Genomic DNA, 57671 nt, shown 5'->3' on the forward strand with positions numbered 1-57671 from the left:
CAGCTCCGGCGGCTAGAGGCTCGAGGTCATAAGTCAAACATGCCAAAAAGGCAAAGAACGCCTTTCCGGCATGTTCGCCTTATGCTTGTCGCCTCTGGGCGAGCCGCCTGCGCTTTAGATATAAAAAGGGACCGACAGCGTTCGTCGGTCCCGGAGACAACATGTTACAAGTTAAAAATGGTTAGGTAAAGCATAACACACTATCGGTGGAATACCTAAAGATATTTGAAAAGAATTTGCTGGGGGTATAATTCCATTGAATAGAATCGACACTTTCCTATGAGAATAAAACTAAAGAAGGAATAAATGAGGTAGTGAAATGAGTATAAAACAATTTACGGATTATAAGCTTAGTAATGAAATTGTAAGGGCTCTATCCGGTTTAGGGTATCAAGCTCCAACCGAGGTTCAATCCAAGGTGCTTCCATTGGCTCTGGAGAAGAAGGATCTTGTTGTGCGTTCCCAAACAGGAAGCGGTAAGACAGCCTCTTTCGGGATTCCGATTTGCGAGATGGTACAGTGGGAAGAGAATAAGCCTCAAGCCCTTGTGCTGACGCCAACACGTGAACTCGCGGTTCAAGTAAAAGAAGACATCACAAACATCGGTAGATATAAGCGTATCAAAGCGGCTGCCGTGTACGGGAAATCTCCTTTTCAACGACAAAAACTTGAGCTTAAGCAGAAAAATCATGTCGTAGTAGGCACTCCCGGTCGTGTTCTCGATCATATTGAAAAAGGAACATTCCCACTGGATAAGCTTTCGTACCTTGTAATCGACGAAGCCGATGAGATGCTTAACATGGGGTTTATCGAACAGGTGGAAGCGATTATTCAGGAGCTGCCGACTGAGCGGGTAACGCTGACATTCTCAGCTACATTACCAGAGGATGTGGAAACACTTTGCCATAAATATATGAAGAAACCAGTTCACATTGAAATCAAAGCAACGGGTATTACGACAGATAAAATCGATCACTCTTTGATCGAAGTGAGAGAGGAGAATAAGCTGACTCTGCTGAAAAACGTCACAACTGTTGAAAATCCCGATAGCTGCATCATCTTTTGCCGAACAAAAGAAAATGTTGATACATTATGTGATGAGTTGGATCGATCAGGGTATCCCGTTGATAAAATTCATGGCGGTATGATTCAGGAAGCGCGCTTTGAAGTGATGGACGATTTTAAAAGAGGGGAATTCCGGTACCTGGTGGCAACGGATGTGGCAGCCCGTGGAATCGATATTGAAAACATTACACATGTCATCAATTATGATATCCCCATGGAAAAAGAAAGTTATGTTCACCGCACGGGAAGAACGGGCCGCGCAGGTTCTGAAGGGAAGGCGATCACCTTCTGCACACCGTATGAAGATAAATTCCTTGCCGAGATTGAAGACTATATCGGATTTACGATTCCAAAGCTGCAGTCGCCGTCGGAAGAAGCAGTGTCAAAAGCCAAAGCGGATTTTGATCGGAAATTAGACACGGAACCTGATTTTAAATCAGACAAGAGTGAGCAATTGAACAGAGGTATCATGAAGCTCTACTTCAATGGTGGGAAGAAAAAGAAAATCAGGGCAGTCGATTTCGTCGGAACAATTGCGAAACTTGATGGCGTGACTGCTGACGACATCGGGATCATCACGATCCAGGAAAACCTTTCGTATGTGGAGATATTGAATGGCAAAGGGCCGTTGGTCTTACAAGCGATGAAGAAAACCACAGTCAAGGGTAAGATGCTGAAGGTTCATGAAGCGAGGAAATAAATAATCTATAAAAGAGATCATATCATGCAGCGAATTTATGAAAATTCGCTGTTTTTTTATGTTTTGGGACATAAATGATGAGTGAATTAGAGAAAAAAGGTGAGGTGATAGTCCTTTGGGTGATAAAAGAGGGGGACATTCTTTAAGGGTTCTTGATATATCAGCGAAATCATGATTTTATCAGCGATATTTTCAATATATCAGCGAAATCTCAAATTTATCAGCGAACTCAGACATTCAAAGCATTAAAAGATAGGCCCAACCAGCGTCCAGTTATCTATCGCTGCGTCCCGATATAATCTGAGATCCATTTAACGGCGGAATTCTGATGTTAACGGCGAAATTTCAAAAATAGCGGCGAAACTGCCACAACGGTATAAGTGGGACACGGTGCCTGTCCCCCTGTCCCAACAAAAAAACGTTATTGAAAAATAATGTTGTAATCGTTTTCAATCTGTTGTATTATTCAGTTAAAGGAAATCCGAAACGTTTTGGGAGATGTGTAAGTGACTACGATTAAAGATATTGCCAGAGTAGCCGGGGTATCCGTTACGACGGTGTCAAGGGCGTTAAATGGATATTCAGATGTCAATGAAGACACGAGAAAGAAGATTGCAGAAGTTGCCAAAGAGTTAAATTATAGTCCAAATTCGATTGCCCGAAGTTTAGTTATGAAAAAGTCGAAAACGATTGGATTACTCGTTTCCGGATTTACAAAGGAAAGTGTGAAGGATAATTTCATCGTGGAAGTGCTGGCGGGCATTAATGAATTTGTTTCCGGTTCTGACTACGATCTTGTCCTATTCAACACCAATTCTTCGAAGCAGCGTGAAAAGACGTATACTCAACTTTGCAGGGAAAGAAGAGTGGACGGGGTCATAATCCAGGGGATTCGCACCGATGATCCTTATTTACATGAAGTCGTCGAAAGTGATATTCCTTGCGTATTAATTGATATTCCCCTTGAGTCCGGGAATGTGAGTCATGTGACAACGGATAATGTATTAGGAGCTGAGAAAGCCGTTCAACATTTACTCGAAAATGGTCACAAGAACATCGGGATGATTAATGGACATGAGTTTGCGTTTGTTAGTCAGCAGCGATTGGAAGGGTATAAAAACGCTTTGCAAAAAGCAAGGGTAGAACTCAATACCAACTACATCGTGAATGGTAAGTTCACAGAAGAAAGCGGAAAGAAAGCAGCTAACACATTATTGACCTCACATCCTGAAATAACAGCTATATTTTGCGCAAGCGATTTAATGGCCATTGGAGCGATGAGTGCAGCGAAAGAGTTGAAGATACAGGTGCCAGAAAAACTTTCCATTGTCGGGTATGATGATATACTGCTTGCTTCCTATGTTAGTCCCAAGCTGACAACCATCCAACAAAATAAGTTTCAGCTGGGGTATGAAGGGGCAAGATTATTGCTCGACTTATTATCAAATCAATCCAAGACCCATCGAATGGTGTTGGAGACAAAGTTAATCAAAAGAGAAAGTACGAATCATAGAAATGAATAAACGTTGGTGAAAGTCTTCAAAAGGAAGAGGAGTAAAAGCCAACTTTTATTTAGGGGGTAATCCGAAACGTTTTGGAAATGGATATATTTTTTTTGCCGGATTTCCAAAACGTTTCGGAAAACAGGAAAACACCGATATGACTCACTAACAAAAACGAAGCGTTATGAAAGTAGGAGGAACCAATATGAACTACAGAGTGATTAAAGAAAACAACTTATTTCTTCTTACAGATGAGCAGGGAGATATCGTTTCAGATCACAGTTATGGACTTGGTTTATACAAGAATGACACGAGGTACCTTAGCAAGTTGAATGTAAAAATAAATAATGAAAAACCGATTCTATTACATTCGGATGGATCCGAAAACTATATGTCTACGATTCTATCGACGAACCCCCACCAAGAGGAGGAGGGAAATCTTATTCTCTGGAGGGAATCAGTAGAAATTGAACGTAAGCGCTTTATTTATGATGATGTGTTATATGAAACGATTACGACGAAAAACTATTACCCAAAGCCGGTCTCGTTTGAGTTGAATATAGAAGTCGATGTGGACTTTAACGATATGTTCATCGTACGCGGGTTCCAAACTGGGAACGTAGGAAAGAGAACAGGTCAGAACGTTGAGGATCAATCCCTCACCTTCCAATATGAAGGAGCAGACGATATCAATCGTGCGACAAAGATTCAGTGGGATGCCAAAGCGAAAAACGTGAAGGAAAATGGAGAGATTACTTTCCAGGTTGATCTTCAGCATGAGGAAGAACAGTCCATTACGTTTATGATTGTGCCACTGGAAAATGTAGAAACCAGAGATGACATTTTACCTGTCGAAGAGGCTCTTCAAAAATTAAAAGTCTCTTATAAAGAATGGTCCGCTCAGTTAACGAAAGTAGAAACGGATTACCAGCCACTTCAACGCCTGGTGGACAGAGGATTGTCAGATCTTAGAGTGTTACTGACCGACACTGGATACGGAAAGTTTCCTGTAGCTGGTCTGCCTTGGTTCGGGGTTCCATTCGGAAGAGACAGTCTGATTGCGGCCCTGCAAATGATTGCCTTCGAACCACAGGTTGCAAGAGGCACCCTGTTCACCATGGCCAGTGAGCAAGGGACGAAGGTGGATCCTTGGAGAGACGAACAGCCGGGCAAGATCATGCATGAAATACGCTACGGGGAGCTTGCCAATACGAACCAGATTCCGTTCACGCCTTATTACGGAACGATTGATGCAACACCGTTATTCCTTGTTCTTTTAACAGAGTATGTGAAATGGACCGGTGATTTGGATACGTTCCATAAGCTTGAAGATAATGTGAAGAGAGCTCTTGAATGGATTGACCAGTACGGAGATCGTGACGGAGATCTATTCGTTGAGTACCATCAGGAATCATCCAAGGGAATTGCCAACCAGGGCTGGAAGGATTCCGGGGACTCCATCGTTCATCGAAACGGGGACTACGCTGATACGCCGATTGCCTTAGTAGAGGTCCAAGGATATGTGTATCAGGCGAAACGTGGATTGGCTGCTGTTTATGAAGCACTTGAGAATATTGAAACGGCTTCTAGATTAAAAGCAGAAGCGAAAAACCTGCAAGAACGATTTGAACAGGAGTTTTGGATGGACGACCAGGAATTCTACGCCATCGCCCTTGATCAAAACAAAGAAAAGGTAGGTACGATCACTTCCAATCCAGGGCATGTTTTATATTCGGAAATGATGTCAGGGAACCGTGCTGAAAAAGTAAGTCAAACGTTAACGAATGACAAAATGTTTTCAGGATACGGAATTCGTACCATGGGGAAAGGCGAAGCAGGCTATAACCCGATGAGCTATCACGATGGAAGCATTTGGCCACATGATAACAGCATGACTCTGCTGGGATTAAGTAAACTAGGATTTACCGAGGAATCAAAGAAGGTGATGAGCGGACTGATTGATGCATCCCGCCACTTCGAATATGATCGACTGCCGGAATTGTTCTGCGGGTATGAGTCTGCAATTGGGAAGGCTGTAAAGTATCCGGTCGCATGTTCACCACAAGCGTGGGCAGCGGGGACACCACTTGTGTTTATACAATCACTGCTAGGGTTATTCCCGAACAGTCTTACAAAAGAAATCCATCTCAATCCGATTTTACTCGATGAAATGAATATGTTGACGGTTCACGATATAACGATTGGTGATGGAGTGCTATCTCTTTCCTTAATGCGAAAAGGAGACAAAGTAGAAACCACCATTATAGAAAACACAACAGGCTACGACATTGTGAAAGAAAAACAGACAGTGTAATCACATCCAGGAATAACAATCCTATTTTAAATAAATCAATAAAGGGGTTATGAAAATGGCGAAGAAGAAGTGGATCGCGAGTCTAGGAATTACGACGATGTTAGTGGGATCGGTATTGGCAGGATGCAGTGGATCAGATGAGAAGACGAGTTCAAATGGAGCAAGCGAAAAGGTCGAAATCACTCTTGCAGGCTGGGGAGGAAATCCTTCTGAACAGAAGCTTTTAACTCAAACGATTTCTGATTTTGAAGAAAAACATCCGAATATTGACGTAAAACACGAAGTCATTTCTGAGCAGTATATGGATGTATTGAAAACACGTTTGATTGGTGGAGAAGGTCCCGACGTTTTCTATTTGGATGCTCTGGAAGCTCCTGCCCTGATTGAAACAGGGGTTGTTGAGCCGCTGGATGATTACGTAACAGAAGATTTCGATGTGAAAGATTTCGAGAAACCGATGCTTGAAGCGTTCCAGGTGGATGGAAAGACATATGGTTTCCCGAAAGACTATTCGACTCTAGCTCTCTTTTACAATAAAAAGATGTTTGAAGAAGCAGGTGTGGAAGTTCCGAAAACATGGGATGAGCTTCGTGAAGTTTCAAAGGCTCTGACGAAAGATGGCGTTTATGGATTTGGAGTAGCTCCGGAACTAGCCCGCCTTTATCACATTGCTCAGGCAACCGGTGGGGAAGTCGTGAAGGATGATCAAGCGAACTTTGCTTCAGATAAAGTGGTCAATGCCCTTCAGCCGATCATCGACCAGCATAACGAAGACAAAACCTCTGCACAGGCTTCAGAAGTAGGAGCGAACTGGGGAGGAGAAATGTTCGGTCAAGGGAAAGCAGCCATGGTCATCGAAGGAAACTGGGCGATTCCATTCCTAGCGGATACGTTCCCGGATGTTGAATACGGAACGGCTGAATTACCGACAATCAATGGAGAAAAAGGAACAATGGCCTACACGGTTGGATATGTGATGAATGCGGCATCGGAAAAGAAGGAAGCTTCATGGAAGCTGATTTCGTATCTAACTGGTAAAGAAGGAATGGAAACGTGGACTTCTAAAGGGTTTGCCCTTCCGACACGTAAGTCAGTAGCTGAAAAATTAGGGTATGACAAGGATGAATTACGCGGAGCACTTGTAGCCGGAGCACCATATGCAACGGTTTGGGCAGAAGGAAAGAACCTGCCGATCATCATGAACAACTTTAACAACCAATTTATCGCTGCCTTCCTGGGAGACAGACCTCTGGATGAAGCACTGAAAGAAGCAGAAGAACAAGCGAATAGCGAAATTCAATAATCTTTTTAAAGGTACCTGGCACTGATGATGGTGTCAGGTACAGCTTTACCATTGACTGTATTCTTTCTTTTGAGGTCTTGGCTAGACAGACCTGGGCGGAAAGAATACAGGGAATAGGGCAGATTTTAGACAGATAGAAGGTAGGGATAAGAATGAACAAACAATCTTCTAAGAAGAGATTACAGGATGCAGGACAAGGATACTTATTTATGTCTCCCACGCTATTTGTATTAGCGGTGTTTATTATTGGACCGATTCTTTATGCCATCTTTTTATCCTTTCATAAGGTTCAACTCCTGGGGGATATGAGTTTTGAATTTGTTGCATTTGAGAATTTTGCGAGGATCATGGAAGACAATCGGGCCATTATCGCTTTGAAAAACACGGCGAAGTACGTACTGATTGTGGTGCCAACACAAACCTTTCTGGCTTTGGTGCTGGCAGCGACGTTAAATGCGGGATTAAAAGGTGAGAAGCTTTTCAGGATTGTCTATTTCTTACCGACCTTAACGTCTTCAGCCGTGCTGACGCTGATCTTTATGTGGATGTATAACAAAGAAGGGCTGATCAATAATCTTTTAGAAAAAGTAGGCTTGCCGACGTATAATTTCTTAGGTGATCCTGACATCGCCTTGAATGCGATTATGTTCATGAACATCTGGGCAACGGCACCATTTTTCATGGTCATCTATCTTGCAGCGCTTCAGGATATTCCAGACTCGTTATATGAAGCGGCTGAACTGGACGGAGCGAATGCGATTCAGAAGTTCTTCTATGTGACCGTACCGTTTCTCAGGCCGGTTACATCCTTCGTCGTGATCATGGGGGTTATCGGAACGTTCCAGCTGTTTGATCAATCGTATATTTTCTCAGGTGGATCCGGTGGACCGAATAACTCGACGTTAACGGTTGTCCTCCTAATCTATCAATATGCCTTTAAATCATTGGGCACCATGGGGTATGCAGCCGCACTTGCCTTCGCGCTCGCCATAATCATCCTGGTGGCGACACTGATTCAACGTAAATTCTCTAAAGAAGAATCACTCTATTAAGGAGGATGGAAGCATGAATTCGAAGAAAAAGACGTTCAGTAAGCGTCTTCTATACATTGTCCTGATAGGCTATGCGATCACAACTCTGATTCCATTCTTATGGGCACTCTCCTCTTCTTTTAAAACATTAGAAGAAATCATTAGCGGAACGATGAATTTCATACCGAAGAATTTCACTTTGGATAATTACAAACAGATCTTTATCGAGCAGGAGCTATTTCCTAGATGGTTATTCAATAGTTTATTCATCGCAGTAATCGGGACAGCATTGAATATCATCTTTAATTCCATGTCTGGATACGCCTTGGCGCGCTTAAGCTTTCCAGGGAAGAAGGCATTATTCATCATGATTCTCGCAGTCCTGATGATACCGGCACAAGTCACGATGATCCCAAACTATTTAATTTTAAAGGAAATCGGCTGGCTTAACTCGTATCAAGGGATGATCGTACCGGCCATGATCAATGCAACCTTCATCTTCATGATGAGACAGTTCTTCATCAACTTCCCGAAGGAACTGGAAGAGGCTGCTCAAATCGATGGTCTAAGCCGTTTCGGAATCTTCTTCAAGGTGGTATTGCCGTTAGCCAAACCGGCCTTGGCGGCACAAGCAATCTTTGTGTTCATGGGATTCTGGAACAACTTCATGACCCCATTGATTGTCATGACCGATACAGAAATGTACACACTGCCATTAGGATTGAACACCTTTAAAGGCCAATACGTCAGCTACTGGAACTATATCATGGCTGCATCCATGGTCTTTACTCTGCCGGTACTCCTTCTGTATGCATTCTTTAATCGCTACTTTATTAAAGGAATTTCATTCACAGGCGGGAAATAGTAATTGGAGGGCTTCTCATTTTGGGAGCTCTCTTTTTTTGGATCAAAGTAGTGAAGGATATGTGAAAAATAGAGGGGGGAAGCAGGAATCTTTATCGGTTTGCTGCTTTTTTTGCCGCTTTGGTTATAGTTTAGGGTGTTGGGAGTCAATTTGGTGGGGTGTGGGGGTTCATTTTGACCACAGAGATGGATTTATCAGCGATATTTTCAATATATCAGCGAAATTCGGATTTTATCAGCGGAATCTCAAACTTATCAGCGAATGATGGCAGGCAAGCGTGGGCTCTACTATATGTGGGACACGGTGCCTGTCCCCGTGTCCCGCTCAATCGTATAGTTTTTGTAAAGATATTGCTATTTCATTGAATTTTGCAGTTGGTTTAGATATAGTGAGATAGATTGAAATTTTTGGGAGGAGATACAATGAAATCCATACATGATATTGCCATCATCATTCCTGCCTATAACCCAGATGAAAAGTTGACAACTTTAGTGAATGAAATCATTTCAGCTCAATTTTCACGAGTTATTATTGTAAATGATGGAAGTAAAAAAGAGTGTTCCGGTATATTTGAAGGTTTAGAAGAAACAAAGGAATGTGTGGTGCTGCACCATAGTGTGAATCAAGGGAAAGGTCGGGCACTGAAAACGGCTTTTACATATTTTAATGAGAATTATAACGACTCAATGGGCCTCATTACGATTGATTCCGATGGTCAACATACATTGGAAGATATGAAAAAAGTAGCAGCTAAGTTATTGGAAAGTCCGACTAGTCTAGTACTGGGCTCAAGGAATTTTTCAGAAGAAAATATTCCGTTTAGAAGCAGATTCGGGAATAACCTTACAAAGGTAGTTGTGAAATTTGCCAGCGGTATCAACGTATCGGATACACAAACTGGATTGCGGGCAGTTCCTGCAATGTTTGTAGATGATTTGCTAGAGGTGAAGGGTGATCGTTATGAATACGAGATGAACATGTTGCTGGAATGTAAGAAAAAGAATATTAAAATAGAAGAAGTTAAGATCAAAACCATTTATATAGAAGAAAATAAATCATCTCACTTCAATCCCATTAAAGATTCTATCAAAATCTATTCGGTGTTCCTCAGGTTTATTGCATCCTCTTTTGCATCATTTGGGATAGACATCGTTTTATTCATGATTTTCTCATTGATGTTAAAAGAAGTGTTACCCGATTCATTTATCATCGTCTCGACAGTGCTTTCAAGGGTTTTATCTTCGTTCATTAATTTTATGATTAATAGAAACGTAGTATTTAAGTCCAGTTCATCGAATACGATGGTAAAATATTATGCCCTGAGCATCGTGCAGATGGGGGTTTCAGCGTTGGGGGTACACTATATTTATTCGGCTGTAAGTTCTGGAGAGGTAGTCATTAAGATAATCGTAGATTCTTTGTTGTTCCTGGTGAGTTTTGTGATTCAAAGAGAATGGGTTTTTAAAAATGAAGTTGGTCGTCGCGAGTTGTTGAATAATGAGTAACAGCGTTGTTTCATTTTTATTATTATTCGCTTCCTTAAGCGGATGGGGACTTCTCTCTTTCAATAGAATAAAAGTGCATATCGCTTTTATTCCTATCTTTATCTTTTCATCCATTACTACAGTTGTGTTTTGTGCAGGTTTAATTAATATTATGCCTCTAGCAGTAAATCTCATTTACTACTTGGGGCTTATTCTTTTTGTTATTTACCTTTTTCTTTATTTTAGAAGGAAACAAGCATTAATGCCGATGCTTCATCCAAGTATCATTGTATTTGCCCTGTCAATACTTGGTATGATGATTTATTTGAAGGGGCTGATCTTGACACACTATGATAATTTCAGCCACTGGGGATTAATTGTCAGGGAAATGTCACTGATCAATGGTTTACCGGACAGTTCGACGATTGTGACATTTCAAAACTATCCTCCCGGCAGTGCAGTGTTTATTTATTTCATATTGGAAGTATTAGGGAAACATGAAAGTTATGCCTTAATGGCGCAGGCGTTTTTAGCTATCTCTTGTGTCGTGACAATGTACTTCTTTAGTGAATGGAAAAGACCTGGAGTTATTCTTTTAACTATGGCGGCTGGTATTTCTCTATTGCTTGTCAATTGGGGAAGCTTTTATAACCTTTTAGTGGACATCTTATTAGGATTGGTTGCTTTCGCCTCGGTTATTGTAGCGTATTATTATAGAGGTGATTGGAAGAAGCAGCTGATCGTGAATACACCCATCCTGATCTTTCTTATGCTGCTAAAAGATAGCGGGAAAATCTTTCTGGCATTCAATGTCATTCTTATCCTGAGCTTTATTTATTTCTATTACGTACATAAGAAACCTTTGACGAAAGATGTAAGAAAGATTGTCTATAATGCTTTATTGTGGTTGATCGGGATTCCTATGTTCTTGAATTACTTATGGATAAAATATACCATCAAGGCTTACCAAACGGGTTACGGTGCAAACAAGTTCGCTGTTACACCGGATAAAGTCGCGAATAATGAAAAGTCCTCAGAGTTCATGGATCATATCGGCCCACAGTTATGGAGGGCCTCGACTAATTTAGAATCAAATAACTTTAAAGCTGTCGCTATTGTAAATATAATGGCTGTTCTCCTTCTGGTATTGATGTATGTAGTCCAAAGAAAGCTATCCAAGCTTTTGATTTTCTCCATTTTTATTTCGAATGGTTTTTACGTTCTATACATGTTCTCTCTCTATTTCATGTATGTGTATTTAATGCCGGAATTTGAGGCAGCAAGAATTGCAGGTTTCGGCAGGTATCAATCAACGATTATTATCTATGTGATTGGTATATTAATGAGTGCTGTCATCTATGAGTGGAGCCATTATTTAAACAATAAGCCTATTTCGAAAATGATTACTCTGATTCTCCTAGGGAGTCTATTCATATATCCATTTAGTGGGAATGTTAAAGTGATTGCGGAAAAACCGGAAACGATTTCCTCAATCAGATGGGAAGTGAAAAACAAATTTAGCAAGATTGCCTCAACGGGAGCCATTGATCCAGAGGTGACTTACTATAGCCCCAAGAGTAAAGATGATAGAGGATATTTGAAATATATCGTTTCATATGAACAGCTGTCCATGAACTATTCGATCACGAACGGGTTAAGTTCTGAGGAAGAAAAAGAAAAGTTCTTTACAAGCCTCAAGAATTCAGACTTTCTAGTCGTATTGGACTCTGATAAAGCGATTAATGAATGGCTATTTAAATATATAGATGTGGATAACCCTGAAGGAGTTTACAAAGTTCTGTACGAAGATGACGAGTGGACACTTACTCCTATTTGATAAAGAAGACTATGATCCTTTTATAGGTTCATAGTCTTCTTTTTTTGTTTAAAATTTATTAAATTATGTAAAAAAATGATAGTAAATGACAATTTTCGAAGTATAATTGTCTTAGATGATTCAGATTAGAATAAAAAATGAGTCAATTCGACTGTTTAATAGATCTGGGTTGTTCCTTACATATTAATTTTGAGAGGGTTGAATGGTTTGAACAATGGAGTAAAAAAGAAGTTAAGTAGTATTGCTCTGTCAACTTTAGCTTTAGGTATGATTGCTTCTCCGGTAGGGGGTACCGTTTCGGCAGAAAAAGCCCCTACAAATGTTTTATCGAATGATGCTTATGTAAAATTAAAAATAATGGAAACGACCGATGTGCATGGAAGTTTAATGGATCATGACTATTATTCTGATAAACCTGTTGAAAATGGACTTGTTCGCCTTTCAACTCTGATCAAAAAAGAACGTGAAGAAAACCCGAATAATTTACTGCTGGATAATGGTGACCTGCTTCAAGGGAATCCATTTACTGATTTTATCGCTAAGGTTGATCCCTTAACATTTGTGAATCGTTTATCAGGTGATGATCGATATGAAACGGCAGTAGATGTATCGAAAAAAGGCTGGGCGAAATCTGATACAGTAGTCATCGCACGTTCTGATAATTTTGCCGATGCGTTAACGGGAGCGCCATTAGCTTATCACTTGGATGCGCCGATCCTATTGACGGGCACGAAGAGCTTAAATGCAAAGACGAAGGAAGAAATCAAACGTCTTGGTGCGAAAAAAGTGATTATTTTAGGCGGGGTAAATGCCGTTTCTGCAGATGTACAAAGTGAATTAAGCAAGATGAAATTATATATTAAGAGAATCCAAGGTTCTGATCGCTATGAGACGGCCACCATGATTGCTGAGGAAGTTGGCGGAAACACAGACACTGCCATCCTTGCAGACGGATCCAACTATCCAGATGCCATTGCGATTGCACCATATGCTGCAAAGAATGGGTATCCGATTCTTCTGACAAAGAAGGATAGTGTACCAGGTACGACAACTGAATCTCTTAAAGGGAAAGATAAAACCATCATTGTAGGTGGACCTGGCGTCATCAGTGAAAAAGTTGAAAAACAACTGAAAAACCCATCACGGATTTTCGGTCAAAATCGATTTGAAACGTCACTCAAAATTGCTACTGAGTTGGATAAAGTAACGGATAAAGTGTTTGTCACAACAGGAAGAAATTTTGTGGATGGATTAACGGGATCAGTTCTCGCAGCCAAGCACGATGCTCCTGTCCTTTTAGTTGAGAAAAATGCCATGACTGATGCTGCCAAGCAATTGGTGGACAGCAAGTACGTATCCATTCTAGGTGGAGAAAATGCCGTATCTGAAGGATTAATCGAAAATGAAACACATCCGATCTATGAAGCGATGAACTTATTGAATTATGATGCCGCAACTCTTGGGAACCATGAATTCAACTATGGGTTGGAATTCCTGGAAAATAGTATCAAAGGTGCTAACTTCCCATATGTGTCTGGTAACGTGTATAAAGATGACCATGATCAGGATCCGTCAAACGATGAAAACCTTGTAAAGCCATATAAAATTGTGGATAAAGAAGTAGTCGATGAAAAAGGGAACAAGCAAACAGTCAAGGTCGGTGTCATTGGCTTCGTAGCTCCTCAAATCATGCAATGGGATAAAGCGAACCTGGAAGGCAAAGTAGTAACGGAGGACGTAGTAGCGTCAGCTGAAAAATGGGTTCCGAAAATGAAGAAGGATGGAGCAGAAGTGGTTGTTGTTCTCTCTCATTCAGGTTTTGACAAAGATAAATCCAATAAAGAAAATACCGTTTATCCACTAAGTGAGGTAGATGGAATCGATGCGATTTTATTCGGACACACTCACCTGTCCTTCCCGGGAGATGCTTCCTACAACTCACTTGAAGGTGTGGATAATAAAAAAGGAACAATCAATGGTGTGGCTGCCGTTCAAGCGAATGTTGACGGAAAAACACTTGGTGTCATTGACTTAACTCTGGAACAGGTTAATGGTAAATGGAAAGTGAAAGATTCTCAATCGGAAGTTATTTCTTCAAACGGAGCAGCAGCGGATAAAGAAATGGTTGATGTTTTAAAAGATTCCCATGACAGCACCATTCAATACATCAATGGTGAAGTAGGTCAAACGGAAGCACCTATTCACAGCTTCTTTGCACGGGTACAGGATGATCCATCCGTACAAATTGTCAGCAACGCTCAAAAAGAGTATGTAGAGAATGCGTTAAAAGGAACTGAATACGAAGATCTTCCTGTCCTTTCATCTGCAGCTCCTTTTAAAGCTGGAAGAAATGGGGCCAGTGAGTACACAAACATTCCTAAAGGAACAGTGACGATTAAAAACGTTTCTGACCTTTACAAGTATCCAAATACGGTTCAAGCATTACTTTTAACAGGTGCCGAAGTAAAAGAATATATCGAATGGACAACAGGGAACTTCAATCAAATCGATCCGACGATAACAGAGGAACAATCTTTGATTAATAAGGATTTCCAAGCTTACAACTTTGATACGATCGATGGTGTGACGTATGAAGTGGATGTAACGAAGCCTGCCAAATATGATCAGTCCGGGAACGTGATTAATGCAGGAGCAAGTCGTGTGAAAAACTTAATGTTTAATGGTAAGCCGGTAGAGGAAAATCAGAAGTTTGTCGTGGCTACGAATAACTATCGTGCTTCATTTACTAAGCTTGCGAATCCTGATGGGAAACGAGTCATCTATGTTTCACCAGACGAGAATCGTCAAGTAGTCATGAACTACATTATTAAAAACAAAACGATTAATCCAACTGCAGATAAGAACTGGACGTTTGCACCGGTTTCGGGAAAGGTTGATGTCACCTTTGAATCTTCTCCAGAAGCAAAAACGTTTGCTCAGCAAACATCGAACATCCATCATGTCGGAGAAAGTACAAATGGATTCCATAAATACAAGATTGATTTTCCAGCAGAAGAGCCCTTTGAAGTTCAATTATTAGGCATCAATGATCTTCACGGTCAATTGGACACATATAACAAAGGTTTGAACGCTGGGGGGATTGAATACTTGGCTGCCCATTTAAAAGAACGTGAAGCAACGAATCCTAACACACTTATGGTGCATGCAGGAGATATCGCAGGGGCGAGTTCTCCGGTATCTGCGTTATTACAAGATGAACCAACGATCAAAATGCTAAATGAAATCGGTTTTGATGTAGGAACTGTAGGAAACCATGAGTTTGACGAAGGTGTAGATGAAATGATGCGCCTGATCGACGGTGGAAGACATTCAAAAACCTACTCTAAATATGGGGTATTTGAAGGGGCGAATTTCCCTTATGTAGCGGCAAACGTAGTGGATAGCAATACGAAAGAACCGATTCTTTCTCCATATGTGGTAAAAGAGGTTAACGGGGTTCCTATTGGGTTTATCGGAATTGCTTTCTCTGATACACCGGGAATTGTCACACCGAGTGGAACAGAGGGAGTCACATTTACAGATGAAGTCGAAGCGATTAACAAATATACAGAAGAACTTAAGGAGAAGGGTGTAGAGGCGATTGTCGTCCTTTCCCATAACCCTGTGAAATCAAACACTGATGGATCTAACCCTTCAGAAGAACTGGCTGATATGGCAACAAAAGTAGACGATGAAGTGGATATTATGTTTGGTGGACACAATCATCAGTATGCAAATACGATTGTGGATGGAAAGCTTCTTGTTCAATCGTATTCTTATGGTACAGCGTTTTCGGATGTGGATTTCGTGATTGATCCGGACACCAAGGATATCACGTCGAAAAAAGCGGAAATCGTTTCTGCCGTTAGAACCATCACGCCAGATGCCCGGATTAAAGACATGCTGGATGAATATCTTGCAGATGTCGCACCTATCCTGAATGTGAAAATTGGGAACACAACAAACGGAATCAGCAGGGTTCAAAATGCCGATGGTGAGTCTGCCATGGGTAATCTGATCGCAGACGCTATGAGAAGTCATACGGGAACAGACTTTGCCTTTATGAACCCAGGCGGCATCCGTGCAGAAATCGATGCAGGAGAAATCACATGGAAAGAAGCCTTCACTGTTCAGCCGTTCGGTAATGACCTTGTAACGATGGATCTGACTGGACAGCAGGTCTATGAACTTTTCGAATCCCAATGGGCGAAAGATCCTAATGCACCAAGAATCTTACAGATTTCCGGATTGAAGGTTTCGTATGATAGCAGTAAACCTGAAGGAAGCAGAATTAAATCCGTTACAACCGGGGACGATCAACCACTTGATCTGGCAAAAACATACTCCATTACGGTAAACAACTTTATGGCAGGCGGCGGGGACGGATACTCGGTTCTATTAGAAGGTAAGAACCAAGTCATTGATATCGTAGATTTAGAAGCTTTTGTAAACTATATCAAAGCACAAGGGACAGTAGATCCTGTTGAAGAAGGACGTATTTTGAAGGTTAATAAGTAAGGATTTGTTGGAAAGCACCGGAATAATCCGGTGCTTTTTTTGTATTATTTTTTGGGGGTAAGTAGCATGATTGGTTGATATGGATGGGGATAGGGTAAATGCCAGGCACCTGAATAGTCAATTATCCCTTTAAATGATTCCGGGTTTTCCTACAGCCACTCCCATTCATCACAAAAAAACAGCGAACCCAACAAAGGTTCGCTGCTCTCCTTTTCATTACGCTCCTGCCCAAACATCCTTGGCGTATCGACCATCTTCTTCAAGTGATCCCAGCCATGCGGCAGCTTCTTCTCTCGTTGTTTGATAGAAATGCATATAGCTTTCCACTAATGTGTGTTCCACATCAGGTGCCATTTTACCACCGTCTCCACAGATGTATAAGCGGCCGCCATCTTTCAGCAAAGGAAGAATGTCTTCAGCGCTTTCCACCAAACGGTGCTGGACGTATGTCTTTTCTTTACCAGGGCATCTTGAGAAAGCCGTGTGAAGAGTGACGATTCCATCTTGTTCGGCCTTCTCCAATTCCTCTTGATATAAGAAATCATGTTGTGGATTGCGGCAGCCGAAGTAAAGATGGGCTGCACCAAGAGTTTCTCCTTTTTCTTTAAGAATCCGGCGAGCCTGAATAAATCCTCTAAATGGTGCAATTCCTGTCCCGGGTCCGATCATGACGATTGGTGTTTCGGTTTCGTCCGGAAGCTGGAAGTTCGACTGAGGTGTAGATATAAAGCACGCTACTTTATCTCCTTCGGAACGTTCCGCCAGATAGTTTGATGCAATTCCTTTGTATTCTCCATTTCCGCTCCATGCAGCTCCGCGAACCACGCTGACCGTGATGCTCGCTTCTCCTTCTTTATAAAGGGGAGAGCTTGAAATAGAGTAGTATCTTGCTTTTAGTGCCGGGAGTAAAAGCAGGAAAGCTTCAAACGGGATTTCACATGCAAGATACTTTTCCACCAGGTCCAGCATTGTGATCCGTTTACCGAGAATTTCCCTTTTATATGTTTCATCCCCCAATAGTGCTTCAAGCTCCATTACATGGGGAGGACATACCGTGTGAGCCGCAAGTGCCCGGATTTGCGAACGGGTAGCGGGTTCTTGGAATTCCACATAATTAGAGAGTAATTCCTTAAGGTTCACTGGCTTCTCTGTTGGAAGGTGGACTGCTTTTCCCGGATCCCCAGTAAGTTGGACATAGTCTTCGCCGTTTAGGTTGAATCGACTGAGCACTCGCTCGACAAGAACGCCAGGATTACGCGGAAGCACTCCGATATGGTCACCTTCCTGATAATCTACACCCTCTGGAAGAGTCAACTCAATATGTCTTGTATTCCTTCCACTTTCCTCATGCTGCAATTCAATATTTCTACTTACCACAGATGTAAAAGCATGATGAGTGCGGGCGAGTAGTGTGTCACTGACATCACTGACAACATTCATCGTGATCGAGCTGCTGTCTTCGCCGTTTTGATGAAGTTCAATGTTCAATTCTTTTGCCAGGTTCGGCCAAAGTTCATCCGACCATTTCTCGTAATCTCCTTCAAAATCGTCGCTTGCATCACCATGCCCTGTGTTTGCCAGGCGATGAGCTCCTTTTTGTTCCATCTGCTCATCAATGAAGGTAGGGATGCGTTGGTACGTAGTCGCCCAGTTGTGATCGCCACATCCGAATACTGCATAGCGAACATTGTTCAGCGTCCCTTCCTCCGTTTCTTTTAGCCAAGAAACGAATGCATCCGCATTGTCCGGCGGATTTCCGTTATAAGAAGCAGAGACAATGAGAACCGCTCCTTCTGCCGGAAGCCCACCCGTATAATCATTTAAAGGAGCAACCTCGGCTTTAAAGCCTTGTTGACGACCTGTTTCAGCAAGATCGCGGGCGATTCCTTCGGCTGTTCCCATGTTTGATCCGAACAGAATATAGAGTGGTGTACCATGAGAAGACTCTATAGAAGCTTGTGCTGCTTTTGTTTCAGATTTCACTTCTTCAGGAGAAGCATTGGTAAAGGACATGCCCGGTTTCCGCGGTGAAACGCGCATCGTGAAACCATCTGGCTTGAGGGTCAAGGTTTCTTTTACTTCCAATTGATATTCTTTATGATCAATCAGATCAAAGTGTTGCAAAACCATTCCGAGAACAAGGGTAGCTTCGTGAAGGGCAAACTGCTGTCCGATGCAGGCACGCTGCCCGTTTCCGAAAGGTTTGTAAGCATGGTATGGAATAGCAGACGGATCCTCAAAGCGCTCTGGTCTAAACGATTCCACGTCATCTCCCCAAACGGATGGATCACGGTGAAGCTCAGGAATAATAAGGGTGAATACATCATCTTTCTTAACTTTGTATTGTCCGTTTAGCGTCGTGTCGTCCTTTGCATGTACGGAAAATGCCGGTGCAGTCGGCCATAGACGAAGAGCTTCATTAAGCACCATGCGAACATATTTCAATTTTTTCACCTGTTTATAATCTGGAATGTCACCCCCCAGCACTTCATCCACTTCTTGTTGTGCTTTCTTCAATTTATCCGGATTATTCATGAGATAGTAAATGGCAAACGATAGTAGACCACTCGTTGTTTCGTGTCCTGCAATTAAAAACGTAATGATTTGAAAACGGATGTTTTCATCATCCAACGCTTCACCCGTTTCCGGATCAGTTCCCTTTAACATATGGGAGAGCAGGTCATCCTCGCCCTGATCACCATTTTGTTTACGTTCGGCAATTAATTCATCAACGACAGAGAACAGGTATTGAATGTCCTCTTTGAATTGTTTTCTTGATTTAACCATCAATTTATCTTGAACACCAAGCCGCTGTGTTTGACTCATGGCTTCGTCCATTGCCCGAACCATACTGTCGACAAATGGGTGGGCGTTTTCCCGGTAAAAGCTGTTAAAGCGGTAATTAAATCCGCAAAGGCCGATCGTATCCAACGTTAAGCGAGTCATATCTTCAGGAACATCGATTTCATCAGCCGGATTTAAACGGGCCCACTTCTGAATAAGTTGGGTGGCGAGATCGACCATTTTCGCGTGATAGCCTTTCATTGCCTGCTGGCTGAAGCTTGGAAGCAGGATATTATGGGCCTTTTTCCAATTATGTTCCGTCGTTTCGCTTGTGAAAAGGCCGTCGCCGCCAAATGCTCTTACTTTTTGCAGGGCCGGGCCGACTTTCTTATCAAAGCGTGTTTCGTCGCATATTTCTTCAGCAAGGGAGGCACTCGATACAAACGTACTGATGCGCCCTGGAAATTGAAACTGAAAGATCGGGCCAAGTTCTCTTGCAAGCTTCATATAGGATTGAAGAGGTTTGTCTTTATCGATGACCGGCAAACTGCCGAGGGGTCCATACGTCTTTGGCTGTGGAAGTTGGTTTGACTTTGTCATTTAATAGCACCTCTTTTTAAAGATTGATAACGGAATGAACGTTCATTCCGTTTGGTGTATGAGAAACAAATCATTTCTCATTCGTGTAAGCGTACGGCGTCCCACATACTTTTTTCAACATGTTCCAATAGTTGTGCTTCCGGTTCCAGCTCCCCGATACGCACCAATCGCTGAAGCTCAAGAAACGCTCCGTAAACAATGGCAATCAACGCGGAGGAAGGAAGCTCCTTAATTTCTTTTTTTTCTTTTCCTGAATCGAAGAAATTCTTTAGGATATCGAGCAGTCCTTGAAAGCTATCATGACTAACTTTGTCTAAAAAGTGGGCACTGCTATGTGTTTTAATAAAATAAAGTGCATGGCTCTGCTTTGTTGTAAATAGAATCATGGCTTTAAATATATGATGAAATTGATCGCGAATGGTTTCATCATACGGGAAATCTTTTTCAAGAGTTTCCGTAAATATCCCTACATACTCTTGAAAGAGCGTGTTGCCAAGCACTTCTTTATTTTCAAAGTAACGATAGATGGTACCGGCTCCGACTCCTGCCGATGTCGCAATCATTGGAATCGTAGTCGCGTCGTATCCACGCTCAGCGAAAAGGACCAACGCGCTTGATATAATGCTGTCTCGTTTATTTATTGCAGTTGCCATAGGATTCAGCCTTTCATGGGTTAAATACGGAATGAATATTCATTCCTACTCATTGTATACCCAGTAAAATACCATCTCAATCACACAATGTACCCAATATTTGTGAAGGTTTTGTTAACGGATGGTTTTAGTAAGAGTCACTTTTAGGAAAGGAGTTGGTCGTCCTATATGTGGTTTTTGTACAGGTGACATTAGAAGTACTGTTTGCAATATGAAGGGTGTTTCACGACAAAAAAGCAAATCCGCTTTTACGGATTTGCTTCACATTCTAACGATTCTCTTTCACTGAACGCCTTACTATTAATTCAGTCGTCAACTTATAATAAGGATCGACTTCCTCTTTAGCCAGCTTCTGAAAGATAAGATGAACAGCGAGTGCGCCGGCTTCGTATTTCGGCTGCCTCATTGTGGTCAAAGGGGGGGATACGTACTCTGCCAGTTGAATATCATCGAATCCGATAATCGAAATATCTTCTGGAACGCTGAATTTCTTTTCAGATAGAGCTTGTAATCCTCCAATGGCCATTTCATCATTGGCGTAAAAGATCGCTTGGGGAATATCTTGTTGTGCAATGAGCATTTTCGTTGCTTTGTATCCGCCTTCACGTGTAAATCCGCCTGATGTCTTCCATTTAGAACGATAGGTGATGCCGTGTTTTTCCAGGGCTTGTTTAAATCCTTGGAAACGAAGTTCATTATCGTGGGAGTTATATGGACCGCTGATATAGGCAATGTCACGGTGACCATTCTCTATCAGATGTTCCGTTGCTTGAAAAGCACCCTCGACATTGTCCACTTCCACCTGGAGAACATGGTCATGTTTAATATCCCGGTCCAACACGACGATAGGGAATCCTTCGCGGGTGGATTCCAATATTGTTTCGTCTGTTATGTTGTGAGCTAGAATGATGACCCCATCGACTCGTTTTTCTCTCAAAAATTTAATAGCCGTAGATTGGGCACCGCCAATTGAACTGCAGGCTATGAGATCATACCCATTAGTAGAGGTCACATCCTGGACGCCTTTAATTAATTCAGAATAATAAGGGCCTGATAAATCACTTAAAATCAGGGCGATGGTATTCGTGTTGGTTCGTTTTAAATCGGATGCGAGTCCGTTCTTTTGATAGTTCAATTGCTTTGCTGCATCCAATACTTTCTTTCGTGTTTCTTCGCTTACTTTGTTGCTGTTATTTAAAGCGTAGGAGGCCGTTGAAACGGCTACTCCTGAAAGCTTTGCTACATCTTTGATTGTTGCCATTTATTCACATCCTATGATTGCTATATGAATAGCGGTTGTTCATCTCTGTATTTAAAATCCATTATACATTTATAGTATGGGTATTCACACTCTCGACTAATAGAGATTGATATTTTTCCCCGTCACTATTTAATCCCCGACATCGTAAAGCCCTCGACGATATATTTTTGAAAGAAAGAGAAGATGATGATAATCGGTACGACCATGAATGCTGCTCCAGCCATTTGAAGACCGAAGTTATTCGCATACTGCCCTTGAAGCAGGGATAGTCCTACTGACAGGGTGTAGAGACTTTCATCATTGGCGATGATCAACGGCCATAGGAAGCTGTTCCAAGCTCCGATAAACGTCAGGATTCCCTGTACAGCAAAGATAGGCTTCGCGATCGGAACGATTAATTTAAAGAAGATATAAAATTCTCCTGCCCCATCAAGTCGGGCTGCTTCAAGCAAATCAGTTGGAATCGTGGTCATAAACTGTCTAAATAGGAAGATACTGAATGCTGCTGCAAGCCCGGGCAGGATGATTCCGGCCATCGTATTGGTCAAGCCCATCTCATTTAAAATCAGGTAAACGGGAATCATCGTGACTTGTGCAGGAATCATCATGGTTGCAAGTACAATATAGAAGATTTTTTCTTTCCCTTTAAAATGAAACTTAGCAAATCCATAGCCAGCCATGGCATTAAAGAATAATCCTAAAAAGGAAAATAAGACGATGACAAGGGTATTTCTCAAATACACACCAAAGTTCATGCTTTCAAATAAGTTAAGATAGTTTTCCAATGTAGGATTCTCTGGGAACAAGGTAGGTGGTATTTGCAATACTTCACTTTCAGGTTTAAATGAGCTTGAAATCATCCAAATGAAAGGGATGGAAACAAGGATTCCACCAAGAATCATGAGTAAGGCAACCAGCGTTTTTTCGGTTTTTCGTTTCATTGTATTTGCTTTCATTGTTTCAGCCCCGATACTAATAAATTTTCAGACTTAATATTCTGTATCAGATTTTCTAAGCTTGAATTGGAATAGCGTAATCAAAATGATAAAGATAAATAGAATAAAGGAACCTGCTGCGGCATAACCAAATTCACTGAATTGGAAGCCTTTTTTGTAGATGAATAGCGCCATGGAAATCGTGCCATCCAGTGGACCGCCATTAGTCATGACAAATGGTTCTTCGAAGAATTGCAACCAGCCGATCAGGGTGGTGATCGTCACAAAGAAAGTAGCATACCTCAATAATGGAATCGTGACATTGAAAAGGACCTGCAATCGATTGGCACCATCCATCTCAGCAGCCTCGTAATAGGATTTCGGTATCCCTTGCAAGGCAGCAAGGAAGATGATCATATTGATTCCGATTCCCTTCCATACGGCTAAAACAATCAACGATAGTTTCGCAATCGTTGGCTCTCCTAACCAAGGAATTTTATCCACATCCAATAGTGATAATAGGTAGTTAAACAAACCGTACTCAGTGTTGTATAGAAATCCCCAAATCACTGCGACGGCAATGATATTTGTGATGGATGGCATGTAGTACACGCCACGAAACACTTTGAATAACGTGCTTGTTCCGTAGTTCAGCAGCAAAGCAATTCCCAACGAAAAAATAATGACAAGGGGAACGCCGATGACAACATAAAACAACGTATTAATGATCGACTTATGAAATAAATCATCCGTTATCAACTTGGTATAATTCTCAAGCCCGATGAAACTGATGTTGGACCAATCGGCTAAGCCCTTTAAGTCAAGATCTGTAAAGCTTATAAAGAACGCTACAATGATCGGAATGATACTAAAGACAGTCAATATGATAACCGCAGGAGCTATAAACACATATGGATGTTTATTGTTTTTACTGAATTTGAATCCATTGCCCATGATATCCCACCTAACTAAAACTACGCTTCGTAAAGGCCAGCTTGCTAAAAATGGAGCTCAGGCAAAGGTGTGATCCATATGCCTGCAACTCCAAATATACCTTACTATAACTTCATAATAGAAGCGTTTGTTTCATTTATTTTCGTCTAAAATGATTCGTTTACTCTTCTACCATTTCTTGTGCTTTTTTATTAAACTGTTCTAATTCTTTATCTAAGTCAGCGTCGCCAACGGTAACTCTCTCAATAGTTGAAAGGAATTCCTGTGCGATCTTTTCAAACTCTTTGATTTGTGGAGAAGCTTTAGTAGATTTCAGCTGTTCCCCGAACACGGATAATAGTGGGTCGTCTTTTAATTTTGGCTCTTCCCATGCTTCTTTTCTTGATGGAAGCGTATTGGACATTTCCAGCCATTCCATTTGTGTATCGACTTCATTCACATAGGAGATGAATTTAAGGGACTCGTCTACATTCTCTGAATTATGGAAGATAGAGAAGTTCGCTCCACCCATGCTTGATGTATTCTTTTCTTTCTTCGGCATAACGGCCACTGACCATTTATCCTTAAGATCCGGAGCCTGGTCATTAATGATATTGATCATCCATGGACCACTGAAGAACATCGGTTTCACACCGTCTTTGAACGCTTGGACAATATCCATTCCTTCAGTAGTAGGGCTGATTCCTTCTTTAAAGTAGCTTGTATAGTATTCTATCGCTTCTTTAAATTCAGGACTATCGAAATTCATCTTATCTTTACCTTCAAATTCATACCCATTTTGCCAAGCAAAGATAAACGGTGTGATTTGGTCGTTGCGGTCGATATCAAGGCCGTAAACGTCATCGCCTCTATCGTTTAACTTCTTAGCGGCATCTTTCATTTCATCCCAAGTAGCAGGAGCTTGATCGTATCCTGCTTCTTTTAAGAGGTCAGTTCGGTAGTATAAAACACGAGTATCGATATACCAAGGAATCCCGACCACTTGATCATCATAGGTCATAGAGTCCGCAGAACCCGCGAAATAATTTTCAGGTTTGAAATCCGGGTAATCTTCTAAATATGGAGTTAAATCAAGCAACGCTCCTGCGTCTGCAAACTCCGGAACCCAGGTTGTTCCCAGTTGAAGAACATCTGGTCCATTTTTTGAAGCAACAGCTGTTAGTAGTTTGTCATGAGCCGTTTCCCAAGGAATCGCTTGTACCTTTACTTTGATATCTGTGTTTTCTTTTTCAAATTCTTTAGCAAGTTTATTAAGCTTCTTACCTTCTTCACCCATTGCCCAGACAGTGATGGTTTTCTTCCCATCTTCAGACTCGCTTCCACCGCCGCATCCCGCTAATACAGTAGATAACGCCAGTACACAAATCATAAAGAAAGACCACGTTTTCTTTTTCATACCTTCATCTCCATTTCTATTAGTTTGAAACCCTATTAAAAAAATTGAATCAGAGGTGGTAAGAGTTAATTTCTTGTTATGGAAAATATCTTACCTGGTGTTATTGAAACGTTTCGATGACTATATTATAATCAAAGGTGTATCCGCTTTCAATACTTTTCTGAAAAATACTAGAATTTTAAGATTCATTCCATATTATACCTATATATATCTTATATAACTTGTTGTTATAACAAGGTTTTTAGAAGGGTAGTAGTGCTAGATTCTATAGTTGACTGACCAAACATTTACCTTTATACTTTTCTTCAATTGTTAATCGAAACGTTTCAATAATTTGAAAGAACCAAAATGAATAACCCAATTGGAGGTTCTACTTATGAAAGAAAATAAACTGACTGCATTACTTAACCAAATGACGTTGGATGAAAAAATTGCTCAGCTTACCCAGCTTGCTACTCCTTTTTTTAAAGGGGCAAGCGATCAAGGGGAAATTACCGGCCCGATGGTCGACATGGGGATCGACGAGGAAGTTGTCCGAAATAGTGGATCCGTATTGGGGGCTTCTGGTGCAAGAAACGTCATAAACATTCAACGTACACATATGGAAGAAAACAGACTGGGCATTCCTTTATTAGTCATGTCCGATATTGTACACGGTTTCAAAACGATCTTTCCGGTACCACTTGGGATCGGATGCTCATGGGACCTGGAGCTTGCGGAAAAGAGTGCGGAAATTGCTGCAAAAGAAGCAGCAGTATCAGGAGTCCATGTAACGTTTGCCCCGATGGTTGATCTCGTTCGCGATCCTCGCTGGGGAAGAGTGATGGAGTCTACAGGTGAAGACTCCTTTTTAAACAGTCAATTTGGCAGAGCATTCGTGAGAGGGTTTCAAGGGAAGGATCTGACTTACGATCATAACCGTGTGGCAGCTTGTGTCAAACACTTTGCCGCCTATGGTGCAGCTGAAGGCGGACGTGATTATAACACAGTTGATATGTCGGAGCGGGAACTCAGGGAAACCTATTTACCTGCATACAAAGCGGCTCTTGATGAAGGCTGTGAAATGGTCATGACCGCTTTTAATACGGTGTTCGGAATACCGGCTACAGGAAATAAGAAGCTTATGCGATCCATACTTCGAGAAGAAATGGGATTCAAGGGAGTTCTTATATCGGATTGGGGAGCAGTGAAAGAAATGATCCCCCATGGTGTGGCAGAGGATGAGAAGGAAGCTGCCCTTAAAGCGATCACAGCCGGCGTTGATATCGAAATGATGACTTCGACGTATGTGAAATACTTAAAAACGCTGGTGGAAGAAAAAGCAGTAGATGAATCCATCATTGACGAAGGCGTTTTACGAATTTTAGAGCTTAAACAAAAGTTAGGATTATTCGAGAATCCTTACCGCGGTGCAAATGAATTGCTTGAACAAGAAGTGGTGTTGAGCTCCGAACACCGTGTGGCAGCTCGTAAACTAGCAGCAAAGTCTTGCGTTCTATTAAAAAATGAGAGTGTTTTACCTTTAAAACGGAGCCAGAAAATTTCACTTATTGGACCTTTTGCTCAAAATAATGACATCCTTGGGCCTTGGTCATGGTTAGGATCGAAAGAAGATGCCGTGACATTAATGGATGGAATGAAGATGAAAGTGGAGTCTTCTCACCTTACGATTGCTAAAGGATCTGAAATTGAAACGGTATCTGAAGAGCAATTGCTTGAGGCTGAGAGAGTGGCGGAAGAAGCAGATATCATCGTTCTGGCACTTGGTGAGGATTCTGAAATGAGCGGGGAGGCAGGGTGTAGAGCGAATATTAAACTACCTGATGCCCAGCTGGAACTTGTTTCGCGATTGAAGAAATTAAATAAACCGATGGTGGCCATTCTATTTAATGGCAGACCACTGGATTTACATGGGGTCATCGACCAGGTAGACGCGGTCCTCGAAGCCTGGTACCCCGGAACGGAAGGCGGGGCAGCGGTTGCCGACCTATTATACGGGGATGAAAATCCATCCGGACGCCTGACCATGTCCTTCCCATATAGTGTAGGACAGGTGCCGGTTTATTATAATCACTTCAATACGGGGAGACCAAAGGGAGCACCGGATGCCCAGGTCCGTTATGTCTCTCAATACCTGGATATTCCGAATGATCCTCTTTTACCGTTTGGTTTCGGTTTAAGTTATACCTCATTTTCGTATAGCGACATGACGATTGCTGAATCTGTTATGACACCCAATCAGCCGATTACCGTTTCAGTTACCGTAACAAACAGCGGATCTAAGAGAGGCGAGGAAGTCGTTCAGCTATATGTGCGGGATGTGAGTGGGGAAGTGATCCGCCCATTAAAGGAACTGAAGGATTTCCGGAAAATTGCCCTGGAACCGGGAGAGTCGAAGCTGGTTACCTTTACCCTATCAGAATCACAGCTACGTTATCATCATTCAGATTTACAATTTGACAGTGACCCGGGGACATTTATTGCCTATGCTGGTCCAAATAGCAAAGAAGGAATGGAGCAATCCTTTACATTAGTAAAATAGACGAAACGAGGGGAACAGAATGAATTCTACGCATAAGCTTACATCCGGTGATCTTCAATTCACCTTTTTAAATAGTGGCGATCTTTTTGAAATAAACCATGCATCTACCATGATCAATCAATTATTGACGAATCCCATCGACGGCTCGTTAAACAACCTTTACTTACGAATCTATCACTCATCTGAAATCGAGATTGTTCCATTAATCGGTGTTCAATCGACTAGTGAAGTCTCGTTTTCAGAATCACAGGTGAAATGGTCAGGGAACCATAAGGCTCTTCAATATGAAGTAACGTTTACATTGTCACAAACTGGGGTTTGGTTCTGGGATGTGATGGTGGATGGACAGGACGCAGAGATCGATGTCATTTATGGACAGGATTTGGGATTGGCAGATAAAGGCGGCGTCCGCTCGAATGAAGCCTATATGTCCCAATATGTGGATCACAAAGTATTTGAAGACAGTCAAAAAGGATTTGTCGTCTGTTCCCGTCAAAACCAGCCACAATCGAATGGTTTTCCGTATATTCAGCAAGGGGCCATTGGAAAAACGGTTGGCTATTCGACGGACGGATTCCAATTTTTCGGCTTATCCTACAAGGAAACAAACCAACCTGAAATCTTGACGAAGCCTACATTGGCAAACGAAGTCTATCAATATGAATTTGCTTATACGGCCCTGCAATCAGAGAAGGTCCGATTATCAGGACAAGAACATTTTGTCTTCTACGGTCTATTTAGAGAAAACCATTCTGAAGCGATCACGACGTTAGAATATCAACAAGAAGTAGAACATGCATGGATTGAAGTGCAGCAGCTTAAGGAAAATTTCAGTGCTCCAATTGAAAAAGTGATTCTATCACCTGAAATTGGCGAACCTCTTCAAACGGAAGAGATGTCCAAAGAAGAAATTGATGGTCTATTTACTGAGCGTCATACGGAAGAATGGGATGGCGACCGTTTGCTTTCCTTTTTCACAGACACGCACGAACATGTCGTGTTAAAAGAAAAAGAATGGGTTGTTGAACGCCCTCATGGACACATCCTCATGTCTGGGGGAAATCATGAGCTGAAGGAAGGGACCATTACAACCACTTCCTTCATGTATGGAGTATTCAACTCCCAACTGGTGATTGGAAATACATCGTTCAACAAGATGTTAACGAATACCCGGAATCATTTAAACGTCATGAAAACGTCCGGTCAACGCATTTATGTTGAGATTGAAGGAGTGTATCGTTTACTAACCATGCCTTCCTTATTTGAATTAGGCTTCAACTATGCGCGCTGGTATTACAAGACACTGGATGACACAATCATCATCACAAATTATACGACGGTTGATACACCTGAAGTCCGGCTGCACGTACGATCTAAGAACGGAAAACAGAACCGTTATCTTGTTTCGAATCAGGTTACAATGAACAACAATGAATATGAAGTCCCTTATAAGCTTGAAAAAAATGGGGATATCCTCTCCATTTCTGCTGATTCTCAATCTGAAAGCAGCGAAGCGTACCCTCATCTTTGTTATAGAATAAAGGTCGATGGGGCTGACATGAGCGTGGAGAACGAGGAAAGATTGGGTCGGAATGTAGAAGTGGGAAGTGCATCACTTTGTGTACTCGACCTAACCGCGACATCAGAATGGACCATGACCATTCAAGGTCTTCTTCACGGGGAAGATAGAGAATTCGAAGAGCCTGATATGAACAGTGAAATTGAGCGCTATCGAGAGTACTATCATCTAGTTATGAGTGGATTCAAGCTTTCTCAACATGGGGAGATTCCAAGTGAACTGGCCAAAGTCAATTCCTTAGCATGGTGGTACACCCACAACATGCTTGTACATTTTTCCGTACCACATGGACTGGAGCAATACGGCGGAGCGGCTTGGGGAACCCGGGATGTGTGCCAGGGCCCGACGGAATACTTCATGGCGACTCACAACTACCAAAGTGTGAAAGATATCATCAAAACCGTCTATTCCCATCAATATGAAGACAACGGCAATTGGCCGCAATGGTTCATGTTTGACCGTTACTTCAAGATTCAGCAGGATGATAGCCACGGAGATATCATTGTTTGGCCATTAAAGGTTGTCGGTGACTATATCGCAGCGACCAATGATTACAACATTCTGGAAGAAGAAATCCCTTATACGACCCGGGACGGCTTTGGTTTTTCAGAGGAAAAAGCGACGCTATTACATCATATTCATAAAGAAATCGACTATATTAAAGAACATTTCTTATATGACACATATCTTTCGTCATACGGTGATGGAGATTGGGATGATACACTTCAACCGGCAAACCCCCAGCTGAAAAAATTCATGGCGAGCAGCTGGACAGTAGCCCTTACCTATCAGGTATTGAATCGATTATCTAATGTACTTGAGGGAGTCCGGAATGAAGAAGCTTCGGAATTCAAGGCACTTGCATCAGGAATTCAGAATGATTATAATCGCTATATTTTACAAAATGATGTGATACCAGGCTTTGTATACATGGAAGATCCGGCACATGCAGAATTAATGCTTCACCCGACGGACACGAAAACGGGCATAGAGTATCGACTTCTGCCGATGAACCGCAGTATCATTTCTGAATTATTCACTCCGGAACAAGCAGAATCCCATTACAAATTGGTGAAGGAACACCTCTATTGTCCAGACGGGGTCCGGTTGATGAACCGCCCTGCAAACTACAAAGGTGGAGTAAGCACACATTTCAAACGAGCAGAACAAGCAGCTAATTTCGGCCGGGAAATCGGTCTGCAATATGTTCACGCCCATATTCGCTTTGTAGAAGCGATGGCGAAGCTCGGAAATACGGAGGAAGTGTGGAAAGGACTTGAAATCATCAATCCGGTCGGGTTGACAGAAGTCGTTCCAAACGCTGAAAGAAGACAAAGTAACGCATACTTCAGCAGCTCCGACGGTAAATTCAATACAAGATACGAGGCGCAGGAACGGTTCAACGAGCTGCGCGCAGGGACCGTACCGGTAAAAGGCGGCTGGAGAATCTATTCAAGCGGACCTGGAATCTACATGAACCAATTAATATCCAACTGCCTGGGCATCCGTCAAGAAGCGGAAGATTTGATCATTGATCCCGTTTTACCAGAGAAATTTGACGGATTGACCTTTGATTTCAAATTTATGAATCGTCCAGTTACATTCACTTATCACACGGGAGAAAAGAGCGGCCACATTGTGGTTAATGGTGAAAAAGTGGATACTGAAGAGGTATCTAACCGATATCGTTCGGGTGGTATGAGGATTAAACGAGAGGTACTTGAGGGTCTATTGAGTGAGGAAAGTAATCGAATTGAAGTGTTTATGTAAGATGAAATAATAGAGGAGCAAGCGCATATGGCGTTTGCTCCTTTTTTTCTGTATACAGGTTTGTAGCGGAGTCCTCCCTCTTTTTTGATAGGAAAGGGAAACTTTATCATGAGGAAACAACATATTTGTATTATCTGGTGAAAACAAGATCCTAATCGCTTCCCAGGGTCTCTTCTTTATTCCGGGAAAGCTTTTGATAGAAAAACTTAATTAGTAGAATGATGGCTGCGAATCCAATGTACATGAGGAAAAAAACAATATATCCCCATAAACCAATAATGGCATCAATGAATTCCATCTGCCCGCGGTTGGTGATTGCTTGCTGAATTTCAATTGCAAAGACCAATACAAACATGAAGGTCAATGTATAGAAGAAAGCAAGTGCGGTAATCCCGAATTTAAGCTTCGATAGAATCTTAGACACAATGTATACAAAAAAGAACACGGAGATCCCGATGATCCCCAAAATCCAAAAATGCAGATCTTTATCAGTAAGAGTGAAACCGAGATCACTCGTTATTCCTATTAACATGTCGTGGAGGTTGTTAATGATCTCCACAATAAACGTAATGCCTTCTTTCATAGTATCCACTCACTTCTTTATGGAATTCAGTACTTTACGAGTATAACAGGAATGTAGATTTCGTGTTAGATGGTAAATAAGGGTGGTTTTCTGGAGGGATGAGGCTGGGGGATGGTCGAAATTGATAATAATTGAGATTCTTCTCAATTTTAATCGCGATTCAACGAATAACCGACAAAATTCGTATTGTTTCGATTAGGGAGAGGGAGCGAAATACTGGACCTGTCATTATATCAGCGAAATCGCCTAGTTTATCAGCGGAATTATCAATATATCAGCGAAATCTAAAATTTATCAGCGGAATTATCAATATATTAGCGAAATCCGAATTTTATCAGCGAAATTTCAAATATATCAGCGAACGTACATTCAAGAGAAGGTATCGATCCACTCCCCGGTACTTGTAATCTCCTGTTGAATCGATGAGAGATACATTTAACGGCGAAATTCTCAATATAACGGCGAAATCCTGATTTTAACGGCGATATTTTCAATATAACGGCGAAATCTTAATTTTAACGGCAAAATTATCAATATATCAGCGAAATCTAAAATTTATCAGCGGAATTTTCAATATATCAGCGAACGTACATTCAAGAAGGGGTATCGACCCACTCCCCGGTACTTGTAATCTCCTGTTGAATCGATGAGCGATACATTTAACGGCGAAATTCTCAATATAACGGCGAAATCCTGATTTTAACGGCGATATTTTCAATATAACGGCGAAATCACAAATCGTGAAATTATGAGCGATGATCAGCTGTGAATCCAATGAAATGTAACATGCACCACCAACAACAAAAAAATATTTTTAAAAAACTGTAGGGATTCACCATTTTCTTTCGTCTATTAGTATGAGACCACAAGAAAGGGGGAGAGAGGTTGGTGGATCCGCTAATTGAAAAGGCGAAGAATGGCAGTGAGCATGCGTTTCGGATGTTGATCGAAATGCATAAGCAGTATGTTTTTAAATGCATCTTCGGGGTTCTGCGAAATCAGAAAGATGCTGAAGATGCATCACAGGAAGTCTGGATGAAGATTTACACCTCTCTCCCTCAGTACGGGCATCAAGGGTTTAAGACATGGATGACGAGAATTGCGGTGAACCATGCCATTGATTGTAAGCGAAGGCAGGCAAGACAGGAGGAAGAGCTGGTCGACGAGCTCCCTGTAAAAGAGTCAGAGGACGCTATAGAAAGACGATTACTAAGAAAAGAACAAAAGCAGCTCGTGTTGAGGCATTTAGAAGAAGTTCCCGAATCGTACAGAGAAGTGATTGAAGGGTTCTACATAAAAGAAAAGTCCTATCAGGAGCTTGCAAATGAACAGCATGTGCAGGTGAAAACGATTGAAACAAAGCTGTACCGGGCAAGGCTATGGATGAGGAAGCATTGGAAGGAGGAGGATTTCATATGAGCCATATTGCGTTGGAAGAATGGAAGAATTACGCCAGAGAAGAAATGGATGATAATAAGCGAACCGAATACGAGGAGCATCTATACAATTGCGATCAATGCATGAGTCTTTATATGGAAGCAATCGAGGCGGTTCAGGATGAGCTTCCTTCCATTGAAGGTCCGTCCCTCTATACAGAACAGGTGATGGAGCGAATTCCGGTTGAAAGGGATCCCGTGATGAGGCCGGTCAAAAAACAGTGGTATGAGGAAAAGGTGTTTCATTATGTGCTGGCTACGGCGATGACGCTGATTTTGATGGCATCTGGTATTTTTGGTGAACTAACGAAAATCACGACTGATTTTGAAAAAAATCAACAACCTTCGTTTACAGAAAATATTTTAAATAAAACAACGGCTTTACTGGATAGTGTTGAAGAAATTGAAGAACAGGAGGCAGAGTAAGATGGATAAAAAGAAGAATCCGATCATTGCGTTTTTGTTGGCTTTTATACCCGGTGTGGGATTAATGTATTTAGGGAAGGTTTTTAGAGGGGTCCTGTTTATACTCGTATTGATTGCGTCATTTCCTGTTGCATTCGTGGGAGCGGAAGTGTTGAACTGGGATGGTTTTGCTTTTATCACCATTGGATTTGCGTTCCTATTATATCTCATCAGTATCGTTAATACGGCACTTGTCGCATCCAGAATGTTGAAAGCGAATGAAGCATCACGAGAACCGGTGGTAGAAAGTGATTCAGGGGAGCTGAGTACCGAACGCTTCTATACCATCATCCTTTCCATGATCCCAGGTCTCGGTCATTTCCAACTGGGACTGATGAACCGGGGTGTCACATTTTTGGCAACGTTCCTCGGAGTGGCTGCGATGATCCTGTTTGTAACAGCGATGACGGGGAGAGGGGAGTTTATGGTATTCCTGATCGTTCTACCTGTCGTATGGGTATACAACTTCTTCGATACCATGCAATTATTGAATAAAAAACAGGCTGGTGAAGTGCTGACGGATCGGTCTGTGTTGGAAGACCTGGAAGCCCAGCATGAAGGCGGGAGGAAGAGTAAGGCATTCGCCACATTTTTATCGATGTTTCCTGGAGCGGGACATCTGTACCTTGGATATCAACGACGGGGCATTCAGCTAATGGCGGTGTTCTTGTTCTCCATCTATATATTGGACGTCCTTCGGTTGGGGATTTTTCTATTCTTAGTTCCGATCATCTGGTTCTACAGCTTCTTTGATGGATTGCAACGGGCTTCTAAGCACGGAAAGGAACCTCTAGAAGATACGCCGATCGTGTCTTACTTAATCAATCAGCAGAAGTGGGTGGGAATCGGATTGATGCTGCTTGGGGTCTACTACTTGGCAACGAACATCCTTATGCCCCTATCACTACCGTTTTTAGAGACGTATGGAATTGATCTTTATCATGTGATGTATAACTATATCCAGCCGGGGATTGTTTGCCTTCTTCTTATAGGGGGAGGAATTAAATTGGTGGCGGGAAGTAAAAAAGCCCATTCGAAAGAGGAGGTATCAGAATGAGAACTTGGAGAGTCGGATCTATATCAATGGGGGCATCCCTTTTGTTCCTGGGAATTTTCCTGCTGTTTTCACAGTTGTTAAAATGGGATTCAGCCTATGTATTGGCAGGTTGGTGGCCGGTGCTGTTGATCGTATTGGGGGCAGAAATCTTAGTATACTTGTATCTATCCAGGCAGGAAAAACCGATATTACAATATGATTTTTTAAGTATTATCTTTGTGGCTGTCATTGGGACGCTGGGAATCGGATTTACCGTTCTGCAGGCAACAGGATTGATGGAACAGATGCAAGCGTTCTTTGATTCTGAAGTGAAAACAGCGGACCTTCCATCTTATAACCATCAGGTTGGTGATGATGTGAAGCGGATTGTCGTTGATTCCAGTTACTATCCGATAACGATTGAAACCGTTACAGATAAAGAAGTGAGTGTGTTTGGTACGTATCGAGGAACCTTCTCGGGAGATCGGCCATTCTTTTCGAAGCCTGAAGATTATTTACTGACAACACAAAAAGGAGACACATTATTTATCACCCTAAAGGGTCTTCCTGAGTCCAATGGATGGAGACAATCTGGTCAGGAAATGCAGGCTACACTCGTCGTTCCGGCATCAAAGTCCTTGGAAATCTCCAGTAACTATAACGACGTCACATTAAAGCCGCGAACCCTTTCAAGCTCATGGGAAGTATCAAGCTCAGGAATGGTCAACCTGGTTCTTCCTTCATCCGAAGATTTGACCATCAATGCCGAAAATGTAGGGGACATACAGGGGGAGGACGCCGAGTGGCAATTTCTAGAACAAGCAAATGTACCTGAATCAGAAGAAGAAGGAATAGAAGACGAAGGGAACCCTAACAAATCCGCCACCCTCAAACTGGGAACCGGACAACACCCCATCACCATCTCCCATTCCGATCAAGTAAATGTATCGATCAAGAACTGAGGGACGGACCTCCAAATCTTCCATCATTCCACTTGAAAATCAATTGGAATAGAGCTGATTTGGAGGTTTTTCTTTAGTGATCTAACGTGATGAGGGACGGACCTCATCACTTATCCTCCGCCAACTTTTTTCGATCAGCAGACTGAGGTGGTTCTTCCAGCCAACCGTTATCGATCATGATGTCCGCGCCACTTTTACCTAATTCAGCGACCTCGAGTATGAGTCTGAAATAATTCGATACCAGGTCAGCTCTCATACTTGCCGCTGCAGCTGTACCATAGTTCCCCATCCCGGCATTGCTTATCAGGGTGGTGTGGAACATCATCAATTTATCTGAAAAAGCAGCGGTGGTTGAAGCTTTTACATTGGTATCCCAAGACATGGGAGCCTGCATATCGTTATTGATCAGTGCATCACTGAAGATATTGAGGTGTTTTTGAGCAATTTCCTGTGTCCTGGTCATGAATTTTCTTACTTCTTTTGATTGCGCCATTTGAGCGAAGCTTGTAGCAATCATGCTCCCGAGTAAATTGGTTTCCGTGTTAAGGAAGAGATGGGAGATTTCAATGGCATTCAGCGGCCGTCTATTGACAAATGGATTCAGGCTGGAGCTCATATATGATTTTTCCTTGATAAACTCAACCTTTTCAGGATAATCAATATACGGAGGTCTGACTAATATTCCTTTTTCTTTTCCAGTTTCCGTCGTTTTTTTGTAGAGGTCACCAGAAAACTGAAGGGCTTGTTGAAAGAACTCAAGAATGTCTTCTCTCACGGTCAGGGCAAGGGCTCCACTATAGGTAATCATTCCAACCTTGGCCATTTGCCGTAGATACATCAAGAAAAAGGTGTCGCCATAAATGGACGGGGCATCAGGGAATACGTCCTTTTCCTTTGAAAATCCAACAGGGATAGGGATTTGTTCTTCTTTGAAAATGCTTGAGATGAATTCAATGTGCAGTTCAGATTTTTCTTGTGCTAAGCGAAGAATGGATGCTGTATCGGGATCCTGATTTTTTGCAATAAAATATTCAAATACACAAAGGGCCAAAGTGTCGCTTTGATAGGTGGACCAAAGAGTGGCCATTTCAGCTGAGGTTAAATTTGTTTTGGGATGAAGTGACATGTATACGCCTCCTACTGTTCAGTGAATGTATACATTAGTATGGATTTGTCTTTAAAGAATTATTTATGGTGGTGGTATTGGTGGTTTTTAGAATACATTCCCATGAGATATGTCAATAATGAAGACATTATAAGAATGTCTGGGATGATGTTTATGCTATTGATGTGGATAACAATCTTTGCCCTGAATGGTTTAGTTTATATGGTAAGAAAAAGGCTTTCGATCATCGCGATGTACGTCACCTCTTTGTTTTCGGTTTATTTAGCTTTATTTGCAGATTCCATTTTGGGTGGAATGTTCAAGTTATATTCCTATTTCGAAGCAGGGGTGGACTGGATTGATTTTGTAGGTGCAATTGGCATTTACCCAGCGATTAATATCCTGTTTCTAGCTTTATTTCCTGCAAAGAAGAATGTGATCGTCAAGGGGATGTACATACTGGGCTGGTCACTATTTGCGTTAAGTTATGAGTTTTTTGCCGCCCACTATTCTTCCTTCTTTCAATACAGTGGCTGGAGATTGATATACTCGGTTCCGATTTATCCTATTTTGTTTCTGATCTTGTTATTTAATTTTCGATTCGTTGATAAATTGCGCGATGTAAAGACAACGTACTTTCATTTGTCCCCACTGGAGTGGTACGGAAGCTTATTCTTCATTCTATATATGAATTTGTTTATAGATGCCGTATTGAAGGGGAAATATGAGCTATATTATTATGTTGTGAAAGATGTACATCCGGTTGATTTCTTTTATCGGTGGATAGTGGTATGTGTTCCACTTTTGATTTTTCTGAGCAGGCAATCGAAACATCCCACTCTATGGAGATACCTTGTTTGGATTGCAGTCCTAAGTGTGATTCAACAATGCACGGCAGCACTCAACCTCTTTCACACCAACAATTGGAACCTGTCTCTCTCCATCATCCAATTTGCGATTATCCTCCTCCTATCTTGGCTGAACCTGCGTATCCTCCGGTATATGAAGCGAGGGACGGACCTCTAAGCCAGGTGTTAGCTTGGATTATACTTGTTGGAGGTCCGTCCCTCAAACCATATCTTCCCATCCTCAGTTGTTTGTGGTAAGATGGTAATAATTTATGAGAAATGGGGGTTTTCCTTTTGATTTTAATCAGACTACGCATCCGCAATTTGAACGCTTAATTGAATATGTTCAAAGGCTCTGCCTGTGTGCAGGGTAAATGGGATCGGTCTGACTATTTTTAAAGGAATTCTTCATTGGACGTTGAATGAAGGAAAGGGAGGCTAATTGGCTCCTCTTTCTTGTTTTCTTAAAGAATAGAATTGAATATTTGCCGAGTGGTGCCATATTGTGTGTTTTCTTGGGAAAACGCCAGGGGAAAATGCGGTCTTCTTCATGCGCCAGCGGTTTATTCAAATCCATTTACAAAAAGCACAGGCAGGGGCCTGTGCTTTTTTCTGTACCTACTAAAAGATAGGAAGTGACGAAGTAATGGAAGAACGTTTAAAAGCAATCGCCATAGGCGTTAATACAAAGGATAAGAATAATGACTTCGAATATTCGATGCTTGAGTTGAATGGATTGGCAGAAGCTAGGCATATTGATGTAGTCGGTGAACTGACTCAAAACCTGCCCCGACCGAATCATGTTCATTATATTGGTAAGGGGAAAATTGAAGAGCTCCTGCCACTCATTGAAGAATGGGGAGCGGAGGTGCTTATTTCCAATGATGAGCTGTCTCCTTCGCAAATTCGTGTCCTTGAGGAGAAACTCGATATTCGGGTCATGGACCGGACGATGTTGATTCTCGATATCTTCGCAGAACGTGCGAAAACCCGGGAAGCGCAACTTCAAGTGGAGGTAGCTCAGCTGCAATATATGCTGCCGCGTTTGATTGGACGCCGTGAGTCATTAGGCCGTCAAGGAGGAGGATCTGGACTCGCAAATCGTGGTGCGGGTGAAACGAAGCTCGAGCTAGATCGACGCCGAATTGAAGAGAAAATCACAACGTTGAATAAAGAGCTTGATTCGCTTGTTGATTTGCGAAGCACACAACGTAAGCAGCGTAGAAAGAGTGAAATTCCCGTCGTATCCCTCGTCGGATACACAAATGCAGGGAAATCGACGACTATGAACGCTTTCGTAGAAAAGTTCCATCCAAACGAGAACAAGCAAGTGTTTGAAAAGGATATGCTATTCGCGACCCTTGAAACCTCGGTGAGGAATATCACCTTACCGGACAAAAAGGCATTTCTCCTGACAGATACGGTTGGGTTCGTTAACAAACTGCCCCATCAGCTGGTCAAGGCGTTCCGTTCTACTCTTGAAGAAGTCGTGGAGGCCGATCTCATCATTCATGTTGTCGATTATTCCGATCCTCACTACGAGAAATTGATGAAGGTGACTGATCGAACCCTTGAAGAACTGGGGATAGGTGATATACCCGTCATCTACGCGTTTAACAAAGCCGAACTGATGGGAGAAGAGATACCCAGAGTGGAAAAGGACCGCATTTATTTTTCCGCAAAAAATAGACTCGGGATCGACGAGCTGCTTCAAGTGGTGAGAAGTTATATTTTTAAGGACTATAAACGCTGTCAAATGCTGATCCCATTTGATAAAGGACATTTGATTTCTTATTTTAATGAGAATGCGAATGTGTTAGAAACCGAGTATGAAGAAAATGGAACGATAATGACCCTTGAGTGCAAGGTAAGTGACTTTGAAAAATATCAACAGTTTGTCATTCAAGAATAACCAGGAAAAACAGGACCTTTTCTAATCACAAGGTCCTGTTTTATTTTATTTCATATAAAGCTACCAGATTTAAGATGAGACCGGAATTCTGGTGCACCTACTCATCCCTTTTAGACCTATTTATGAAAAGTTTACCACTACAAAAGGAAAGAACGGCTTTCTGTTACCAGTGGTATAAGGCAGCCCTGCCGAGAGCCGATGCTTGAGAGAATATGTGCAGTGAAAATGTCTTGGAGACGCTGGACTTCGAGCAATAAAGAGGTTTACGTATATTTCGGTAATATTCTACATGTTTATTTATTTGTGGAGGGAGGTAGAAGTATAGAACTAGTCGAGAAAGGAGCATGCAGATGCCAACATTAACAGTAGGATTTCAAACTATGCCAAACGGAAAAGACGTGGATACAAATGGAATTATCCCCAAAATGATCGAAGTGGTAAAAGAATCGGGTTTAACATACGAAGTAGGGCCGATGGAAACGGTGGTCGAAGGTGAATATGATAAAATTATGAGCGTTATTAAAGAAAGCCAGGAAGTAGGGATACAACACGGAGCAACTGAGGTTTTCACCAATATCAAAATGCATTATAAATCAGACGGAGTATCTATCGCAGATAAAAAGAAGGATGTGTGAAGACCACTTTCAATTAAATATAGAGTATGATGATAAGCATCTATGTTTTGGTGCTTCTTTTTTTATAGTAAAGATTGTATACCTCTTTCATTATCTTTGGTTCAAGCGAGCAAGTTCTATCTTATACAAAGTGTATAAGTGGAGGTTATTCAATGTAAATAATTGTACCTGCTCCTCGACCTGGGCTCCTGCATAAAGTAATGCTGAGGAGGGATGCAGTATGTTTTTTCCACGACGATATCCTGTGATACCGTATGATGTTCAACAAGAATGCTATCCGTATTGGCCAGAAGTCAGAAACCATTATGAAGATGGTCTGTTGCCACATACTTATCAACAGTTCTATCCACCATACGAACAACCACGTGAGTTCACGTATTATCCACAACAGCTTAACTATTATGATCCTTATCAGGGATTCTATGACCAACCTGTCTACGAAGATCCATTTGATTGGCGGGCAAGCTGGAGAGAATGGGAGGACCTTGGTGCACCGCCGCGGGGGATGAAGGGGTCACCGGCCGTTTCTTCCTGGCAGGCGAACCGCTTGGATACGTTTGTTCGAGGTGAGAACGATAGAATGTATCACAAATGGTGGAACGGTTCCCGCTGGAGTAATTGGGAAGATCTTGGAGCTCCGCGAAGAGGTTTAAGGAGTTCGCCTGCGGCCGTGTCTTGGGGGCCGAATCGTATTGATACGTTTGTCAGAGGGAATCGGGATACACTTTGGCATAAGTGGTGGGATGGCTCGAGATGGAATGAATGGGAAGACCTTGGGGGACCACCACGTGGGTTTAAGGGAGATCCGATGGTTGCGTCATGGCAAGCAAATCGTCTCGATGTTTTCGTGCAAGGGAATGACAACAATCTCTGGCATAAATGGTGGGACGGAAGCCGATGGAGCCAATGGGAAAACCTTGGTGCTCCAAGAGGCGGCTTGAGGGATTCACCAGGTGCTGTATCCTGGGGGCCGAATCGAATCGATTGCTTTGTAAGAGGAAACAATGACCGGATGTGGCATAAGTGGTGGAATGGTTCCCGCTGGAGTAACTGGGAGGACCTGGGCTCACCGCCTAGAGGATTCGAAGGCGCTCCCGCAGCATCATCATGGGCCCCGAACCGGATCGATACCTTTGTCCGTGGTGACAACAACAATATGTGGCACAAATGGTGGAATGGTTCCCGCTGGAGTAATTGGGAAGACCTTGGAGCACCAAGAGGAGGCGTTCGTTCTTCACCGGGAGCAGTGTCCTGGGGCCGTAACCGAGTGGATGCCTTTGTAAGAGGCAGAAATGATCATATGTGGCATAAGTGGTATGCTTGATGGATGGTACCGTCCCTGTGTGTAAATAATCCGTTCTTTTTTGGAGTGCATAACCTATAAACGCCATTAAAAACGTCCTGTGAATTGTCACAGGACGTTTATTTCTATCTCATGGGTCATTCCACTTATTATTAGTGAAGGCAGAACGATTGACCGTTACTTTTAATTTTATGAACCGTTTTTCACTGGAAAAATTTCGTTCCACAAAAATAAATGAGTTCAAATTAATTCGGTTAGAGGTGGTCCACTTTCTCAGTCGGACTGCTTCACGCTAAGTACGGTGATCGTAACCAGTATAACCACCATGCCAACAATTTGAATGCCCGTCAATTGATCCCCGATAACCAGAACGCCAAATAATGAGGCTGTCACCGGCTCTACCATAGCGACCATCGAAGCATTTGCCGGAGTGGTCCATCGAATTCCAGTCACATACAATATAAAGGACAGTCCAGCCCCGAGGATCCCTAAAAGTAAAAACCATCCTATATCCCTTGACGCCAACACAGCAGCTGCTTCACCCTTATCCGTAAAGAGAAAAAGGATGAGACAAAATGAAAAAAAAGCAATGGTTAGCGTGGTGTGTGGGTTTCCGATAGAAGACGCATTTTTAAACCCGAATATAAACAAAGCATAGGAAAGGCCAGCAGCAAGTCCCGCCGCCATACCTAAAAAACTCACTGAAATCGATTCAGTATTGTAGGCACCTGTAAGCAGGATGATCCCCAAAAGAACCCCGGTAATACAGCCCCATTTAAACCAAGTAGAATCTTCTATTCGTAATAAGAAGGAGATTAATAGGACGAACACAGGTGCGGTGTACATTAAAGTAGCGGCAACCGCAACGCTTGAGGCTTCGATACTTAGAAAATAAAAAGTGAAATTTCCAGCAACACCAACACCTGCAATTAGAGACCATATATATAAACGGGTAGAGATGCCCCGATTTTGTCTAAAGCGAAGGAGAAACCACACAAAAAAACATATAAATCCAACAACCCCCCTGTAAAGTGAGATCACAATGGGATCCCATCCCTTGTTCATTAAAACATCGGCAATCCCCCCACTAATGCCCCAGCATATAGCGGCCAGCATAACTAAACCTATACCTGCAAATTTCATCGTGTGCCTCCTAAAGATAAATTATGATTCGAATTTTAGAGCTAACCCAGCTTGACCTTAATAACGGAAATGTAAAGACCAAGAAATCCTCTATTCGCACCTGCTTAAACATATGTAGATTAATAGAGGTGTTAATGGTGATTCCTTTTATTTTCCTTACTTAAACCTAATTTAGCTCTCATGCAATAGGAAGGGATGATCCATCTAAGGTTCCAGCACCTCAAAACGGGACGGTTTAGAGTGTAAATAGGGTTGTTTTTTTTTATATAATGAAGGAATTGGCAAAGTATATGTCCAAATGATGGGTAAGTGGGTACTCTACCAAATTGGGAAAGGAGAAATGACCATGCGTTTTAAACTCGATGAAGAAGTTTATGAAATCACGCAGGCAAAAAATGAGGATCTAAACAAGGTTTTGGAGCGGTTAGTGATGCAGCATCGAGGATACAGACAAAAAGGACGAAGCAATTACCAAAAACGATATCCCTTAAAAGAAGTTACCCATATTCACGGGAGTCACAGTAAATATGAAATCATACTACAAATATAAAACCCGGCATGATTCACACATCACGCCGGGTTTCTTTTTAACTGGCTTTCTTCCTTGGTTGAGCTTGCATCATAGGCATGTATTCATTGAAGTAATGATTCGTTTCACGAACGATGACCTTATAAAGTAAAATAAGGGCGATCAGGTTCGGAATCATCATCAAGGCGTTAGACATATCAGCGAATGCCCATACGAGTTCCAGGTTTGCAACGGCACCAAGTCCGGTTGCTAAAATGTAAATGAGTCTGTAGGAGTTTGCAAAACGATAATTTGTCAAATACTCGAAGCATTTCTCGCCGTACATATACCAGCCAACGATCGTCGAGAATCCGAAGAAGATGACGGAGAACGATACGATGTATTCCCCGACAGTACCGAGGGCGTGTCCAAATGCCGCACTCGTCAGTGCTCCGCCGTCAAGACTTGGTGCATGCTCGACACCCGATATCGCTCCTCCTGTCGGATCCCAGAAGCCTGTGATCAAGAGGACCAGCCCCGTCATCGTACAGACGACGATTGTCACAATGAACGTACCCGTCATGGCGACAAGTGCCTGTTTAACCGGATGATCGGTTTTCGCATTACCTGCAATCAATGCAGCCGTACCAAGTCCTGCCTCATTGGAGAAAATCCCACGTGAAACCCCGCTGCGGATCGCTTCACTGATAATGATCCCGGTGAAACCACCAGCTGCAGCTACAGGATTGAACGCATAATAGAAAATCATTTCAAATGCCGGAATGATCATGTCATAATTCAGTACGATGATGATCAATGAACCGCCAATGTACAGGAATGCCATGATCGGTACAAAGAAGGACGCGACGGTACTGATCCGTTGAATCCCTCCAAAGATGATCAAACCTGTCAGGACGGCTAAAACGATTCCTGTTACGAGATTGCTAATTTGAAAGCTTGATGTCATGACGTCTGCAATCGTATTGGACTGTACGCTGTTTCCGATTCCCAGGGCAGCAAATGCACCGAATAAAGCAAACGCAACAGCAAGCCACTTCCACTTGCTTCCGAGACCTTTTTCAACGTAATACATCGGTCCTCCGGAGTATTCACCGTTTTTATTTTTCACACGGTACTTCATCGCAAGCAGCGCTTCTGCGTATTTCGTCGCCATACCGAGTAGGCCGACAACCCACATCCAGAAAATGGCCCCGGGTCCGCCAATCGTCAATGCCGTCGCAACACCGGCAATGTTTCCGTTACCGATTGTCGCTGACAGAGCTGTCATCAACGTTTTGAAGTTACTGATATCTCCTTCCGATTTGTCAGCAGAAGAAGAGGGTTCTTCTTTTGTAAAAGCAAGTTTAAATGCATACAATAGCTTTCTGAACTGCAGCCCTTTAAGCATAAAAGTCAAGAAAAGGCCTGTCCCAAATAACAGTACTAAACTTGGTGTCCCCCATAAGAATGAATTAATCTTGTCTAGCACATCTAACATAGAATCCTCCTTGTCGTCTCAAGTTGTAAACGTTTTCTTTGTGAGTTTCCATCTACTATTTATATAGTATTCCGAACAATCTGTCCATAACAAAAGTCGAATTTCCAGAGATTGAGCCTTTTTTAGTAGTAGGAGGGACGGACCTCTCCTTCGGTTAAAGTTGAATTGATGTTGAAAGTCAAAGAAGAGGGACGGACCTCTAATCGCGAAGAACGTTAATACTACGCCATCGCTATCTGTTAGGAGGTCCGTCCCTCAAAACTACTAAATTAGTGTAATAATCAGTATGACCAGCAGAGGTCCGACTAAGATGATGTAGCCCAGAGGCCGGGCGAAGTTCAGGGTCCAGCCGACTCCGAAGCGTTTTTCTACGAAAATGGAGGGGTCGTTCGGGTTGAAGTAGATGAGTCCGCCCTTCCAGTATTGGTCTTCATCAGCGTTAATCATTTCACCGGAATTTTCATCGATCACTTCTATGTCAAAATCCGAATCTTTTTTGCCTACTTTGACAGCCAGAAGGACCGTCCCTATCAAAACAAGGGCTGAGAAGGCAAGCGGCATGATGATGATTAATAAATCGCTGACGCTGTTTTCGTAGAGAGTGGTAAATTGTAAGAATGTAAACAGCATGGAAATAAGAATGGAGATGAAGAACAAGAGCCAGCTTGTGTATTTCCGCAAACGCAATTGCCGAACTCGGGATGCCTTCACATTTCCTGCACTCAACTTAATACCGGAGTTTCTTGTTAATTCATTGATCCCCAGAAACATGAAACTCATCGTTAACAGTACAAAAGGCAATGTCAGGACAGATAAGTAGCTTTTTGGTGTGAATGAATCCGGTTGTCCATCGGGTCCCCAGTGTACAGGGATCTGATCAGGGAAAGAACTGTAGTTCACTGATGTAAACACGATCAATCCTACTGTAATGATTATTGGAATCGTAAATACAATCCAAGGAAGCATTTCATCTTTCGTACGAATGTTCAATTCTGAAACATTTACCTGCTTGCGATCTTTGAACCACTGTTCCCGTTCTTTAAGCCCTGTTACTTTCACATGAAAATAAAAGTACAGTGATAAGGATATGAACAGGATCACGAATGGAAGGAATAGCCCTGCAAAGATAAGGTGATTTTCTGTAGGTGTAATGCCCGTCGACCATATAAAATATAGGGATAACACCAGAATTGAAAAGAAAAATATTGATACAGCATAGATTTTTTTGTATCGAAGTAATTGCTCGTTCCTTATTTCGTCAACAGGGATCGTTACACCAAACACCACCGTCCGTTTAACAATAAAAGGAATGGCTATTTGCATCACCATTAGAAACCCGACTGTAACAATTAAAAGTGTCATTTCCATAAAATTATTCCCCCTTAACTTTTGAAATAATGGATGTGACTAAACCCTTAATATCATCTTCTTTCATTCCAAGCACAAGGGATTCCACCAAAATCGGTCGCAATTCACCTGAAATCTGATCTATTCTTAATGATGCAATCCCATCTACTGAAGGTGGACAAATAACAGCCCCTGACTTGGGAACTATCTGAATCACTCCCTTGCTCTCCAATTCATGATAGCTTTTATTCACCGTATGCATGTTCACACCGAGGTCAGCAGCAAGGGCACGGACGGATGGAAGCACGTCGCCAGGTACTAACTCACCACGTACAATCCCTTCCATAATGCCATTTCTCACCTGAGCATAGATCGGTACAACTGATTGAGATTCAATTTGGATAAACAAGGTTTTACCTCCTAATTGTTATACGTTTAGTATAACAGAATTGTTCTATATATAATATAACAAAAGCACATATTTTCCAAAAAAAGTTAGATACAGGAGGGAATTCTCGTTATAATTTGAGTATATTATCTGAAGGTTATACTGAGGAAAGTTTGTCACATAATCTGACAATCTGGTTGCCGTAGTAGGATTTCTGTAATGAAATATAGAAGTGTAACTATGTAAATTCGTGAGGTGATGATGTTGGCTATGAATCAAACAATTGAAGAACTGACAATGATAGAAAGTCATTTACGTGAACTATCCGAGCTTTTAATAAGCGTAGTGAATGATGGGGCGTCGATTGGTTTCTTATCACCGCTTGCCCATTCTGCAGCGATGAATTATTGGCAAAATGCACTCGATCAAAATATCATTCTATTAGTATCAAAGATGGATAATCGAATTGTGGGAACGGTACAAATCCATTTATGTACGAAGCAGAACGGGAAAAATAGAGCGGAAATCGCTAAAATGATGGTACATCCTCAATTCCGTCAAAAGGGAATTGGCCGCAGGCTTATGCAAAAGGCGGAAGAGAGAGCGAAAAAGGAGGGACGGACCTTGCTTGTACTTGATACGGTAGAGGGAGCCCCTTCAAATCACTTATATACTTCCCTCGGATTTGTTCAGGGTGGAAGGATTCCTGACTACGCAGCGTCACCTTTCGGGGAATTAGAGGCAACGATCATTTACTATAAACAGATTTAGGAGACTAAGATAAAATGCTGTGAGGGACGGACCTCTAAACGATTAAATATCCATTTATTATGGTGTCTTTAACGATTAGAGGTCCGTCCCGGTGTGTCTTATTAGAGAATAGAAAAGTGTCAGTTTAGCAGGTTGATGTCTGCCGGGCTGACATTTTCACTTGTGTAGTGTATTCGTCTTCAAGCGCTGTACTATAAAATCAATAGGATATACATAACAAACAAGCCCTACATTAGGTATAATGATACGCGTAGTCTTTCAAAAATAGCATAATCATCAACAGGGGGAAATAAAACAATGTCAGAGTGGCCTAATTGCCCAAAATGTAATTCAGAATATACATACGAAGATGGAAGTCTGTTCGTTTGTCCGGAATGCGCTCATGAATGGACGGCAGAAGCAGCACCAGAGACGAATGAAGACGAAAAGGTTGTCAAAGACTCAAACGGAAACGTCCTAACCGATGGTGACTCCGTTTCAGTCATTAAAGACCTGAAAGTAAAAGGAAGCTCATCCGTCCTAAAGATGGGAACCAAAGTGAAAAACATCCGCCTGGTGGGAGGCGATCACGACATCGACTGCAAAATAGACGGCTTCGGAGCCATGAAACTAAAATCTGAATTTGTTAAAAAGATATAAGAATGAGTAAAGAGAGAGGGACGGACCTTCAAAAAGTTATAAGCCTTGTTTTAATGGGGATTATGCTGATTGAAGGTCCGTCCCTCTCTTTAGGTGATACAATTATCGTGATGTGGCAGTTTGGTATATTATCTCGAAGGAGTGATGTTTGGTGAGTGGGTATCCAATGGGAGGAGCCATCCAGGTTGGTGATTCTATTATTGAAAGAAAGATCCGCTATGACTCAGAAGTGGTGGAACATCATTGTCGGCTGTTGCATGTAGGAAGTGAAGACATTGTTCTTTTTCATAAAATAGTAGAAAACTTTACGATGACAGCGAATCGGTCAAGCTTAACCATTTCTAAAGGCAGCTATACCCTGGCTTATTACTGGAAAGATCGACCTTATAATCTGTATATCTGGAGAGATCAAAAGGGGAAATATTTAGGTTCCTATTTTAATATTGTTAAAAATTCATACATAACTGATGGGATAGTATCGTTTGAGGATTTGATTATCGATGTGCTGGTTTTGCCCAATGGAGAAGCTTACGTGTTGGACGAAGATGAGTTACCCTTACCATTGGAAGAATTTGAGGCTGGTTCTGTTAAGGAATCTTTACAGGGATTATTAAATGATCTTGATACCCTTCTTCCTCAAATCATATCCGAGACAACAATTAATTTTCCTCATGAAGATCTTCATTCTTGGATCTGATGATACAGTGAAAAGTATGCCGGATTTTATACCAATAATAAAAAAGAAGAAAATCCTTGAACATGCCCATCGTGTTAATGTTTCTAATCGTTGAGATTGGTTTATGGGTGGAGTCGAAAAGGAATCTATTTTAAAGAAAGTCAAAGGAGAATGTAGTAAAATTAACCCGAAAATGTTACATATATTTACATACGTACTCCTGCTATATACGGGGATCTATCTATTGATTGAGAGTATTTGATTAAAGAGGGACGGACCTCCAAAAAGTATAATCCTTGTCTTAATTAAGGTTTATGCTGATTGGAGGTCCGTCCCTCATCTATCATCCATTTTCTACCATTTTTTTTAGAATAACGGCATGATTATGACGCTCATCTTTTGCACCGTATAGAAGAACTAAGCGTTCGTTTGTCGCCATTTCTTTTAGTTCTTGCAACTTACTTTGTTTTTCCTTATCTTGATTGATTTCATCTTTGTAGGCTTGTTTAAACTCCTCAAATTTTTGCGGATCATGATTGAACCATTTTCTTAGAGATGGACTGGGCGTAATCTCTTTCATCCAAGCATCAAGATTGGCATCCTCTTTTGAAATGCCACGTGGCCAAACCCGGTCGATTAATATCCGGTGGCCCCCTAGACGAGGAGGTTCATCATAGATTCTCTTTAGAACAATAGACATTTCTCGTCCTCCATTCGCAGTCGGTATACTTAAAGGATAAATTGAATCTCAGTGTGATGCAAAGATTTCTGAACCAAGTCTCGCACTGATTAGTATTCGGGTATCATGATGCAGCCACTTGACTCATATCGATTCTTCTTATTCCCTACATAAATAAACAAAATGGCCACCAATCGACCATTGACTGCAAAAGTATGGCATCCCATTTGAGGGACGGACCTCGAAAATTAGCTTAACCCCGATTCAATAAAGCTTTCGCTAATTAAAGGTCCGTCCCTCTCCTAAAACTCCCCATGCTCTTTTCCCCATGTATGCATCTGCTTGAGGATCGGCATAAGGGTCATGCCTAAATCAGTCATGGAGTATTCGACTTTGGGTGGGATGGTATCGTATTGGGTACGTTTGATGAAGCCATCTTCTTCGAGTTCTTTTAATTGTTGGCTCAATACTTTATGGGCCACGCCAGGTAGTAACCTGCGCAATTCATTATACCGAAGGGTCCCGTCCGTACCCAGATGCCACAGAATGACCGTCTTCCATTTGCCTCCGATTTTCTTCAGGGTATATTCAATGGAGCACTTCAGTTTCCCTTGTTGATCGATGGGTGTATCCATATCTGATCCAGTCCTTTCTTACCTTAAGGTTAGTTTCTCACAAAAAAGTGCATTCTTACATTAAGAAGTCCTGTTTCGTATAATGAGGACATGTTAGATGAAACGAATCAAAAAGAGGAGGAATATTGACGATGTTACCATATCCAAGATCGTTTTCACATATTGGACTATCCGTCCCAAATCTCGAAGAGGCTATTACATTTTACACTGAGGTATTCGGTTGGTACACCATCATGGAACCATCTGATGTCGAAAATGATGACACGGCAATCGGGCAGATGTGCCGTGATGTATTCGGCAATGATTGGGAGAAATTCAGAATTGCCCATCTGGCAACGGGTGATAAAATCGGAGTGGAGCTGTTTGAGTTCCCTCAAAACGAAAAGCCGGAAAATAACTTCGAGTATTGGAAAACAGGTCTCTTCCATTTCTGTATCCAGGACCCTGATGTAGAAGGCATGGTAGAAAAAATCAAACAGCATGGCGGTAAACAGCGGATGCCGATCCGTGAATATTATCCCGGTGAAAAGCCTTATCGCATGGTATATGTTGAAGATCCATTCGGTAATATTTTTGAGATTTACTCACATAGCTATGAATTAACTTATTCTGATGGGGCTTATTAATTTGATGCAAAAAAGCACGTTCAGTGTAGAGCGTGCTTTTTTCTCTTTGAAAAAAGGTTTTCCCTCACTGATGAAGAATTCATTATAGATACGTCTATTCATTAGGAGAGGAAAGGAAAGCTGAAATGAAGATAATGGAGTTACATAAAGTTTCAACCATGTTTTTAGACGCAGTGAAAGTGTTCTGGGGACAATGGGGAAGTGAAGATAATTATAGGTTTTATCACGATTGTATGTTTCATTCCTGTCGAACAGAAGAAGATCTGCCCCGATTTTATATCGCTTTACATGAAGAAAAAATCATCGGTACTTACGCTTTACTTAGAAATGATCTCAACAGCCGCCAAGATCTGTATCCATGGTTTGCATGCCTGTATGTAGACCCGGAACATAGAGGGCGCGGACTTGGTTCCAACCTTCTTGCCCATGCTCTGCAACAGGCCAATGAAAAAGGGTACAAACACCTCTACCTCACAACAGACTTGGAAGACTATTATGAAAAATACGGCTGGACTCATTCCACGGAAGCAATCGGATTGAGCGGAGATTCTATGAAAGTCTACCAAAAACGAACAAGTGAACAACCATAAAGCAGAAAAAGCAGCAATGAGAATGTGAATGAACACGTTCTCATTGCTGCTTTTTTTAGAGGTCCGTCCCTCAAAAGATGATTTTCTTCTGCATTCGGTCCAGGAAGTATCCAATTACGACAGCTACCAGGGTAGGGAATGTCCAACCCAGGCCATTTTCACTCAGGGGAAGGAAGCCCAGGGTCGCTTGAATTCCATCCATTTGAATATTTAGTGTCATTAGCATTTCGTAAAAGGCAAATAATGTAGCGACACCAACCCCGTACACATACATTCTCTTACTTTCTCCAAAGAAATGCTGGAAGAGAGAGAGGACTACAAGCACAATAGCTACAGGATAAATAAAAACCAGTAACGGTGTAGCCACTTTTAAAATCAAATTCAGTCCAAGATTTGTAACGATCATACCAATCAGGATGAAAATCAATACATAAGACTTATATGAATATTTCGGAAAAATTTCGTTGAAAAAACGTCCGCATGCATTAATGAGACCAATACAGGTCGTTAAGCAAGCGATCATCACAATCAAGCCAAACAATACGTTGCCACTGTATCCAAATAATTGCTGTGACGCCAGAACCAATATTTCTGCTCCATTTCGAAGTGGCTCGTCATGAGGAACCACTCGTCCGATCCATCCAAGTGAGAGATACACCATGATTAAGCCGACTGCTGCAATCACCCCTGCACTGACTGTTCCACGTATCAGATCCCTTTTATGAGTGGCTCCTTTGTCTTTCAACCCATTGATAATCACAATCCCAAAAGCAAGGGCCGCTACAGCATCCATAGTGAAGTACCCTTCCAGAAACCCTTTCAGAAACGGATCGGACTGGAACTTTTCAGACGCTTGAGCTTCCATGTAATCAAAGGTAATAAAGGCCCGTACACATAATATTGCTAATACAATGAGCAAAACTGGCGTCAAAAACTGACCGACAAGATCAATTACTTTCTTCGGATTGATGCTGAGTAAGTAGGTCAATCCGAAAAAGACGAGTGAGAATAAGAATAAAGGTAAACGTCCTTCCACACTGATCATTTGCATAAACCCGAGTTCATACGCAACATTCGACGCCCTTGGAATACCGTAAAGTGCTCCAATCGACATATAAATCACGATGGCAAACACAAGTCCGAAAACGGGGTGGACCCGTTGGCCAATCGATAATAATCCATTAGTAGAAAGTGATACTGAAATGATCGTCAAAAAAGGTAAAAACACCGCCGTTAGAATAAACCCGGCAATAGCTGCAACAAAGTAACTGCCTGATTCCATTCCTAGATAAGGCGGAAATATTAAATTTCCAGCACCGAAAAACAGTGAGAAAAGCATAAATCCTGAAACCAGCACATCTTTTTTTCTCAACGAGACCCCTCCTAATCCCTACCCAAACCATGATAGCTTCTATTGATTATTCTGATTATTTCACATAAAAAAACCCGCCCCTGACCAGGGACGAGTCATATTTTCTCGTCATGGAATTTTATTAATAAACACAATCTAGCACAGGAAGAAAGCGCAGTCAATGAATTTTCCTAATATAATATCAATTTCTATTTTTCTAGACTTGTATGACTATTTCAATGGATAAAACTTGTATAAGTTGGAACTTTTATCAAGTTCACCCGTATGTAAAGTATAGATTTAATAGAAAAGGGGAGTTGTAAAATGGATATTAGTTTTTTCTGGATAGCAGCGGGGCTCGCGGCCTTAGGATATTTTATAGGAGATGGGTTAAAGAACTTTGGTAACCCCAAAGCAAGCTTCTCAGAGTATCCCACGTTGATAAAAGAGAAAGATTTGCATCTTCATGTAGGTCTAACGAAAGAAGAAGTAACCGAATTGCTACATAAATTTCCTGAGGCTCCAAAAGTTGAGTTGAATGGAACGACCTATTATCCCTATCAGAGATTCATGGAGTGGATGGCATCTGGTGAGATATACAAAAAGTAATATTAGTCAGCCAGGCCCTCGGTACGCTGCTTAATATGTCCGGTGTGGGGCTTGGAACTTAATTTTATCAACTCTTAAATAATCTCCATAACTAGTAAATAAAAGAATGGCTAGTCAAAGTGCCGTTCACTTATGCACCTCTCTACCATATTTTATATGGAAAGGAGGTGTTAAGATGCCGATTATTACAACAAGAGGGATCATCTATTCTATTAAACAAGGAGATACACTTTATTCGATTGCAAACCAATTTGGCAGTACCATTGCCGCAATTGAAAGAGCGAATTATTTGTTTCCCCCTGTTACAGATCGAGGCTTGATTTTTCCAGGCGATGTGTTGGTTATTCCGACTTCAACCAATTCTCCGATTATGAGGTATATCGTTGCGAGTGGAGATACGCTTACAGGAATTGCAAATGCCTATAATAGTTTCGTGGACCTTATCGCGGGAGTGAACAATATCGATGATCCTGACTTTATTTATGTTGGCCAGCCGTTAATGATCCCTGCCCTGGCTTACAGGATTGTAAGTGGGGATACTTTATTTGCTATTTCCAGAAGGTTTGGTGTCTCCGTTTCAGCTATTGAAGAAGCAAATGCAGGTAGACCAGGTTTCCAACGGGATGTCATCTGGCCCGATTACCACTTGATCATTCCTATCCCTACTTCAAGGAATATCTTCGTGACAAAACCACTTCCAAGTTCATCGATAAGCAGCGGCCAAAGAGTTGAGGGATATGCAAGGGTTTTTGAAGCGGTCGTAAACTACCAGTTAAGAGACAATAACGGTGTGATCGTGACGAATGAGCGATTCGCCATGACAAATGAAGGAGCCCCGGAATATGGTTTTTTCAGTACGGCCATTCCTTTTGACCGTCCACCGACTGCGAGCTCCGGTGAACTCTGGGTATACAGCCGAAGTGCAAAAGATGGGAGCATTCAGGATCTCGTGAGAATAAAAGTGAACTTCTAGTGATGAAAGGAAGTTCAAATAAAAGAAGGTCGTGGGCACACGACCTTCTTTCTCCTATAACCCGACCGAAATATACTTAATTTCGAGATACTCTTCAATGCCATGATGTCCGCCCTCACGTCCAAGGCCACTTTGCTTGAATCCGCCAAATGGAGCCTGTGGAGTGGAAGGTAATCCATCATTCAGCCCTACAATTCCATACTCTAATTGCTCACTGATTCGAATACCCTTCGTAATATTCTCTGTGAATACATACGCAGCAAGTCCATAGATGGAATCATTTGCCCGCCCGATCGCTTCTTCTTCCGATTTAAACGTAGTGATGGGAGCGACTGGACCGAATGTTTCGTCTTTCATGCAAAGCATGTCATCAGTTACGTTAGTAAGAACAGTGGGTTCAAAATATAACCCGCTTTTTCCTTTGCCTCCATAAGCAATGGAAGCTCCTTTGTTTACAGCGTCTTCCACGTGTTTCTGGACTTTCTCGATCGCATTTTCATCAATTAAAGGTCCGATATCGACACCATCTTCGAGACCGTTCCCAACTTTCAAATCCTTTACTTTTTCCACGAGTTTTTCCGTGAACGAATCTACGACGGATTCATGAACATAGACACGGTTGGAGCAGACGCAGGTTTGACCGGCATTTCTGAATTTGGAGGCGATGACCCCATCGACGGCTTTTTCTAAATCAGAGTCGGCCATCACGATCACAGGTGCATGACCTCCGAGTTCCAACGATATTTTTTTGACGGTGTCAGCCGATCCTTTCATCAGTACCTTCCCGACTTCCGTTGATCCCGTGAATGTCAGTTTTCGTACACGTGTGTCTTCCATCCACGCCTCCCCAATGGATTTCGAATCACCTGTCACCACGTTGATGACTCCTTTAGGAATACCGGCTTCTTCTGCCAGTGCCGCCATTTTCAGTGCAGTCAAAGGGGTTTGGTTTGCCGGTTTTATCACGACCGTACAGCCCGTGGCTAGTGCCGGTGCAACCTTACGTGTGATCATCGCGGCAGGGAAGTTCCATGGTGTGATGACGGCTACCACCCCAACAGGTTGCTTATGGACAAATAATCGCTTGTTTCGCTGAGTCGCCGGAATTTGTTCGCCATATACACGCTTTCCTTCTTCTGCATACCAGGAGATGAAGCCGTTGGCATATTGGATTTCACCGAGTGCTTCTTTTAGTGGTTTCCCTTGCTCCATGGTCATGGTCCGGGCAAGGTCCTCTTTATTCTCATCAATTAAATCATACCATTTTCGAATAAGTTCACTTCGTTCGTATGCAGAGTATTGGGACCACTCCTTGAATGCATCATAAGCCGCGTCAACAGCGCTGGCTGCTTCTTTTTTGCCTCCATCAGGGATCGTTGCAATCACTTCTGAAGTGGCGGGGTTGGTCACATCCCGTTTAGATAGATCCGATCCTAATTGTTCTCCGTTGATGATCATATTGTAGTGTTGCATAGTGTTCCTCCTTTTAATGTTTTATGAGATTTTCTTGGCATCCTTATTTTCCAGATCTTTTGTGAAAATTTCGTCGTTTTCACCGATGAAGAATTTTTTACCGTAAATCAATAAGCATAATAAAATTCCAACTGCGAATGCCCAAGTAGCACCTTTGGTGGCGAGTACTGCCCCTATAACTCCGGCAATGCCAAGGTCACGGTGACTTCGGGATTCCAATATCCCTACGCGAACGCTTACATAACCTTGGATCAGCAAAGTTAAGGCGAGGGCGATGCCTAGAATTGGTTGTACTAAACTTACAATAGGGAGAAGTAAGAGTCCAGTATTTGTACCCCATCTGAAGGACCCAGAACCCCCAAATATTGAATGCATTGCTTTTTTACCTTCTTTAAACCGTTCAATTACGACAACCTGCATGGCTGCCCATAGTGGACCTGCCATTGTGACATCAGGACCAAGTATACTCATAATGGTGTTGCGTCCACCGAAGACCATATGGGCACGATTCGGATTGTAATCGATCTTTTCATCACGGCGCACATCGTCCGCTTCATCAATTAGCGCCTTACTTTGTAAAACGTCTCCGAATAAGACGATATAAGCGGCTAATACAGTAGGCAAGGCTGTTACAAATAACATTGCCGGAGGGAAACCGAGCCCAAAGATGGTGTATTCACTCCAAAGTGTACCGAAGTCAGGATTAATGAGCCCCCACTCAATCGTTGGCCACGGTGCTTCTCCAAAGAGAGGTGCGATGATGACAGCGAGAATAATAATCGGAAAGATTCCCAGTTTTCCAATAAGTCCCCATAGTGCACTTTTGGCTTTCAGTTGATTGAAATGTTGAGAGAATATAATATAAAAGGCAATCCCTACTGCGATGGAAATGGTCCATGGAAAGCTTTCGAAACGCCCGCCAACCTGGAAGACAGAAATGATTGCTGCAAATCCTGCTCCTAAGATTACCCCCGATTTAATCGCCGGGGGAACGAATGTAACGACTTTTTTCGCTAATCCTGTCACCCCTAACAGGATGGAAAGTAAGCCGAGTGTAAGCTGGAAGGCGACCAGTGCGTGCACACGTTCCGATCCTTCTGGAAATGCTGATACATAAGCCATGATTAATGGAATCGCTGGAGTGATCCATCCGGGAACGACGGGGTCGCCGAGTAAGTGATGAGTTAAATAAAGAATTCCATTCAACAGTACAACGGCTAATGCAACTTCAAAAGGCATGCCTAGAAGTTCAATCATTAATGGAATCGCAGCTAAATCAACAGCACACATTAGCAAACCTTGGACATAATCCGGCCATTCAAATTTGTAGTGAATAAACGGGAGTCTTAATTTAAAAGGTCCCATTGGAATATATGGTGATTCCTCACCATCTTTTCGATTTCTCCACATCCTATATACCCCTTTTCTTAATTTGATAACAATGAACTGAAATCCTTTTTATTAATAGGCAGATTGATAGATTTGTTCAATTTCACTTTTGTTTAATTGACGTGGGTTATTGTTTAATAGTCTTTCAATCTTGCTTGCATCTTCAGCCATGTCAGAAAGTGCCGTTTCCGGAATGTCAAAGGAACGTAATCCAGTCGGAATATTGACTGCGGTGCATAATCGCTTCATGGAAATCACGGCTTTATCTGCTGCTTCTGCGTCCGATAAGGAGCGTACGTTTTCGCCCAGTGCTGCGGCAATGTCCCGGAAGCGCTCCATACAGGCAATTTTATTCCATTCCATGACATATGGAAGCAGGAGAGCATTACTGACCCCATGAGGAATATGATAGCGGCCGCCTAAAGGATAGGCGAGTGCGTGAACGGCACCGACGCCGGCATTACCAAAAGCCATACCGGCCATTAAGCTTGCAGTCGCCATTTTTTCACGGGCTTCCAAATGGTTAGGATTGGCGTACGCTTTTGGCAGATTCTCCGAAATCATTCGTATCGCATAAATGGCCAAGGCATCTGTTATGGGTGAAGCGTGAACCGAGATATATGCTTCAATGGCATGAACCAATGCGTCCACTCCGCTTGCTGCAGTGACTGAAGGCGGCATGGTCAGCGTCATTTCCGGTGCTACAATCGCCACATCAGGAAGCAAGTAGTCACTCACGATTCCTTTTTTGAGCTGAGATTCTGTGTCAGAAAGGATCGATATATTCGTTACTTCTGAACCTGTTCCGGCAGTGGTCGGTAGAGTGATGATAGGTGCGCCTTTTTGTGGAACAAGGTCTGTACCGATCAGTTCTGACAGGCTGCCATCAAAACCTGCGTAAACAGAAACACTTTTTGCGATATCGATCGCACTTCCGCCCCCGATAGCAATCAAGCCATCATGATTCCCTTCTATAAAAACTTTCGTGCAATCTTCCA

At 42.1% G+C, this 57671-nt stretch carries 45 protein-coding genes (1 of these 45 running past the window's edge); 27 read left to right on the top strand and 18 right to left on the bottom strand.

Going from position 1 to position 57671, the window contains the following annotated elements; translation table 11 throughout:
• Positions 1 to 319: 319 nt before the first annotated feature.
• The 9 genes from Q1B03_RS17830 (at position 320) to Q1B03_RS17870 (ending at position 16619) form a co-directional block, all read left to right on the top strand.
• Complete coding sequence (locus tag Q1B03_RS17830; RefSeq protein ID WP_299744569.1) at positions 320 to 1765, top strand: DEAD/DEAH box helicase; 1446 nt, start codon at positions 320 to 322, stop codon at positions 1763 to 1765.
• Positions 1766 to 2271: 506 nt separating this feature from the next.
• Positions 2272 to 3288: a LacI family DNA-binding transcriptional regulator gene (locus Q1B03_RS17835; RefSeq protein WP_299744572.1), complete on the top strand. Its 1017-nt coding sequence runs from the start codon at positions 2272 to 2274 to the stop codon at positions 3286 to 3288.
• 184 nt (positions 3289 to 3472) lie between these two features.
• Entirely contained in the window at positions 3473 to 5581 is a 2109-nt protein-coding gene (locus tag Q1B03_RS17840) for an amylo-alpha-1,6-glucosidase (RefSeq protein WP_299744575.1), read from the top strand.
• 55 nt (positions 5582 to 5636) lie between these two features.
• Positions 5637 to 6884, top strand: coding sequence for an ABC transporter substrate-binding protein (locus Q1B03_RS17845; RefSeq protein ID WP_299744578.1), 1248 nt, complete (start codon positions 5637 to 5639; stop codon positions 6882 to 6884).
• A gap of 152 nt (positions 6885 to 7036) precedes the next feature.
• Positions 7037 to 7936: a carbohydrate ABC transporter permease gene (locus Q1B03_RS17850; protein ID WP_299744581.1), complete on the top strand. Its 900-nt coding sequence runs from the start codon at positions 7037 to 7039 to the stop codon at positions 7934 to 7936.
• Between the two features lie 13 nt (positions 7937 to 7949).
• The gene (locus Q1B03_RS17855) at positions 7950 to 8780 is read left to right on the top strand and encodes a carbohydrate ABC transporter permease (protein WP_149157402.1); all 831 of its coding nucleotides are present in this window, start codon (positions 7950 to 7952) and stop codon (positions 8778 to 8780) included.
• A 422-nt stretch (positions 8781 to 9202) separates the two neighbouring features.
• On the top strand, positions 9203 to 10285 hold the full coding sequence (locus Q1B03_RS17860; RefSeq protein WP_299744585.1) for a bifunctional glycosyltransferase family 2/GtrA family protein: 1083 nt from the start codon (positions 9203 to 9205) through the stop codon (positions 10283 to 10285).
• Positions 10278 to 12101: a hypothetical protein gene (locus tag Q1B03_RS17865; protein WP_299744588.1), complete on the top strand. Its 1824-nt coding sequence runs from the start codon at positions 10278 to 10280 to the stop codon at positions 12099 to 12101. Before Q1B03_RS17860 ends, Q1B03_RS17865 begins: the two co-directional genes overlap by 8 nt.
• A 207-nt stretch (positions 12102 to 12308) precedes the next feature.
• Positions 12309 to 16619 carry a bifunctional 2',3'-cyclic-nucleotide 2'-phosphodiesterase/3'-nucleotidase gene (locus tag Q1B03_RS17870; protein ID WP_299744591.1) on the top strand — a complete coding sequence of 1437 codons (4311 nt, stop codon included), beginning with the start codon at positions 12309 to 12311 and terminating at the stop codon, positions 16617 to 16619.
• A 216-nt stretch (positions 16620 to 16835) separates the two neighbouring features.
• Here Q1B03_RS17870 and Q1B03_RS17875 read toward each other — a convergent pair whose 3' ends face one another.
• From Q1B03_RS17875 to Q1B03_RS17900, 6 genes are all read right to left on the bottom strand, one after another.
• Positions 16836 to 20003 carry a bifunctional cytochrome P450/NADPH--P450 reductase gene (locus tag Q1B03_RS17875; protein WP_299744594.1) on the bottom strand — a complete coding sequence of 1056 codons (3168 nt, stop codon included), beginning with the start codon at positions 20001 to 20003 and terminating at the stop codon, positions 16836 to 16838.
• Between the two features lie 77 nt (positions 20004 to 20080).
• The gene (locus tag Q1B03_RS17880; protein ID WP_299744597.1) at positions 20081 to 20656 is read right to left on the bottom strand and encodes a TetR/AcrR family transcriptional regulator; all 576 of its coding nucleotides are present in this window, start codon (positions 20654 to 20656) and stop codon (positions 20081 to 20083) included.
• Between the two features lie 268 nt (positions 20657 to 20924).
• Complete coding sequence (locus tag Q1B03_RS17885) at positions 20925 to 21917, bottom strand: LacI family DNA-binding transcriptional regulator (RefSeq protein WP_299744600.1); 993 nt, start codon at positions 21915 to 21917, stop codon at positions 20925 to 20927.
• 125 nt (positions 21918 to 22042) lie between these two features.
• Positions 22043 to 22873, bottom strand: coding sequence for a carbohydrate ABC transporter permease (locus Q1B03_RS17890; protein WP_113971086.1), 831 nt, complete (start codon positions 22871 to 22873; stop codon positions 22043 to 22045).
• Positions 22874 to 22906: 33 nt separating this feature from the next.
• Positions 22907 to 23806 (bottom strand): carbohydrate ABC transporter permease, encoded by a 900-nt coding sequence (locus Q1B03_RS17895; RefSeq protein WP_299744609.1) that lies wholly within the window; start codon positions 23804 to 23806, stop codon positions 22907 to 22909.
• Positions 23807 to 23966: 160 nt separating this feature from the next.
• The gene (locus Q1B03_RS17900; RefSeq protein WP_299744612.1) at positions 23967 to 25202 is read right to left on the bottom strand and encodes a sugar ABC transporter substrate-binding protein; all 1236 of its coding nucleotides are present in this window, start codon (positions 25200 to 25202) and stop codon (positions 23967 to 23969) included.
• Positions 25203 to 25578: 376 nt separating this feature from the next.
• On the opposite strand from Q1B03_RS17900, the gene bglX reads away from it, so the two are divergent.
• Both bglX and Q1B03_RS17910 read left to right on the top strand, forming a co-directional pair.
• Positions 25579 to 27744, top strand: coding sequence for a beta-glucosidase BglX (gene bglX / locus Q1B03_RS17905; RefSeq protein ID WP_299744615.1), 2166 nt, complete (start codon positions 25579 to 25581; stop codon positions 27742 to 27744).
• A gap of 19 nt (positions 27745 to 27763) precedes the next feature.
• Positions 27764 to 31093, top strand: coding sequence for a GH36-type glycosyl hydrolase domain-containing protein (locus Q1B03_RS17910; RefSeq protein ID WP_299744619.1), 3330 nt, complete (start codon positions 27764 to 27766; stop codon positions 31091 to 31093).
• A 151-nt stretch (positions 31094 to 31244) separates the two neighbouring features.
• On the opposite strand, the gene Q1B03_RS17915 is transcribed toward Q1B03_RS17910, so the two are convergent.
• A complete protein-coding gene (locus Q1B03_RS17915) occupies positions 31245 to 31676 on the bottom strand; it encodes a hypothetical protein (RefSeq protein WP_299744622.1) in 432 nt (143 codons plus the stop codon).
• An 888-nt stretch (positions 31677 to 32564) separates the two neighbouring features.
• Here Q1B03_RS17915 and Q1B03_RS17920 point away from each other — a divergent pair.
• The 4 genes from Q1B03_RS17920 to Q1B03_RS17935 are packed head-to-tail and all read left to right on the top strand — an operon-like array spanning position 32565 to position 35575.
• Entirely contained in the window at positions 32565 to 33095 is a 531-nt protein-coding gene (locus Q1B03_RS17920; RefSeq protein WP_324748414.1) for a sigma-70 family RNA polymerase sigma factor, read from the top strand.
• Positions 33092 to 33538: a hypothetical protein gene (locus Q1B03_RS17925; RefSeq protein WP_299744628.1), complete on the top strand. Its 447-nt coding sequence runs from the start codon at positions 33092 to 33094 to the stop codon at positions 33536 to 33538. The genes Q1B03_RS17920 and Q1B03_RS17925 overlap by 4 nt, the downstream gene beginning before the upstream one ends.
• A gap of 1 nt (position 33539) precedes the next feature.
• The gene (locus Q1B03_RS17930; RefSeq protein WP_299744632.1) at positions 33540 to 34634 is read left to right on the top strand and encodes a hypothetical protein; all 1095 of its coding nucleotides are present in this window, start codon (positions 33540 to 33542) and stop codon (positions 34632 to 34634) included.
• Positions 34631 to 35575: a hypothetical protein gene (locus Q1B03_RS17935; protein ID WP_299744634.1), complete on the top strand. Its 945-nt coding sequence runs from the start codon at positions 34631 to 34633 to the stop codon at positions 35573 to 35575. Before Q1B03_RS17930 ends, Q1B03_RS17935 begins: the two co-directional genes overlap by 4 nt.
• A 106-nt stretch (positions 35576 to 35681) precedes the next feature.
• Here Q1B03_RS17935 and Q1B03_RS17940 read toward each other — a convergent pair whose 3' ends face one another.
• On the bottom strand, positions 35682 to 36701 hold the full coding sequence (locus tag Q1B03_RS17940) for a DUF3231 family protein (RefSeq protein ID WP_299744636.1): 1020 nt from the start codon (positions 36699 to 36701) through the stop codon (positions 35682 to 35684).
• A gap of 153 nt (positions 36702 to 36854) precedes the next feature.
• Between Q1B03_RS17940 and Q1B03_RS17945 the strand changes: the two genes are divergently transcribed.
• The 4 genes from Q1B03_RS17945 (at position 36855) to Q1B03_RS17960 (ending at position 41399) form a co-directional block, all read left to right on the top strand.
• Positions 36855 to 37706 (top strand): CBO0543 family protein, encoded by an 852-nt coding sequence (locus tag Q1B03_RS17945; RefSeq protein ID WP_299744639.1) that lies wholly within the window; start codon positions 36855 to 36857, stop codon positions 37704 to 37706.
• Positions 37707 to 38174: 468 nt separating this feature from the next.
• A complete protein-coding gene (gene hflX / locus Q1B03_RS17950; RefSeq protein WP_299744642.1) occupies positions 38175 to 39440 on the top strand; it encodes a GTPase HflX in 1266 nt (421 codons plus the stop codon).
• 350 nt (positions 39441 to 39790) lie between these two features.
• Positions 39791 to 40075: a thiamine-binding protein gene (locus Q1B03_RS17955; RefSeq protein WP_299744645.1), complete on the top strand. Its 285-nt coding sequence runs from the start codon at positions 39791 to 39793 to the stop codon at positions 40073 to 40075.
• 220 nt (positions 40076 to 40295) lie between these two features.
• On the top strand, positions 40296 to 41399 hold the full coding sequence (locus Q1B03_RS17960; RefSeq protein ID WP_299744647.1) for a carbohydrate-binding protein: 1104 nt from the start codon (positions 40296 to 40298) through the stop codon (positions 41397 to 41399).
• 252 nt (positions 41400 to 41651) lie between these two features.
• On the opposite strand, the gene Q1B03_RS17965 is transcribed toward Q1B03_RS17960, so the two are convergent.
• The gene (locus tag Q1B03_RS17965) at positions 41652 to 42521 is read right to left on the bottom strand and encodes a DMT family transporter (protein WP_299744650.1); all 870 of its coding nucleotides are present in this window, start codon (positions 42519 to 42521) and stop codon (positions 41652 to 41654) included.
• A 346-nt stretch (positions 42522 to 42867) separates the two neighbouring features.
• On the opposite strand from Q1B03_RS17965, the gene Q1B03_RS17970 reads away from it, so the two are divergent.
• Complete coding sequence (locus Q1B03_RS17970) at positions 42868 to 43071, top strand: hypothetical protein (RefSeq protein WP_299744653.1); 204 nt, start codon at positions 42868 to 42870, stop codon at positions 43069 to 43071.
• Positions 43072 to 43108: 37 nt separating this feature from the next.
• On the opposite strand, the gene Q1B03_RS17975 is transcribed toward Q1B03_RS17970, so the two are convergent.
• The 3 genes from Q1B03_RS17975 to Q1B03_RS17985 all read right to left on the bottom strand — a co-directional run bounded on the left by Q1B03_RS17975 (position 43109) and on the right by Q1B03_RS17985 (position 46283).
• Positions 43109 to 44527 (bottom strand): sodium:alanine symporter family protein, encoded by a 1419-nt coding sequence (locus Q1B03_RS17975; protein WP_299744656.1) that lies wholly within the window; start codon positions 44525 to 44527, stop codon positions 43109 to 43111.
• A gap of 264 nt (positions 44528 to 44791) precedes the next feature.
• Entirely contained in the window at positions 44792 to 45895 is a 1104-nt protein-coding gene (locus Q1B03_RS17980; protein WP_299744659.1) for a DUF1648 domain-containing protein, read from the bottom strand.
• A 4-nt stretch (positions 45896 to 45899) separates the two neighbouring features.
• Entirely contained in the window at positions 45900 to 46283 is a 384-nt protein-coding gene (locus tag Q1B03_RS17985) for a GntR family transcriptional regulator (protein ID WP_299744662.1), read from the bottom strand.
• 249 nt (positions 46284 to 46532) lie between these two features.
• On the opposite strand from Q1B03_RS17985, the gene Q1B03_RS17990 reads away from it, so the two are divergent.
• The 3 genes from Q1B03_RS17990 to Q1B03_RS18000 all read left to right on the top strand — a co-directional run bounded on the left by Q1B03_RS17990 (position 46533) and on the right by Q1B03_RS18000 (position 48369).
• Positions 46533 to 47033 (top strand): GNAT family N-acetyltransferase, encoded by a 501-nt coding sequence (locus tag Q1B03_RS17990; RefSeq protein WP_299744665.1) that lies wholly within the window; start codon positions 46533 to 46535, stop codon positions 47031 to 47033.
• A gap of 297 nt (positions 47034 to 47330) precedes the next feature.
• The gene (locus Q1B03_RS17995) at positions 47331 to 47672 is read left to right on the top strand and encodes a zinc ribbon domain-containing protein YjdM (protein ID WP_299744668.1); all 342 of its coding nucleotides are present in this window, start codon (positions 47331 to 47333) and stop codon (positions 47670 to 47672) included.
• Between the two features lie 166 nt (positions 47673 to 47838).
• The gene (locus Q1B03_RS18000) at positions 47839 to 48369 is read left to right on the top strand and encodes a DUF402 domain-containing protein (RefSeq protein WP_299745133.1); all 531 of its coding nucleotides are present in this window, start codon (positions 47839 to 47841) and stop codon (positions 48367 to 48369) included.
• Positions 48370 to 48691: 322 nt separating this feature from the next.
• Here Q1B03_RS18000 and Q1B03_RS18005 read toward each other — a convergent pair whose 3' ends face one another.
• Positions 48692 to 49048, bottom strand: coding sequence for a DUF488 domain-containing protein (locus Q1B03_RS18005; protein WP_299744671.1), 357 nt, complete (start codon positions 49046 to 49048; stop codon positions 48692 to 48694).
• 281 nt (positions 49049 to 49329) lie between these two features.
• Positions 49330 to 49662 carry a helix-turn-helix domain-containing protein gene (locus tag Q1B03_RS18010; protein WP_299744674.1) on the bottom strand — a complete coding sequence of 111 codons (333 nt, stop codon included), beginning with the start codon at positions 49660 to 49662 and terminating at the stop codon, positions 49330 to 49332.
• Between the two features lie 131 nt (positions 49663 to 49793).
• Here Q1B03_RS18010 and Q1B03_RS18015 point away from each other — a divergent pair, with 131 nt between their 5' ends.
• Positions 49794 to 50288 (top strand): lactoylglutathione lyase family protein, encoded by a 495-nt coding sequence (locus tag Q1B03_RS18015; protein WP_299744676.1) that lies wholly within the window; start codon positions 49794 to 49796, stop codon positions 50286 to 50288.
• 125 nt (positions 50289 to 50413) lie between these two features.
• On the top strand, positions 50414 to 50878 hold the full coding sequence (locus Q1B03_RS18020) for a GNAT family N-acetyltransferase (RefSeq protein WP_299744679.1): 465 nt from the start codon (positions 50414 to 50416) through the stop codon (positions 50876 to 50878).
• Positions 50879 to 50948: 70 nt separating this feature from the next.
• Here the strand turns inward: Q1B03_RS18020 and brnQ are convergent, their stop codons facing one another.
• Entirely contained in the window at positions 50949 to 52250 is a 1302-nt protein-coding gene (gene brnQ / locus Q1B03_RS18025; RefSeq protein WP_299744682.1) for a branched-chain amino acid transport system II carrier protein, read from the bottom strand.
• A 303-nt stretch (positions 52251 to 52553) separates the two neighbouring features.
• On the opposite strand from brnQ, the gene Q1B03_RS18030 reads away from it, so the two are divergent.
• Positions 52554 to 52838, top strand: coding sequence for a DNA-binding protein (locus Q1B03_RS18030; protein WP_299744684.1), 285 nt, complete (start codon positions 52554 to 52556; stop codon positions 52836 to 52838).
• A 175-nt stretch (positions 52839 to 53013) separates the two neighbouring features.
• Positions 53014 to 53811 carry a LysM peptidoglycan-binding domain-containing protein gene (locus Q1B03_RS18035; RefSeq protein ID WP_299744687.1) on the top strand — a complete coding sequence of 266 codons (798 nt, stop codon included), beginning with the start codon at positions 53014 to 53016 and terminating at the stop codon, positions 53809 to 53811.
• A gap of 54 nt (positions 53812 to 53865) precedes the next feature.
• Here Q1B03_RS18035 and Q1B03_RS18040 read toward each other — a convergent pair whose 3' ends face one another.
• The 3 genes in view from Q1B03_RS18040 to Q1B03_RS18050 are tightly spaced (at most 51 nt apart) and all read right to left on the bottom strand, a layout consistent with a single transcriptional unit that may run on beyond the window.
• Positions 53866 to 55284 (bottom strand): NAD-dependent succinate-semialdehyde dehydrogenase, encoded by a 1419-nt coding sequence (locus Q1B03_RS18040; RefSeq protein WP_299744690.1) that lies wholly within the window; start codon positions 55282 to 55284, stop codon positions 53866 to 53868.
• Between the two features lie 21 nt (positions 55285 to 55305).
• Positions 55306 to 56694, bottom strand: coding sequence for a hypothetical protein (locus tag Q1B03_RS18045; RefSeq protein ID WP_299744693.1), 1389 nt, complete (start codon positions 56692 to 56694; stop codon positions 55306 to 55308).
• 51 nt (positions 56695 to 56745) lie between these two features.
• Positions 56746 to 57671 carry the 3' portion of an iron-containing alcohol dehydrogenase gene (locus Q1B03_RS18050; RefSeq protein WP_299744695.1) on the bottom strand. The gene runs 223 nt beyond the window's last position, so the window shows 926 of its 1149 coding nt (coding positions 224-1149); the start codon falls outside the window, past its right edge — the gene reads right to left on this strand; the stop codon is at positions 56746 to 56748.

The organism is uncultured Rossellomorea sp. (assembly GCF_947488365.1).
In the GTDB taxonomy this organism is placed as follows: Bacteria; Bacillota; Bacilli; order Bacillales; family Bacillaceae_B; genus Rossellomorea.

Bases quoted from the DNA above. Each gene is read 5' to 3' on its own strand.
- Q1B03_RS17830 (WP_299744569.1), top strand. From the start codon at position 320: ATGAGTATAAAACAATTTACGGATTATAAGCTTAGTAATGAAATTGTA.
- Q1B03_RS17840 (WP_299744575.1), top strand. From the start codon at position 3,473: ATGAACTACAGAGTGATTAAAGAAAACAACTTATTTCTTCTTACAGAT.
- Q1B03_RS17845 (WP_299744578.1), top strand. From the start codon at position 5,637: ATGGCGAAGAAGAAGTGGATCGCGAGTCTAGGAATTACGACGATGTTA.
- Q1B03_RS17850 (WP_299744581.1), top strand. From the start codon at position 7,037: ATGAACAAACAATCTTCTAAGAAGAGATTACAGGATGCAGGACAAGGA.
- Q1B03_RS17855 (WP_149157402.1), top strand. From the start codon at position 7,950: ATGAATTCGAAGAAAAAGACGTTCAGTAAGCGTCTTCTATACATTGTC.
- Q1B03_RS17860 (WP_299744585.1), top strand. From the start codon at position 9,203: ATGAAATCCATACATGATATTGCCATCATCATTCCTGCCTATAACCCA.
- Q1B03_RS17865 (WP_299744588.1), top strand. From the start codon at position 10,278: ATGAGTAACAGCGTTGTTTCATTTTTATTATTATTCGCTTCCTTAAGC.
- Q1B03_RS17875 (WP_299744594.1), bottom strand. From the start codon at position 20,003: ATGACAAAGTCAAACCAACTTCCACAGCCAAAGACGTATGGACCCCTC.
- Q1B03_RS17880 (WP_299744597.1), bottom strand. From the start codon at position 20,656: ATGGCAACTGCAATAAATAAACGAGACAGCATTATATCAAGCGCGTTG.
- Q1B03_RS17885 (WP_299744600.1), bottom strand. From the start codon at position 21,917: ATGGCAACAATCAAAGATGTAGCAAAGCTTTCAGGAGTAGCCGTTTCA.
- Q1B03_RS17890 (WP_113971086.1), bottom strand. From the start codon at position 22,873: ATGAAAGCAAATACAATGAAACGAAAAACCGAAAAAACGCTGGTTGCC.
- Q1B03_RS17895 (WP_299744609.1), bottom strand. From the start codon at position 23,806: ATGGGCAATGGATTCAAATTCAGTAAAAACAATAAACATCCATATGTG.
- Q1B03_RS17900 (WP_299744612.1), bottom strand. From the start codon at position 25,202: ATGAAAAAGAAAACGTGGTCTTTCTTTATGATTTGTGTACTGGCGTTA.
- bglX (WP_299744615.1), top strand. From the start codon at position 25,579: ATGAAAGAAAATAAACTGACTGCATTACTTAACCAAATGACGTTGGAT.
- Q1B03_RS17910 (WP_299744619.1), top strand. From the start codon at position 27,764: ATGAATTCTACGCATAAGCTTACATCCGGTGATCTTCAATTCACCTTT.
- Q1B03_RS17915 (WP_299744622.1), bottom strand. From the start codon at position 31,676: ATGAAAGAAGGCATTACGTTTATTGTGGAGATCATTAACAACCTCCAC.
- Q1B03_RS17925 (WP_299744628.1), top strand. From the start codon at position 33,092: ATGAGCCATATTGCGTTGGAAGAATGGAAGAATTACGCCAGAGAAGAA.
- Q1B03_RS17930 (WP_299744632.1), top strand. From the start codon at position 33,540: ATGGATAAAAAGAAGAATCCGATCATTGCGTTTTTGTTGGCTTTTATA.
- Q1B03_RS17935 (WP_299744634.1), top strand. From the start codon at position 34,631: ATGAGAACTTGGAGAGTCGGATCTATATCAATGGGGGCATCCCTTTTG.
- Q1B03_RS17940 (WP_299744636.1), bottom strand. From the start codon at position 36,701: ATGTCACTTCATCCCAAAACAAATTTAACCTCAGCTGAAATGGCCACT.
- Q1B03_RS17945 (WP_299744639.1), top strand. From the start codon at position 36,855: ATGCTATTGATGTGGATAACAATCTTTGCCCTGAATGGTTTAGTTTAT.
- hflX (WP_299744642.1), top strand. From the start codon at position 38,175: ATGGAAGAACGTTTAAAAGCAATCGCCATAGGCGTTAATACAAAGGAT.
- Q1B03_RS17955 (WP_299744645.1), top strand. From the start codon at position 39,791: ATGCCAACATTAACAGTAGGATTTCAAACTATGCCAAACGGAAAAGAC.
- Q1B03_RS17960 (WP_299744647.1), top strand. From the start codon at position 40,296: ATGTTTTTTCCACGACGATATCCTGTGATACCGTATGATGTTCAACAA.
- Q1B03_RS17965 (WP_299744650.1), bottom strand. From the start codon at position 42,521: ATGAAATTTGCAGGTATAGGTTTAGTTATGCTGGCCGCTATATGCTGG.
- Q1B03_RS17970 (WP_299744653.1), top strand. From the start codon at position 42,868: ATGCGTTTTAAACTCGATGAAGAAGTTTATGAAATCACGCAGGCAAAA.
- Q1B03_RS17975 (WP_299744656.1), bottom strand. From the start codon at position 44,527: ATGTTAGATGTGCTAGACAAGATTAATTCATTCTTATGGGGGACACCA.
- Q1B03_RS17980 (WP_299744659.1), bottom strand. From the start codon at position 45,895: ATGGAAATGACACTTTTAATTGTTACAGTCGGGTTTCTAATGGTGATG.
- Q1B03_RS17990 (WP_299744665.1), top strand. From the start codon at position 46,533: ATGAATCAAACAATTGAAGAACTGACAATGATAGAAAGTCATTTACGT.
- Q1B03_RS17995 (WP_299744668.1), top strand. From the start codon at position 47,331: ATGTCAGAGTGGCCTAATTGCCCAAAATGTAATTCAGAATATACATAC.
- Q1B03_RS18000 (WP_299745133.1), top strand. From the start codon at position 47,839: ATGGGAGGAGCCATCCAGGTTGGTGATTCTATTATTGAAAGAAAGATC.
- Q1B03_RS18005 (WP_299744671.1), bottom strand. From the start codon at position 49,048: ATGTCTATTGTTCTAAAGAGAATCTATGATGAACCTCCTCGTCTAGGG.
- Q1B03_RS18010 (WP_299744674.1), bottom strand. From the start codon at position 49,662: ATGGATACACCCATCGATCAACAAGGGAAACTGAAGTGCTCCATTGAA.
- Q1B03_RS18015 (WP_299744676.1), top strand. From the start codon at position 49,794: ATGTTACCATATCCAAGATCGTTTTCACATATTGGACTATCCGTCCCA.
- Q1B03_RS18020 (WP_299744679.1), top strand. From the start codon at position 50,414: ATGAAGATAATGGAGTTACATAAAGTTTCAACCATGTTTTTAGACGCA.
- Q1B03_RS18030 (WP_299744684.1), top strand. From the start codon at position 52,554: ATGGATATTAGTTTTTTCTGGATAGCAGCGGGGCTCGCGGCCTTAGGA.
- Q1B03_RS18035 (WP_299744687.1), top strand. From the start codon at position 53,014: ATGCCGATTATTACAACAAGAGGGATCATCTATTCTATTAAACAAGGA.
- Q1B03_RS18040 (WP_299744690.1), bottom strand. From the start codon at position 55,284: ATGCAACACTACAATATGATCATCAACGGAGAACAATTAGGATCGGAT.
- Q1B03_RS18045 (WP_299744693.1), bottom strand. From the start codon at position 56,694: ATGTGGAGAAATCGAAAAGATGGTGAGGAATCACCATATATTCCAATG.